Genomic DNA, 55,679 nt, shown 5'->3' with positions numbered 1-55,679 from the left:
CCCTGCTGCGACGGCACGGGGTCGAGGTCACGAGCGGGGGCAGCCACCCGAAACCCGAGATCCACCCGGACGCGGTCCGCGTGCTGCGCGAGGAGTTCGGGATCGACATCACCGGCCAACGTCCGCGCGAGCTCTCCCGCGCCGGCTTCGACTTCGTGATCACCTTGTGCGACAAGGTCCGCGAGGTCTGCCCCGAGTTCGACTGCCCGGTGATCCACTGGAGCATCCCCGAGCCCGTCACCCACCCGGAGTTCCGCAACACCGCCCACGAGATCGACACCCGTGTCCGCCACCTGCTGCCCGTGCTCGCGGCAGCACGCCAGAAGGGGTGAAACGATGACGGAAGAACTGGCCAGCGTGCGCTACCTCGTCGACGACGTCCAGGCGGCCGTCGACTTCTACACCGTCCACTTCGGATTCACCGTCCGCACCGACGCCGCACCCGCGTTCGCCGACGTGGTGCGCGGCCCGCTGCGCCTGCTGCTGTCCGGCCCCGCGAGCTCCGGCGCCCGCGCCACGCCCGCTGACTCGCACGCCGCGGGCCGCAACCGCATCCACCTCGTGGTGAGCGACCTCGACGCGGAGATCTCCCGGCTGCGCGACGCGGGGCTGTCGTTCGTGAGTGAGCTGGTCAGCGGTCCTGGTGGCCGGCAGATCCTGCTCACCGACCCGGCGGGCAACCTCGTGGAGCTGTTCCAGCCCGCTTAGGGCCACCTGAGGTGGTGGTCGTCGATGCGGAACTCGTGCGAGTGCCTCCACACACCGCCTGCCAGCACCGCGCCGTGCAGGTGCTCGTGGTGCGGCTCCAGGTCGTGGTGCTCGTGCTCGACGACCTCAGGGTCGTGCGTCGGCCACAGCCGCAGCGCGACGACCGCGCCCGCCGCGGTCAGCACGCCGAGGACGACGAACGCGGTGGTCATGCCCGCGACAGTCGCGACCCAGCCGGCGAGCGGGTAGCAGACCAGCCAGCAGGCGTGGGACAGCGCGAAGTCCGCGGCGAACAACGCGGGCCGGTCCACCGAGCAGGCCGACCGGCGCAGCAGGCGGGCGCCCGGCGTCAGTGCCAGCGAGCACGCCGCGCCGATCAACGCCCACAGCGCCAGCAGCAGCGGCCACTGCCAGGCGAACGCGGCACCGGCGGACAGCACCACGACCAGCGCGACGGCGGCGCGCGACACGATCACGCGGTCGGAGAAGCGGTCGAGCAGGCGAGGCAGCGCGAGTGCCGCCACCAGCGACCCGGCACCGTTGGCCGCCAGCGCCACCGGCACGTCGGACGCGCCCCGCCCGAGCACGTCCCGCACCAGCGCCACGGTGTTCACCAGCACCATCGACCCCGCTGCCGCCGCGACGAAGTGGACCGCGAGCAGCCCGCGCAGCCGTGGTGTGGCGAGGTAGATGCGGATGCCGCGCGTCGTCGCCTCGTACAGGTTCTTCCTGCGCTGCGGAGCTTTCGCCTGCGGCACCAGCGCCGAGACGACGAGCAGAGCCGACGCGGTGAATCCGACCGCCGTGCCGAGAAAGAGCTGGTGAAAACTCACCAGCAGGAGAGCCGCGGCGGCGAGTGCGGGACTGAGCAGGCTTTCCAGGTCGTAGGCCATGCGCGACAACGTGACCGCACGGGTGTACTCGCGTTCGTCCGGAAGCACTTCGGGAATGGTCGCTTGGAACAACGGCGTGAAAGCCGCCGAGGCCGCCTGGAGGACGAAGATCAGGACGTAGACCTGCCAGACCTCGCTCACCCACGGCAAGGTCGCCGCCACGGCCACCCGCACGAGGTCGAGCGAGACCAGCACGACCCGACGGGGCAACGCTCCGAGCAGGGCTGATGCGATCGGCGCCACCGCGACGTAGGCGACCATCTTGATCGCCAGCGCGGTGCCGAGGACCGCGCCCGCGTCCGCACCGGCGAGGTCGTAGGCCAGCAGGCCCAGCGCGACGGTCGCCAGTCCCGTTCCGGTCAGCGCGATGACCTGGGCGCCGAAAAGATTTCGGTACGCCGGATTGCGCAGGACGGAAATCACGGCCGAACTATATGCACACAAACAGGTTTGCGTCGACGGTGCAACAGCAGATGCATGGCAACAACCAAATGTGCTCAATTGTGTTCGCACATTTGTGAGGATGCCGGCATGACGATCGAATTCTGGGACGCGCAGGCTCGCGGCGTTCGACGACGAGCCCGACCGCGGGATCACGGGCCTGGCGTGCGCGACGAGTGGGCGCGGCTGCTCCTGCCGCTGGTGCCGAAGCACGCCCGGATCGCCGGCCTCGGCTGCGGCACAGGCAGCCCCTCCGAGGAGGGGTACGAGAGTGAGCGGCGTCGACCCAGGTGAGACCGCAGCAGCCGCACCCACTCGTGCACCACTGCGGCCGAGGCCGGCACGACGTCGACAGACGCCGCAGGGCAAGCCGGACGCGTCGCCTCCGTCTGGCCGCTGGGACTGGGATTCTGCGCCACCGGACCGAACCGGTCGTCACCCGAATCGACGACGAGCGCTACCTCCTCCTCAGCGGACGGTGAGGCTCAGCGGAACACGACGGTGCCGTTGCCGTTCGGAAGCACCCGGTGCTCGCAGTGCCAACGCACGGCACGAGACAGCGCCAAGGCCTCCGCGTCGCGGCCGACCGAGGTGAGGGCTCGGGGGTCGAAGGTGTGGTCGACCCGCAGGACCTCCTGCTCGATGATCGGGCCCTCGTCGAGGTCCGGCGTGACGTAGTGGGCCGTCGCGCCCACGTACTTCACCCCGCGGTCGTAGGCCTGGTGGTACGGCTTGGCGCCCTTGAAGCCCGGCAGGAACGAGTGGTGGATGTTGATCACCCGTCCGGCCAGCTTCGCGCACAGGTCGTTGGAGAGCACCTGCATGTAGCGCGCCAGCACCACCAGGTCGGCCTGGTACTCCTCGACTAGCTCCAGCAGGCGTCGTTCGGCGACCTGCTTGGTGTCCGCGGTGTTGGGGACGTGCACGAAGTCGAGCCCGGCCGCCTCCGCCATCGGGCGCAGGTCCTCGTGGTTGGACACGACCGCGGCGATCTCACCGCCCAGGCTGCCCGCCCGCCAGCGGAAGAGCAGGTCGTTCAGGCAGTGGCCGGCCTTCGACACCATCACGAGGATGCGCGTCGGGCGCTCGTCCCACAGGTCGAACTCCATCTCGAACTCGGTCGCCACGGCGGCGAACTCACGGGTGAGGTCGTCGACGTCGGCCGTGGCGCACGTGAACGCGGTGCGCAGGAACAGCCTGCTGCGGACGTCGTCGTCGAACTGCTGGTGCTCGACGATGTCGCAGCCGTGGTCGACGAGGAACGACGTCACCGCGTGGACGATGCCGGCCCGCTCCGGGCAGTCCAGGGTCAGGGTGAAGTGTCTGGTCACGACGCCACTCCGTACTCGACGCACGCGTCGCTCAGCCAGGCGGCCAGGTACTCGGCGAACGAGGACCGCACCAGCACCGTGAAGGTGTCGGCACCGGTCACCTGCAGGACGATCCCCGTCCTCGCGAGCAACGTCTGCACGCAAGTGCCGGTGGGAGCCGAAGACGGGTGCAGGTCCACGGAACATCCGTGAGCGAGCACGTCCCGGACGTGCGGCCCTTCCAGGACCACGGTCGTGCGCTGCGCCGAAGTGTCCACAACGGACCCTCGGTGGGATCCGAGCGCGCCACGCAACACCTCCTCGATCTCCGTCTGAAGCCCCGGCGGTGCCACGACGAGGAACTCGTCCGGCCCCAGCCACAACACCTCGACGTCCCCGAACGGTCCGGAGCCCGCCGAGAACGTGCACGGGACCGGCGGGAACGCCACTCCCAGCGCCGAGCCCATCGCCGCGACGGCGTCGGAGTCGGACACGCGAACGGTCAGCTGCGAGCGGAACGGCCGCTCCGCCACGATCAGCGCCGGTGCGAGCGCCGCCAGCCGGTCGGTCCACCCCGCCAGCGGGCTGGTCGGTTCAGCCGTCACGACGGGCTCCTTCCTTGTCGTAGAGCACGGAATCGGTGACGGTGACGGGCACCAGCGAGTCCTCGTACGGCACGTACAGGGTCTCGCCGATGCGCTCGTGCCCCGACCGCACGAGGGCGAGCGCGAACGTGCGGCCCAGCGCCGCGCTGGGGTAGCTGGACGTGACGTGGCCGAGCATCCGGACCGGCGGCTCGGGCAGCCGATCGGTCTCGACGATCTGCGAACCCTCCGGCAGCAGCACGGTCGGGTCGACGGGCAGGAGCCCCACCAGCTGCTTGCGGTCCGTGCGGTTGTTCTCCACGCGGGCGAACGAGCGCTTGCCGATGAAGTCCGGCTTCTTCTTCGACACCGCCCACGACATGCCCAGGTCCTGCGGGGTGACCGTGGCGTCGGTCTCCTGGCCGATGATCGGGTAACCCTTCTCGGCGCGCAGCACGTGCATGGTCTCGGTGCCGTACGGCGTGATCCCGTACTTCTCGCCCGCCGCCATCAACGCCTCCCACACTGCCAGGCCGTACCAGGCGGTCACGTTGATCTCGTACGCCAGCTCACCGGAGAAGCTGATCCGGCAGACCCGCGCGGGAACGCCGGCCACGTGGGTGTCGTGCCACGTCATGAACTCGAACGCCTCGTTGGACACGTCGAGATCCGGTGCGACGGCGGCGAGCACGTCACGGGATCGCGGGCCCACCAACGGGATCGTGGCCCAGTGCTCGGTGACCGAGGCGCAGTGCACGTCGAGGTGCGGCCACTCCGTCTGCAGCCACTCCTCCATCCAGTCGAGGATCTTCGCCGCGTTGCCCGTCGTCGTCGTGACCAGGTACCGCTCCTCGCCGACCCGGATCACCGTGCCGTCGTCGATCACCATGCCGTCGACGCCGCACATCACGCCGTAGCGGATCCTGCCGACCTTCAACGTGCTCATCATGTTCGTGTAGAGCATGTCGAGGAACTTGCCGGCGTCGCGGCCCTGCACGTCGATCTTGCCCAGCGTCGAGCCGTCCATCATGCCGACGCTTTCGCGCGTGGCACGGCATTCGCGCAGCACGGCCGTGTGCAGGTCCTCGCCGGGCTTCGGGTAGTACCACGGCCGCTTCCACTGCCCGACGTCCTCGAACAACGCGCCGTTGGCCACGTGCCACGGGTGGATCGCCGTGACGCGCACCGGGTCGTGCAGCTCGCCGCGGTCCCGTCCGGCCAGCGCCGCGAACGACACCGAGGTGTACGGCGGCCGGAACGTCGTGGGCCGCTGCTCCGCCAGTTCGACGCCGAGCGCCTCGGCGACGATGCCGGCGGCGATCATGCCGGACGTCTTGCCCTGGTCGTGTGCGGTGCCGATGGTCGTGTACCGCTTGATGTGCTCCAACGAACGCAGGCCCGCACCAGTCGCCCGCAGCACGTCGGCGACGGTCGAATCCCGTTGCAGGTCCACGAAACTCGCGTCGTCAGCACCGGGCACGCGCCACAACACCAGGCCGGACCGCGACGTGCACCGCGAGTCGGACACCGGCAGCGGAACCTGGCCGCCCGGCGTGAACCCGGCAGCCGCGGCGGCGGCCGAACCCGCCTCCCGGCCCTGCCGCGCGCACGCGTTCAGGTCCAGCTCACCTGTCGCGGAGCCTGCGGCCCGAACGGTGTCCAGCTCCTCGCCCGGCACGAAGGCGCCGAGCTCGGCGTCGTAGCGGAGCTTGCCGCGGGCCTGGCTGAACAGGCTGACGACGGGATTCCAGCCGCCCGACACGAGAAGGGTGTCGCACTCGATCCTCGTGTCACCGACGCTCACAGCGGTGACGCGCCCCGGCCCTTCCGTCCCGGTCACGACCTGGCCCGCGCGCACCTCGATCCCCCGCGCCGCGCACTCCGTCGCGAGCCGTGCCGGAGCGTCCGGCCGCGCGTCGGCGATCAGCGCGATGTCCACACCGGACTCCGCGAGATCGATCGCAGCGCAGTACGCGGAGTCGTTGGTGGTGAACACGACCGCCCGCGAGCCCGGCAGCACGCCGTAGCGGTGCAGGAACGTCCGCGCGGACGAGGCCAGCATGATCCCCGGACGGTCGTTGTCCGCGAACACCACCGGGCGTTCGTGCGCACCGGTCGCCAGCACGGTCTGCTTGGTCCGGATCCGCCACACCCGTTGCCGAGCAACCGATGCGGGCGCCGCGAACCCGAGGTGATCCGTACGCTTCTGCAGCGCGAGCACGAAACCGTCCTGGTACATGCCGAACGCCGTGGTGCGCTCCAGCACGAGCACGCCGGGCGTGGTCCGCAGCTCGGCGACGATGTCCGCGACCCACTCGGCGGACGGCCTGTCGTCGAGGTACTCGTCCACGCCGAGCAACGCGCCACCGGCCTGGTTCTGCTCGTCCACCAGAACCACCCGCGCACCGCTGCGAGCGGCGGTCAGCGCGGCCACCAGACCGGCCGGTCCGGCACCGACCACCAGCACGTCGCAGTGCTCGTGCTTGGCGTCGTACCGAGCCGGGTCCGGTTCCGGAGCCAAGCGCCCCTGCCCCGCCAGGCCGCGCGCCACCAGACCGTCGTAGAGCTCGACCGTCGTCGCGAGCAGCATCGGCTCGGGGAACGGCGCCTCGATCTGCACCAGCGACGTCGGGTCCTCCGACCCCGCCGCGACGATGCCGCGCGGCCTGCCGAGCTTCACGCTGCTGCCGATCTCGTGCACGCCGTTCGCGAGCAGTGCCGACGCGAGCGTGTCGCCGGGGTGGCCGGTGTACTCCACGCCGTTGAAGGTGAACCGCAGCAACGTGTTCCGGTCGATCTCGCCACCGGTGGGCTTGCGGAAGGTCACGAGGTCACCTCGGGCATCGGCTCTCCTGCGCGGTAGACGGCGAGCAGGTCGTGGGTGCGGGTGTCGCGCACGGCGTTGAACCACCGCCGGCAGCCGGCGCTGTGACTCCAGCGCTCGGCGAACGGGCCGCTCGGGTTCTCCCGGAAGAACACGTACTGCGCCCACTCCTCGTCCGTCAGCGCGGACGGGTCCTCGGGGTAGGCGACGTGGGCCTGGCCGCCGTAGTGGAACTCCGCTTCCTCGCGCGGCCCGCACCACGGACACGGGATGAGTTGCATCGTCAGCTCCTACTAGTGCGCCACGGCGGCGGCGCCGTGCTCGTCGACGAGGGCGCCCGTGGTGAAGCGCTCGAGGGTGAACGGCTCGTTGTACTGGTGCGGCTTGTCGTGGGCGATGGTGTGCGCGAAGCAGTCACCGACACCGGGCGTGGCCTTGAACCCGCCGGTGCCCCAGCCGCAGTTCAGATACAGCCCGCCGACCGGGGTGAGGCCGACGATCGGCGAGGCGTCCGGCGAGACGTCGACGATGCCCGCCCACGTCCGCAGCAGGTGGGCGCGCGCGAAGACCGGGAACAGCTCCAGCGCCGCCGACATCTGCTGCTCGATGATGTGGAACGAACCCCTTTGGCCGTAACCGTTGTAGCTGTCGATGCCGGCGCCCATCACCAGCTCTCCCTTGTGCGCCTGGGAGACGTAGACGTGCACGGCGTTCGACATCACCACCGTCGGGTGCACGGGCTCCAGCAGTTCGGAGACCAAGGCCTGCAACGGGTGCGAGGCCAGCGGCAACCTGATCCCGGCCATCTTCGCGAGCACCGAGCTGTGGCCGGCCGCGCACAACGCGACCTTGCCCGCGGCGATGCGACCGCGGGACGTCTGCACCGCGGTGATCCGGCCGCCGGAGGTCTCCAGCCCGGTGACCTCGCAGTTCTGGATCAGGTCGACGCCCATCCCGTGCGCGGCCCGCGCGTAGCCCCACGCCACGTAGTCGTGCTTCGCGATGCCAGCGCGCGGCTGGTAGGTCGCCCCCAGAACGGGGTAGCGCACGTCCGGCGAGATGTTGACGATCGGGCAGATCTCCTTGACCCCGGCGGGATCCACCCACTCCGCGTCGATGCCGTTGAGGCGGTTCGCGTTGACCCGCCGCACGCTGTCGCGGACGTCCTGGAGGCTGTGCGCGAGGTTCAGCACACCGCGCTGGTCGAACAGGATCGGGTAGCCGAGGTCCTCTTCAAGACCTTCCCACAGCTTGAGCGAGTGCTCGTAGATGCCGGAGCTCTCGTCCCACAGGTAGTTGGACCGGATGATCGTGGTGTTGCGGGCCATGTTGCCGCCCGCGAGCCAGCCCTTCTCCAGCACCGCGACGTTCGTGATGCCGTGGACCTTGGCGAGGTAGTAGGCCGTGGCGAGGCCGTGCCCTCCACCGCCGACGACCACGACGTCGTAGGAGGCCTTCGGTTCCGGGTTGTCCCAAAGGAAGTCCGGGTGCTCGGGCAGATGTGCTCCGGGCGGCTGAGCCGGGCTGGTCATGCGCGACGCCTCCAGCGAAATCATCTGGTCGACTACTGGTATATCAGTCTGTGCGGTACAGTAGACCACATGAACACTCGGGTCAACGACGAGCCGGCCGGTGGTTCCCTGACCGACCTGGCCTATCTCCTGCTGCGCGATCGCCTGGTGATGCTGGAGATCAAGCCGGGCGAGCCCATCAACGAGGACCGGCTGCGCACCGAGTTCAACCTCGGCCGCACCCCGATCCGCGAGGCGTTGAAACGGCTGGAGCAGGAGCGGCTCGTCGTCGCCTTCCCGCGCCGCGGCACGTTCGCCACCGACGTGAACATCTCCGACCTCTCGCACATCTCCGAGGTGAGGCGAACACTGGAACCCCTCGCCGCGGCAGCCGCAGCCGAGCGCGCCACGAGCGAGGACCGGGCCGGCCTCACCGAACTGCGCTCGCAGCTCGACACGGCGACGCCATCGGGCGACAACACGGAACTGCTCCGCACCGACGTCGGCGTGCACCGCGCCATCTACCGGTGCGTGCACAACCCGTTCCTCGAGGACACGCTGATCTCCTACGACAACCTGGCCACCCGCATCTGGTGCGTCTTCCTGCCGCGCCTGTCCGGAATGGCCGGTCACGTCGACGAGCACGGCCCCCTGCTGACCGCCATCGTCGAGGGGGACGCGGAGAAGGCCTCCGAGCTCGCCACGCAGCACGTCGTCGGGTTCGAACGCGCGATCCGCGCGCTGATCTGAGCTCATGGCCGTTCCAGCCTGATCACGACGGCCTCGGAGACCGATGACCCTGCGGATCCGGCCAAGCGCAGCCGGGGCAGTCGAACCCGCCGAGCTGGTCGACGAGGGGCAGGGTCCGCACGGAGCGGACCACACCCATCTGCTCCCAGCTGCGCTGCAACGAGACCAGGACTCCGGTCAGTCCCGCCGCAGCCCGCTCAGGTCTTCTCATCGACGGCTACCCGTTCGACCTTGCCGTTGCTCGCGGCCTTGGCGGGAATCGGCGCGACCTGGAGGCAGAAGTCGCCGTCGTACTCCGCGTTGCCCGTGTCCACGGCCTGCTCGACGATCACCGCGGCGTGCTTCTCCCGCACCACCATCGGGTCGCTGCGCAGGTCCTTGGTGAGCGCCACGCACAGCACGACCATGACGAGCGCGAACGGTGCCGCGGCGATGATCGTGAGGTTCTGCAGACCGGTCAGCGCGGTCGCACCGCCACCGCCGACCAGCAGCATCACCGCGGCCACGCCACCGGTCGCCACGCCCCAGAACACCACCAGCCTGCGGTGCGGTTCGATCGCGCCCCGCTGCGACAGCGTGCCCATCACCAGCGAGGCGGCGTCGGCGCCGGAGACGAAGAAGATCGCCACGAGCACCATCACGACCAGACCGGCGACGCCCGCCAGGGGGAACTGGTCGAGCACGCCGAACAGCTGCGACTCCGGGTTGGCGGCACCGGCCAGGTCGGTTCCGCCGCGCTGCAACGAGATCGCGGTGCCGCCCATGATCGTGAACCAGATCAGGCTCACCACCGACGGAACCAGGATCACGCCGCTGACGAACTGCTTGATCGTGCGGCCACGGCTGATGCGCGCGATGAACATGCCCACGAACGGCGTCCAGGAGATCCACCAGGCCCAGTAGAAGATCGTCCACGACGACAGCCAGCTCTCCATGGCCTCGCCACCGGACGCACCGGAGCGGGAGATCATCTCGCCCATCTCGCGGAAGTAGTCACCGACGGCCGCGGGGATCAGGTTCAGGATCAGGATCGTCGGCCCGACCACGAACACGAACACCGCCAGCACGGTCGCGAGCACCATGTTGATGTTCGACAGCCACTGGATGCCCTTGGCCACACCGGACACCGCCGACGCCACGAACGCGACGGTCAGCACGGCGATGATGCCGATCAGCACGCCGACACCGGGGTTCTCGGCGACGAACCCGCCGGCCTTCAGCCCGCTGCCGATCTGCAACGCGCCCAGGCCGAGCGACGCGGCCGACCCGAACAGCGTCGCGAAGATCGCCAGGATGTCGATCAACCGGCCGAGCGGGCCCTCCGACACGCGGTCGCCGAACAACGGCGCGAACGCGGCGCTGATCAGCTGCTTGCGGCCGCGCCGGAACGTGCCGTACGCGATCGCGAGACCCACGACGGCGTAGATCGACCACGGGTGGATCGCCCAGTGGAACAACGACGTCGCCATCGCGGTCTCGACGGCGGCGTCCGTGCCGCCCTGCACCGTGCCCGGTGGCGGCTTCACGAAGTGCGCCAACGGTTCCGCGACGCCGTAGAACATCAGCCCGATGCCCATGCCGGCGCTGAACATCATCGCGACCCAGGAGATCGTCCGGAACTCCGGCCGTTCCCCGTCGCGACCGAGCGGGATCCGCCCGTAGCGGCTGAAAGCCAGCCACAGCGCGAAGAGCACGAAGCCCGTCGCCGCGGTGAGGAACGCCCAGCCGGTGTTGCGGATCAGCCAGCCGAGCACCGCGGTCGACACGCTGCCGAGGCTCGTGGTGCCGAACACGCCCCAGGCGAGGAACGCCGCCGCCACGACCGCGGACAGCGCGAACACGACCCGGTCGGTGTGAGTTTTCGTGGTGGGAAGGAACTTCTGTTCGGGCATGGCATCTACCACCTCTCAGTGGATGTGGCTTCCTCGACCCAGCGGTGGAACTCCCCGATGTGGTGCTCGGAGGGAACCAACACACCCCCTTGCGCGTAGGCCCTCGACGACATCGCGGGCTGGCACCGTTCACATGCTTCGAAGTCCTGCTCGTTGACGCGGTGGAAGAGCTCCACGGACCGCGAGACGTCCTTGCCGGTCGCGACGACGTCCTTGGCGTAGAGCCAGTCGCACTCGACGATCGTGCGGTCGGCGGCCATCGGGAACATCCGGTGGATGATCACGTGGTCGGGCACGAGGTTGATGAACACCTGTGGCCGCACGGTGATCGCGTAGTACCGGCGCTCCTGGTCGGAACCGACCCCGTCGAGGGTGTCGAAGCCCTCGCTGCCGTCGATCGTGAAGCCCTTGATCTCCTCACCGAACACCGCGCCGTGACCCACGTAGTACTGCGCGGCGTACCCGTCCGCGAACTCCGGCAGGACCTCGGTGAGCTCGGGGTGGATGGTCGCGCAGTGGTAGCACTCCATGAAGTTCTCGATGATGAGCTTCCAGTTGGCCTTGACGTCGTAGGTGATCCGCCGGCCCAGGTCCAGCTCGCTGACCTGGTAGTTGCCGATCGCGTCGAGGTTGCCGAGCCGTTCGCGGACGTCCTGCTGCACGGTCTCCTCGAACGACGGCGGCTCCTGCGCCAGGCACAGCCACGCGTAACCGAGCCACTCACGGAGGTGGACGGCCTTCAGGCCGTACTCGACGCGGTCGATGTCCGGCATCGAGGTGAGGTTCGGCGCGGCGACCAGCTTGCCGTCGAGGCCGTAGGTCCAGGCGTGGTACGGGCACTGGAAGTTGCGCTTGACCGTGCCGGACTCCTCCGTGCACAGCTTCGCGCCGCGGTGCCGGCAGATGTTGAGGAACGCGCGCAGGGAACCGTCGCGGGACCGGCTCACCAGCACGCTCTCGCGTCCGATCTGGACGGTTCTGAAGTTGCCTGCGTCCGGCAGATCGGCGCTGCGGACCGCGCAGAACCACATCTGCTCGAAGATCTTCTCCTGCTCCAGTTCGAAGATCGCCGGGTCGGTGTAGGTGTGGCCGGGCAGGGTCGGGATGAGGCTCGACGGGAGCTCGGTCGCGGTCATGGTCACTCCGTGGTGGTGAAAGTCGTCAGAGAAGCAGGGTTCGCGCGTCCGAGCCGTCGCAGATGACCAGCAGCGGAGCGGTGTAGGTGCTCGACGGGGTCAGCACACGGGCACCCGTGCCGGACCGTTCGGTGAACCAGTCGATCACCCGTTCCTCGAAGTGGAGGTCGGCTCCCGCGGCCAGGGCCTCGTCCGCACCGGGCAGCTCGGCGCGCGACCGGCCGTCCAGGCCGAGCACCCGCATTCCCCGCGAGGCGAGCCGGTTCGCGGCCGCCCCGCCGAGTTCACCGAGCCCGATGACGATCACGTCGTGCGTCATGACCGAATCCGGTTCATCTCGGGGTCGAAGAGCGGCTCCGCAGCCACGACAGCCTGGACCCGGTCGCCGAAGTACTCGATCTCGACCGCCGTTCCCTCGACGGCCACCTCGGCGGGCAGCCAGGCGTAGGCGATGTTCTTGCCGATCGAGTAACCGCGCGCCGCGCTCGTGACGTAGCCGACCGCGTTGCCACCGAAGAACACCGGCTCGGAGCCCATGACGACCTGATGGTCGTCGTCGATGATCAGACAGGTGAGCTTGCGGGTGACCGTGTCCTCCGAACGGCCCTCCAACGCCTTGCGGCCGTGGAAGTAGCCCTTGTTCATGCGGACCGCGAAGCCCAGCCCCGCCTCGAACGGGTCGTGCTCGGTGGTCACGTCCGCGCCCCACGAGCGGTAGCCCTTCTCCAGCCGCATGCTGGTGAAGGCGCTGCGGCCGGCGGCGATGACGCCGTGCTCCTGACCCGCTTCCCACAACGTGTCCCACAACCGGCGGCCCATGTCCGCAGTCGTGTACAGCTCCCAGCCGAGCTCGCCGACGTACGACAGGCGCATCGCGGTCACCGGCACATCACCGATGAACGCCTGCTTCGCCTTGAAGTAGCCCATGGCCTCGTGGGAGAAGTCTTCCTTCGTCAACGGCTGCAGCAGGTTGCGCGCTTCGGGGCCCCACAGGCCGATGCAGCACGTGCCGGGCGTGATGTCGGCGATGTGCACGCCGCCGTTCGGTGGCAGGTGTCTGCGCAGCCAGTCGAGGTCGAGCGGGCCGTTCGCGCCCACCTGGAAGCGGTTCTCGCCGAGCCTGGCGATCGTGAGGTCGCTGCGCACTCCCCCGTCCTCGTTGAGCAGCAACGTGTAGACCACCGCGCCCGGCTTGCGGTCGAGCTGGTTGGTGGTCATGGTCTGCAGGAACGTCAACGCCTCCGGCCCGCTGACCTCCAGCCGCTTCAACGGGGTCATGTCGAACATGGCGACCCGCTTGCGCGCGACCAGTGCCTCGGCACCCGCGATCGGTGACCAGAAGCGGGACGCCCACTCGTTGCGCTCCGGGATCTCCGCGACCTCGGGCAGGTTCGCGTTGGCCTCGTACCAGTGCGGCCGCTCCCAGCCCGACGCCTCCAGGAACACCGCGCCGAGTTCCTGCTGGCGCTCGTAGAAAGGGCTGGTGCGCAACGGCCGCGGCCGTTCGGCGGGCTGCAACGGGTGGAGGATGTCGTAGACCTCGACGAACGCGCGGCAGCTGCGCTCGTGCACGTAACCGGGCGAACGCTGCACGTCCTCGAACCTGTTGAGGTCGCACCCGTGCAGGTCGATGTTCGGCTGGCCGTCCACCAGCCACTCGGCCATCGCCTTGGCCACACCGGCAGAATGCGTGATCCACACGGCCTCCGCCACCCAGAACCCGTCCAGGCCGGGATGTTCGCCGAGCAGCGGATTTCCGTCGGGGGTGAAGGAGAACAGGCCGTTGATGCCCTCCTCGACCTTGGCGTCACCGAGGACCGGCAGCAGGTCGACGGCGGCGTCCCAGGAGGTCTCGAAGTCCTCTCGCGTGAACGCGACCTCGGACGGCATGGTCGGCGCCACGTCGAAGTCGAGGATGTCGTCCGCGGAGATCGGCATGGGCCGGTGCCCGTACGCGCCGATGCCGATGCGGTCGACGTGCTCGCGGAAGTAGAGGTCGGCGTCCTGGTGCCGCAGCAACGGCTTGGACATCTCGGTGAGCTCGCTGTTGACGCCCTTGAGCACGGGCAACGGGGTGGTCTTCGCGTACTGGTGCGCCATCGGGACGAGCGGGATGTCGAGGTCGACCATCCGCCCGATCCGCGGCCCCCACATGCCGACGCACGACACCACGATGTCCGCGGCGAACGTGTCGTGCTCGGTGACGACGGCCTTCACCCGGCGGCCCTTGCGTTCGACACCGGTGACCTTGTGGTGCGCCAGGAACTTCGCCCCGCGCTCCATCGCGCGACGGGCCTGTGCCTCGGCCGCGCGCAACGGCTTGGCGAGGCCGTCGCTCGGGATGTGGAACCCGCCGAGGATCTTGTCGGGGTCGAGCAACGGGTGCAGCTCGGCGCACTCCCCCGGATCCCGCAGGTAGCTCTCCACGCCCCACGAGGTGGCCCAGCCGTGCCGGCGCTTGATGTCCGTCCAGCGTTGCGGGGTGGTGGCGACCTCCAGCCCACCGAGCTGCTGGAAGCACCACTTGTCGTCCATCGTGAGCGCCGTGTACTTCTCGACGGTGTACTTGGCGAACGAGGTCATCGTCTTGCAGCCGGTGGTCTGGAAGACCAGGCCCGGCGCGTGCGAGCTCGACCCGCCCGTCTCGAACAGCGGTCCCTGTTCGAGGACGGTGACGTCGGTCCACCCGCGGGCGGTCAGCTCGTCGGCCAGCGCGCACCCGACGATGCCTGCTCCGATGAGCACAACGCGTGGTTGCGTTGCCATGGAAGTTCTCCTGCCGTCTGTGGTGGGTGCTGGCGTCAGATCCGCGGTGCCTCGGCGCCGATCGTCGTGGTGGGACCGTGTCCGGTGTGGACGATCGTGTCCGGGGGCAGGGTCAGCAGGCGCTCGCGGATCGAGGTGACGATCGTCGGGAAGTCCGAGTACGAGCGTCCGGTCGCGCCCGGGCCACCCTCGAACAGGGTGTCCCCGCTGAAGACCGCGCCGAGCTCCGGCGCGTACAGGCAGATCGAGCCGTAGGTGTGGCCGGGCGTGCTGATCACTTCGAGGGTCGTGCCCGCGACGTTCAGCGTGTCGCCGTCGGCCAGCCAGCCGTCCGGCTCGCGGCCCGGGTACACGACCGTCCACAGTGCACGGTCCGCCGAGTGGATCTGGATCGGCGCCCCGGTCTTGTCCGCCACCTCGGCGACGGAGTTGATGTGGTCGTCGTGGCCGTGGGTGCAGACCAGCGCTGTCACCACGCGACCGCCGACGGCCTCCAGAACGGCGTCCGCGTTGTGCGCGGGGTCGATGACAAGTACCTCGTGGTCGTCGCCGACGAGCCAGACGTTGTTGTCGACGTCCCAGGTCCCGCCGTCGAGGCTGAACGTGCCGGACGTGACGACGTGCTCGATCCGCGCGCTCACAGGACGACCACCGAACGCAGCACGCGGCCGTGGTGCATGTCCTCGAACGCCTTCTCGACGTCCTCCAGGCCGATCGTCTCCGTGACGAACGCACCGAGGTCGAGCCTGCCCTGCAGGTAGAGGTCGATGAGCATCGGGAAGTCGCGGCTGGGCAGGCAGTCGCCGTACCAGGACGACTTCACCGCGCCACCGCGGGAGAACACGTCGATCAGCGGCAGTTCGAGCTGCATGTCCGGCGTCGGCACACCCACGAGCACGGCGAGACCGGCGTGGTCACGGGCGTAGAAGGCCTGCTTGAACGTCTCCGGCCGGCCGACCGCGTCGATCACGACGTCGGCACCGTTGCCCTCGGTGAGCTCGCGGATCGCCTCGACGACGTCCTGCTCGCGGGCGTTGACCGTGTGCGTGGCGCCGAACCGTTGCGCCCACTCGAGTTTCGTGGGGTCGAGGTCGACGGCGATGATCGTGCGTGCCCCCGCGAGCCGGGCACCCGCGATGGCCGCGTCACCGACACCGCCGCACCCGAGCACCGCCACGCTGTCGCCGCGGGTGACGCCGCCGGTGTTGATCGCGGCGCCGATGCCCGCCATGACACCGCAGCCGAGCAGGCCAGCGACCTCGGCCGGTGCCTTCGGGTTCACCTTCGTGCACTGTCCGCTGTGGACGAGCGTCTTCTCCGCGAACGCGCCGATGCCGAGCGCCGGCGACAGCGGGGTGCCGTCGGCCAGCGTCATGGGCTGGGACGCGTTGTGGGTGTTGAAGCAGTACTGCGGCCGTCCCCGCAGGCACGAGCGGCACGAACCGCACACCGCGCGCCAGTTCAGGATCACGAAGTCGCCGGGCTCCAGGTCGGTCACGCCCTCGCCGACCGCCTCGACGACACCCGCCGCCTCGTGCCCGAGCAGGAACGGGAACTCGTCGTTGATCCCGCCCTCCCGGTAGTGCAGGTCGGTGTGGCAGACCCCGCAGGCCTGCACCTTCACCAGCGCCTCACCGGGGCCGGGGTCCGGCACGAGGATGGTCTCGACCGAGACCTTGGCTCCGCGCCCCGCCGCCACGACACCGTTCACCGCATGTGCCACTTGAATCGCTCCTGTCAGAGGTGGGGGTAGAGGGGGTTGTTCTTGGCCAGCAACGCGACACGGGCGGACAGGTCCGCCTCGGCCGTCTCGTCGAACGACGGCTTCAAAGCCGCCGCGATGATCTCGGCGACCTCGGCGAAGTCCTCGGCGCCGAAGCCGCGGGCGGCCAGTGCGGGGGTGCCGATGCGCAGGCCGGACGTCACCATCGGCGGGCGAGGGTCGAACGGGACGGCGTTGCGGTTGACCGTGATCCCGATGCGGTGCAACCTGTCCTCGGCCTGCTTGCCGTCCAAAGTGGACTCGACGAGGTCGACCAGGACGAGGTGCACGTCGGTGCCGCCGGAGAGCACCTTCACCCCGGCCTCGGCGCAGTCGGGCCGGGTGAGGCGTTCGGCCAGGATCGCGGCGCCGTCGAGCACCCGCTGCTGACGTTCGCGGAACTCCTCGCTCGCCGCGACCTTGAACGCCACCGCCTTGGCCGCGATGACGTGCTGCAACGGCCCGCCCTGCTGGCCGGGGAACACCGTGGAGTCGACCTTCTTCGCGAGCTCCTGCCTGCAGAAGATCACTCCACCCCTGGGACCGCCGAGGGTCTTGTGGGTCGTGGTGGTGACGATGTCCGCGTGCGGGATCGGGCTGGGGTGCAGTCCCGCCGCGACCAGGCCCGCGAAGTGCGCCATGTCCACCATGAGCTTGGCGCCCACGGCGTCGGCGATCCGGCGGAACTCGGCGAAGTCGAGCTGCCGCGGGTAGGCGGACCAGCCCGCGATGATCAGTTTCGGCCGCGACTCCAGCGCCAACCGCTCGACCTCGGCCATGTCGACCCGGCCGGTCTCGCGGTCGACGTGGTAGGCCACGACGTTGTAGAGCCGGCCGGAGAAGTTGATCCGCATGCCGTGCGTCAGGTGACCGCCGTGCGCCAGGTCCAGGCCCATGATCGTATCGCCGGGCTGGAGCACCGCCGCCATCGCCGCGGCGTTGGCCTGCGCGCCCGAGTGCGGCTGCACGTTCGCGTGTTCGGCGCCGAACAGGGCCTTCACCCGCTCGATCGCCAGCGTCTCGATCACGTCGACGTGCTCGCACCCGCCGTAGTACCGGCGTCCCGGGTAGCCCTCGGCGTACTTGTTCGTGAGGACCGAACCCTGCGCCTGCAGCACGCCGACCGGCGCGAAGTTCTCCGACGCGATCATCTCGAGCGTCGACTGCTGGCGGTGGAGCTCGGCGCGGATCTCGGCGGCGACCTCGGGGTCGAGCTCGTCGAGGTGCACGTCCAGGACTGAGGTGGAAGCGGAGAGTGACAACGGCCGACCCTTCCGAGCGAGTTCCGTAATACGCAACGTTGTTCGCATTATGCAACTGCGGCGGGCATCACCGTGAGCCCCGCTCAGGCCGTTGTCAAGACCCTGTCGCACGGACGGAGGCATCCGGAACTACGACGTTCCGGGTGGTCACAGCCCTGAAACGCGAACGAGCCCCCGGCGTTCACCGGGGGCTCGTCGCGGGCGGAGATCGCCTAGACCGGGTGCCCCATGCGGACGGAGAGGTCGCGCGAGGCGACCCGCAGCTCCTCGACGATCTCGGGCATGCGCTTCTGCGAGAACCGGTACGCCGGCCCGGCGGCGCTGATCGCCGCCACGACGTGGCCGTGCGAGCCGAACACCGGGACCGCGACGGCGTGCAGCCCCGCCTCCAGCTCCTCCATGCAGGTCGCGAACCCGTCGAGTGCCGTGCGCCGCAGGACCGTCCTCAGCTGGACCGGGTCGGTGATCGTGCGCGGGGCGCAGGCCGCCAGGTCACCGGACAGCAGGCGTTCCTGCTCGTCACGCGGCGCCGCGGCCAGCAGGACCTTGCCGCTCGACGTGGCGTGCAGCGGGGTGCGCTGGCCGACCCAGTTCTGCGCCGCCACCGCGGAACCGCCGCGCGCCTGGCTCACGTTGAGCGCGACGTCGCCGTCGAGGACCGCGATGTTGACCGTCTCACCCAGCCGGTCCGCGAGCTCCGACACGACCGGACCGCCCACCCGCACGTAGTCGAGCTGACCGGTCACGGCACCGGCGAAGCGGAGCATGCCGAGGCCGATGCGGAAGGGGCCGCGTTCGCCGTCCTGTTCGACGAGTTCCCTGGCCTGAAGCGTGTGAACGAGTCTGGACGCGGACGACTTGTGCACCCCGAGCTCGGCGGCGATCTCGGTGATCCCCGCTTCCCCGTTGCGGGCCAGCAGCTCCAGAACGGCCACCGCCCGATCGACCGATTGCACCAGCGCCGGGTCGCGCGCCTCCTCGTTGTTGCTCATGACGCAACGGTAACCGATTGGCGCAACCACCTTGATCAGCCGAAACGGTGCTTGACGCGCCTGTCCGCCTGAGCCATTCTGCTGTTGCGTATCGCACACCCTGTTCCGTAATACGCAACGGAGGGTTCGAGATGATCACCGCTGGTGCCGTGGACGACCTGCCCGTGGGCGAGTCCGTGCGCATTTCCACCCCGGACGGAGCGATCGCCGTCTTCAACGCGGACGGCGAGTTCTACGCCATCGACGACACCTGCAGCCACCAGGACGCGTCGCTGTCCGAGGGCTGGCTGGAGGGGTGCTTCGTCGAGTGCCCGCTGCACGCGGCGAGCTTCGACCTGCGCACCGGCGTCCCGACGTGCCTGCCGGCCAAGAAGGCGGTGCGCACGTACCCGGTCGTGGTGGAGAACGGCGTGATCCACGTCGACACGCGAAGCCGCGAGGCCGTCGCGTGAGGACGATCGCCGTCGTCGGCGCGTCGCTGGCGGGCCTGCGTTCCGTGCAGGAGCTGCGCAACCAGGGCTTCGACGGACGCGTCGTGGTGATCGGCGAAGAGGTGCACGCGCCGTACGACCGGCCGCCGCTGTCGAAGGCGTTCCTCGCGGGCACCCTGCCCGCCGAGGAGCTGACACTGGCCGACGAGGACTTCGGCGCCGAGTGGAGACTCGGAGTCCGTGCCGACCGGGTCGACCCGAGCGCGGGCGAGATCCACCTCTCCACCGGTGAGGTCGTGCGCGCCGACGGCCTGGTGATCGCTACCGGCGGCCGGCCACGGACGTTGCCCGGCACCGCCGCGTTGTCCGGCGTCCACACCCTGCGCACGCTCGACGACGCCGTCGCGTTGCGAGCGGATCTGCGGCCAGGTTCCCGAGTTGTCGTCGTCGGTGCGGGCTGGATCGGCGCGGAGGTCGCGTCGACCTGCCGCTCGCTCGGCCTCAACGTGACCGTCGTGGAAGCCGCGCCGGTGCCCTTGGCACGCGCACTCGGGCCCGTACTCGGTTCGTTGTGCGCGGAACTGCATGCCGACCACGGGGTCGACCTGCGCCTCGGCGTCGGCGTCGAGTCCTATCTGGACAACGGCACGCGGGTGACCGGTGTCGTGCTGCGCGACGGCTCCCGCCTCCCTGCCGACGTGGTCGTCGCGGGCATCGGCATGGAACCCGCGACGGACTGGCTGCACGGCTCGGGCCTGGCGCTCGACAACGGAGTGCTGTGCGACCACGGCTGCGTCACCGGGATCCCGTCGGTGGTCGCTGTCGGGGACGTCGCCCGCTACCGCACCCCCGACGGCACCCACGTCCGGCACGAGCACTGGACGAACGCCTCGGAACAGCCCGTCGTGGCCGTCCGCAACCTCCTCGCCGGCACCACGCTCGAGGAGTTCAGGCCGTCCGGCTACGTCTGGTCCGACCAGTACGGCGTCCGGCTGCAGCTCGCGGGTGAGACGACGGGCGCGGACGAGGTCGCCGTGATCGACGGGTCGCCGGACGACCGCAAGTTCGTCGCGGAGTTCCGCCGGGCCGGGCAGTCCGTCGGTGTGCTCGCGATGAACAACCCGAAGCTGTTCAGCAGGATGCGTCGCCAGCTCGCGGCTGTCTGACTCACAAGGCCTCCAACAACGCGGCCGCCCGCTTCTCCAGGTGCGGCCGCACCTCGTCACCGGTGAAGATCCACGGCGATCGGCGCTCCACCCCGGCCACCACCATCTCCCCCACGGCGTCGATACCCGGTCCGCCGGCCAGAAACGCCGCCACAGCCGGCACGAGGTCGTCCCTCAACGCGACCCCTTCTTCCAACGACCGGGTGTGAGCGACGATGTCCGTGTCCACCGGCCCCGGACACAGCACGCTCACCCCGATCCCGTGCTTCGCCACGTTGAGCCGCAACGACTCCGACAGCCCGACCACCGCGAACTTCGCCGTCGCGTACAGCAGGTTCGGGTCGGACACGAGCCCGGCGGCCGACGCGGTGTTCACGACGTACCCCGACCCGCGCTCGATCAGGCGCGGCAGGAACGTCTGGATCCCGTTGATCACGCCGGTCAGGTTCACGGCGAGCGCCAGGTCCCACTTGGCGTAGGTGAGTTCCTCGACGGCGGAGTGCGGCACGATCCCCGCGTTGTTGAACAGCAGGTCGACCGGCCCCAGCGCCCGTTCGGCCTCGTCTGCGGCCACGGCGAACGCCTCGCGGTCCCGCACGTCCAGCCGGAACGTCCGCACCGCCCCCGGCAGCTCCTCGGCCGCGCGGGCCAGCGCGGGCTCGTCCACGTCGGCCAGCGCGAGCTTCACACCCCGCTTGCCCAGAGCGCGTGCGATGCCCAGGCCGATGCCTCTCGCGCCGCCGGTGATGAAGGCGACCGAGCCCTTCCACTCCCTCATGAGACCACCTCTGTGCTGAGCTGACATCTCTGTGTTGACTGACACAGTAGCCTGCTCAGCATGGAGATGACGCTCGGCGAGGTGCTGTCCACCGGTGGCCGCGCGACGCTCGGGGTGTTCGTGGGCCTGCAGGTCCTGGACAGCGTCGACAACGTGATGTTCGTGGTCTTCGCCCCGGAGATCCGCGAGTCGCTCGGCCTCAGCACGGCGGCCGTCGGTGTCGTCGGCGCCCTGGCCGGCGTGATGGTCGCGCTCGCCGCGCTGCCGCTCGGCCTGCTCGGAGACCGGCGCCGCCGCACGACGATCGCCGGCGTCGCCACGCTCGTGTGGGCGGCCGCGGCCGGGGTGCTCGGGCTGGTCCAGAACCTCTGGCAGGCGGCCGCGGTCAGGGTCGTCGCGGGCATCGGCAAGGCCAACGAAGGCCCGATCCAGGCGTCGCTGCTGGTCGACGCCTATCCCCCGGCCGGTCGCGGACGCGTGCTGGGTCTGCACCGCGGTGGTCAGCCGCTGGGCATCGTCACCGGACCGCTGCTGGCAGCGGCGTTCGCGGCGTTCATCCCCGAGGAGCACGAGCCGTGGCGCTGGGCGTTCGCCTTCCTGGCCGTGCCGGCGCTGCTGCTCGGGCTGGCGGCGTTCCGCCTTCCCGAACCGGTTCGCGCGCATTCCTCGCCACGAGGTGCGTTCGCCCGCCTGGCGAAGATTCCGTCTCTCGTGCGGGTGATGGTCGCGCTCGGCACGTTCGGCATGTGCGTGACGACGGTGCCGATCTACCTCAACGTCGTGCTGGAGGACGACCTCGGGCAGGGCGCGGCGGCCCGTGGGGTGATCACGTCCGTCTGCGCGGTCGGCGGGCTCGCCGGTGCGGCACTGGGCGGAGCGTTGAGCGATCGCCTGTTCCGGCGCAGCCCCAAGGCGTGCGTGCACCTGGCGGCGGTCGCGCTGACGTTGCTGGGCGTCGGGTTCGCGGTGCAGGCGCACGCGCCGGACGTCACCACGTACGTCGTGATCGGGATCGTGACCCAGGGCATGACCTTCGCGGGCGTCATCGCGCTGAGCCTGGTGGTGGCCTCGGTGACGCCCGAGGAGATCCGCGCGACCGCCTTCGCCCTCGTCGGCGTGTTCGTGGCGCTCGTCGGCGGACTCGGCGGCGCACTGCTGACCGGTGCGGCGGAACAGCTCTGGGGCGTGCGGACGGCGATCGCCGTGGTCGCGCCGTCCGCGTCGGCGATCGCCGGGCTCGTGCTGATCTTCGGTGCGCGCCACGTGCTCCGCGACATCGCACGGGTCGTACGATGACCGCCGTGAACTCACCGGGGCAGCGCCGGATCGACGAGATCGGTGACGAGAGCCGCCGCCGCATCCTGGACGCCGCCGAGGAGCTCTTCGCCCAACGCGGGTTCGACCGGACGTCCTTTGTGGACATCGCGAAGCGGTCGGGCATCAGCCGCGGCTCGATCCCGTGGCACTTCAAGAACAAGGACGGCCTCGTGATGGCCGTCGTCGAGCGCGCGGTCGAACGGATCTGGCCCGCCGAGCGCTACGAGTCCGTCCCGTCGCTGCGCGAGGTGTTCGCGGAGACCGCGGAGCTCCTGCGCACCGGCAACTCGGCGCTGGTGTTCATGATCCTGGTCGAGGCGCTCGGCGAACGGGGAGTCGTGCACACCCAGTACCGGGACTTCTTCGCCCGGCGGCGCGAGGGCATCGAGGTGCTGCTGCGCCTGAAACGCCCCGAAGGCGTCGACCCGGAGACCGCCGCCGAGCAGGAGCGCACCGCCGCCGTGGCGCTCAACGGCGCACTCCTCGGCATCCACCTCCAGGCCCTCGTGGATCCGGAGAACATCGACCTCGACGCCGCGCTCGTGTCGGTCGCGACGATGTTCGACCGCAACCTCACCGACGTCTGGCGGAGTTAACGGCGCAGTCGTTCGAGGATCAGGTCGATGTCGGCCGTGCTGGTGCGGTGGTTGGTGATGCACGCCCGGATGCCCCGCTTCCCCGCCACCACAACGGGTCCGAGCAACGCGACGTTCTCGGCGGCCAGCGTTTCGAGCACCTCAGCCGGTGAGGCTCCGTCGACCGCGAAGCACACCGCGGTCAACGTGACCGGCGCGAGCAGCGTGAGGCCCGGCGTGGCCTCGATCCCGCGACCGAGCCGTTGCGCCAGTTCGAGCGTGCGTTCGTTCGCGGCACGGAAAGCCTCCACACCGAACGCCTGCAGCGCGCTCCACACCTTGAACGCCTTGAAGTTGCGGGAAAGCTGCGGCCCGTAGTCCATGTAGTCGGTCATCAGTTCGTCGTCGGCGACCGTCAGGTACGAGGAGTCGAACGCGTGCGCGTCACGCAGCTTGGCACCGTCGCGCACGAGCACGCACCCAGCCTCCAGCGACACGAACAGCAGCTTGTGCGGGTCGAGAGTGATCGAGTCGGCGCGCGCACATCCGCCCATGAGCGAGCGCATGTCCTCCGACAGCAGGAAAAGCGCGCCGTAGGCACCGTCGACGTGCAACCACAGGTCTTCCGCCGCGCACAGGTCCGCGATCGCGTCGAGCGGGTCCACCGACCCGGTCGACACCGTGCCGCAGGTGGCGACGACGCACCACGGCCGCAGCCCGTCCCGCCGGTCCCGCTCGATCGCCGCGCGCAGCGCGTGCACGTCCATGCGGTGCCGCTCGTCGGTGCGCACGTGCCGCACGTTGTCCAGTCCGATGCCCAGGATCGCGGCGGCCTTGTCGACACTGCGGTGCGCCTCCACGGACGTGTAGACGACGAGCGGTGCCGCATCCCGTTGCAGCCCGGTGGCGTGGAAGTCGGGCACCCGGTCGTGCAGCGCGGTGGCGAGCGCCTGGAGCGTGGCGAGCGAGCCGCCGCCAGTCAGGATGCCCTTGGACGTCGCGGGGAACCCGACCACGGAAGCCAGCCACTCCAGCACCGCCCGCTCGACGACGCTCGCGGCCGGAGAGAGCTGTGAGAAGTTGCAGTTCTGGTTGAGCGCGGCGGCGACCGCCTCGGCGTAGGGCGCGATGCCGTTGGGCGGGCCGAGGACGTACGCGAGGAACCGCGGGTGCGCCACCGTCGTCGAGTTGGGCAGGATCGTGTCCTCCCAGCGGTCGAACAGCGCGTCCACGCCGATGCCCCGCTCCGGCATCGGCGTGGCCAGCAGCTCCGCCAGCCGCGTGCGGTCGAGCGCGGGCAGCACGTCGGCCTTGGGCAGGCCGCGCTCGTAGCCGTCCAGCAGCGCAACGAGCCGGCCCCCGGCCCTGTCGCGTTCGTCGTCGGTCAGCAGCAGTTCGTTCACGCCAAGCAGATTATGTTGCGCGAGCTGGCACGCGATTGCTACTTCCACCTTGTTCGGCGCTGGTCGTGGCATGATCTGCCAGTGGACCGCATCGACCGCGCAATCATCCGCCACCTCCAGCGGGACGGTCGGCTCAGCAACACCGAACTGGCCGACAAGGTGGGCCTGACGCCGTCGCCGTGCCTGCGCCGGGTGCGGGCGCTGGAAGACGCCGGGGTGATCACCGGCTACCACGCCGCCGTCGACCCGGTCGCCCTCGGCCGCGGCTTCCGCGTCCTCGTGCACATCGAGCTCGCCGCGCAGGACACCGCGACCATCGAGGCGTTCGAGGCGCAGATCGCGGAGATCGACGCCGTGGAGTCGTGCGTGCGGATGTTCGGGCAGCCCGACTACCACCTGTGGGTCGCCGTCGCGGACATCGCCGCGTACGAGCAGCTCTACATGTCGGCGCTCACCGGGCTGCCGGGCGTGGCGCGCACCAACTCCCAGTTCCCGATGAAGACCGTGAAGTGATTGGCGAACGAGGTCGCACCGGAGTCATGCTGGTTGGATGACGAAGGAAGAGGCACTCAGCAAGCAGGAGAACACCGAACGCGTGGTCACCGCCCGGTCCGGACTCGGCCTCCTGGCCGGACTCGTCGTGCTCTGGGTCGTGCTGCGGTGGATCAGGCACGGCTAGGGTTCGGCTCGGTTCCAGCGGGGTGGCCACCTTTTGCTGGTGTGGCCACCTTGTGTTGGTGGTCGCTTTGGGTCGTATGACGAGCTTTGGTTGCGTCATCGCCGCTTCGCGACGATTGCGATTGGGGCTTGACTTCGGGGCCCTTGCGAGGCGCTCATCGGCCTTGAAAAGCCGGGCAATAAGAGCCCGGCCGATCCAACCAGCGTAGCACCTCGCACCCAAAGTCAAGCCCCAATCGCAAACGTACGTGGTTGCGTTGGGTTGTTCGACTCACCTCATTACCGCTTGCCCGATGACGCATTGCCCTGTCCGGCTCGGCTTCGCCATCGCGGTTGGCGGGTCCTTGGCTTCGCCATTGCCTGCGTTGTGGTGGGAGATTCGGCTCGGTTACGCCATCGCCGCTTGGCTTCGGCTTCGGCTTCGCGAGATTGGCCGCACTAGACGTAGCCTTACCGAATTGACCTCACGGGATTATCCTCGCGAAATAGTCTCCACTCGGGAGAAGCATCACGCAGGAGGAAGGAACGGCCGCCCATGCCGCCGTAGGTTCGTCGGCGGTGGCGAGTGTGCCTCGCCATGGCCAGGCAGCGGCGGCAAGGGTGCCCCGGCGTGATCAGGCGCTGGTGGTGGGGGCCTCGGCATGATCCGGCAGCGGCGGCGAGGGTGCCGGTCTGCGGCACGGCGGCAGGCATCGATGCCGCCGTGCCGTGGGCAAGCGTCGTTGATCAACACCGCCTGGTCAGGCGGTGTTGATCAGGTTGCGCCTGGGACTTCGCTGCGGGTCGAGCCAGGCCGGTGCGTAGAACGTCGGCATCCCGTTGACCAGCCCGACTTCCCACTCGCTCTGGTGGATGAGCGTGTGGTGGTGGCGGCACAGCAGCACCGCGTTGTCGACCGATGTCTCGCCGCCGTTGGCCCAGTAGCGGATGTGATGGGCGTCGCACTGCCGTGGCGGCCTGCCGCAACCTGGGAACGCGCAGCCCCGATCCCGGGTGACCAGGGTTCGGCGGATTGCTGCCGGGAAGGTGCGGGTTTTGCGGCCGACGTTGAGTGGCTGGCTTGCTCCGCCCATGACCATCGGGATGATGCCCGCGTTGCAGGCCAGCTGACGCACCTGCTCGGCCGGGACCCGGTCGCCATTGTCAAGCGTGGCGTGGCCGACCTGGTTGGCGAGGTCCTCGTAGGGCATCGTCAAGGTGAGGGTGACCGGTTCGCCGCCGTGCTCGGGCAACTGCTCGGCGCGCAGCATCAAGTCGACCAGCTCGGCCAGGGCGTCACCCTCGCGTTCCTCGCGGGTGCGCAGGTCCGGTCCCTCGTCGGCCGTGATCGGGCGGGGCTTGGCCAGCGGATCGAGCAACGCCTCGTACTTCGCGCCAGTCACCTTCTCCAGCTTCGCCCAGATCTCCAGCCGACCGTTCTTCCAACGCATCCTGTGCTCGTTGCCGGGCGGCGGCGCAGTCTCGGGGTCTCGAGGCTCCGGATCGTCCTGGAAGAGGCTGTAGGCCAGTTTGTCGCCCAGGGTGCGGACCGTATGGGGCTCGAAGTCACGGGCGTAACCCACCACAGTGACCTCCTGGTCGGCGGGCACGGTCTTCATCACCGCCGCGACCGCTGCGACGTGGTCGATCGACAATGCACCCTCGGCCACCGCCTCCGCCGTCAGCGGAAGCACCGGAGCGAGTTCGCTGCCGGTCGGGGTGATCTCGTTGGTCAGCAGCGCGGCATTGTCGATCCATCGCTTGGCGATGTGGAGATCCCAGCGGACGACGTGTCGCAGCACCTGCGGCAGATTCCTGTAACCGAGTTCGCTCGCGGCTCCGCGCCGATCCAACTCGGCGACGATCTGCAACGCAGCATTCTCGCGCACCCGGATTTCCGTCACCTCATCGACGAGACTGCGCAGCAGCTCGTCGGTGGAGAGGAGTCGGGTCTCGATCACGTGTTCTAATCTACCGCAAGATCACAGTAAGATAACGGGAAAAGCGGAACACGATAGGGTGAACCAACCAGCCGGGCAACGTGATCCGCGAAGCCGAAGGCAAGCGGCGATGGCGAAGCCGAGCCGAATCGGGCAATGCGAACGAGGGCAAGCGGTAATGAGGTGAGCCGAACAACCCAACGCGACCACGCACGAGTGCGATTGGGGCTTGACTTTGGGAGCGAGGTGCTAGCCTTTTCGGATCGGGCGGGTGCGAAGCATCCGGCCTTTTCCGCCCGACACAGCGCCTCGCAAGGGCCCCGAAGTCAAGCCCCAATCGCAATCGTCGCGAAGCGGCGATGACGCAACCAAAGCTCGTCATCACGGCCTGCGCGACCACCAACGCAAGATGAGACGTCGCATGGCACGCGACCCACCCCGCTGGAACCCGCGCCGAACCACCCAGCACGCGCGGCGACGGGGTGACCGACGTGCAGTTCAAGGAGTTGGGAAGCAGGCTGCCCAGATCGCCGGCGTCCCGGGCCACGCCACTAGGTTCCGCGGACGGTCAACGACTTCTCGCGGTCGTGCTGCCACTCCACCAGCAGCGCGCTCGCGTCGTCCTGCAGGCGGCCGCTCTGGTGGTCGAGCACGGTGCGCATCAACCGCCGCAACGTCTCGGGCGCCGAGCAGCCGTCGGCCTCGCGGCGGATCACGAAGTCCGCGAACCGCTTCAGGCCGAACTGGCGGCCGCGGCGGTCCCGCGCCTCGACGATGCCGTCTGTGTAGAAGAGCAGTCGGTCGCCGGGTTCGAGTTGCTCGCGGCACAGCACCGGCGTCGCGGGCAGGCGGAAGCCCATCGGCGGTGACGGTGTGCACGAGAGCTGGCGGACCCACCTGCCCTGGCGGATCAGCAGCGGTGGCGGATGGCCCCGGTTGACCCAGCTGAGCACACCGGTGCGGTAGTTCAGGTCCGCCAGCACGCCGGTCGCGAACCTCAGGCCGCCGAACTGCTCGCCGATCACCTCGTCCACCGCGATGCTCGTGTCGACCAGGCCCACGCCGCGGCGGCGGTGGTTGCGGCACGCGCCGGTCGCGAGCGCGACGGTCAGGCCGGCCGACTGGTCGTGGCCCATGGCGTCGAACATCGACAGGTGCACGACGTCACCGGTGATCGCGTAGTCCACGGCGTCGCCGCCGATCTCGTACGCCGGTTCCAGGACGGCGGTGAGCACCAGGTTGTTCGTGGCGAACGTGAGCGGCGGCATCAGCGGCCACACGACTTCGGAGGCGACGGTCATCGGCCGGGTGCGCACGAGCCGCTGGTAGGTGTCGCTGTGCGGTCGTTTGCTCACCAGCATCAGGCCCACCAGCGAGGCCAACGCCTTCAGCCGGTCCACAGTGGACCGGGAGTCGTCGGGGGCGACGGCACCGAGCACGCCGAGGCGTTCCGTCCCGTCCAGCAACGGGATCCAGAAGTGGCGGCCGCCCTCGCACGCGGTCGTGATCAGGGCGACGTCCCGGAAGGCCCTCCCCGCGAGGCTCGCGTCCACGGGAAACCTGCGCACACCACCGGGATCGAGCGTGACGAGGGACTCCTCGCGCAGGTCGGTCAGCATGATCAGGATCTCGGAGAACCCCGCGGCGGCTGCGCGCTGGCCCACCAGCCCGGGCAGCTGCTCCAAGGTGATGAGGTGGCTGTCCTCGAGCAGGTCGGCGAGCATGACGAACGACGGGTCGTCCGTGGGCGCTCCTCCTCCCGGATCCTTTGTGGACTGACTAGGCAGGCACCTCCTGAAGCGCGTCCAGCACGCACGACTGCACACCCAGCACGTCGACGAGCTCCAGCACCTGCAACGGCCGCAGCACCGCGGCACTGGTCGCGACGACCACGAGTGCGCCGCCCCGCCGCAGGCACAGGTCCTGGTGGTTCAGCAGCAGACCGATGCCATCCGCGCCGAGGAACCTCAGGCCCGTCAGGTCCACCACGACCGGGGGGGAGGGACGACCGAGCGCACCGCGGCGCCCAGGCGGTCCGACAACTCGGCCGCCGTCGCGCAGTCGAGCTCGCCGGCGACCTGCACCACGACGGCGGCCCCCACGGTCTCGCTGGTGGCGTGGAAGGGGACTTCACCGTCGGTGAGCACGCGGCAACCTCCTGATGGACGGCACGACCGTCACACGGAGGGCTGGCTGCTCAACCCGGTCCGACCGTAGCGCAGTCCACGTGAGCGCGCCGACCGCCGGGCACGGGGAGAACTGCCCGGTCACCAGGTTCGCTCGGATGGCCCACCGCAAGCGCGCGTAGCATCGGTCGCCGTGACCGGTTTCTTCCACGAGACCGCCTTCTACGGCGCGGACGACGAGTTCCTCGCGCTCGTCGTGCCGTTCCTCGAAGGCGGCCTGCGCGCGGGCGAACCCACCGTGGTCGCGTGTGCCGAGGAGAACACCGCTCTGCTGCGAGGTGCGCTCGGCGACACCTCGATCATGTACCTGCCGGGCGCGGACCAGTACTCACGACCGTCCGAGGCCATCACCACCTACCGCGACCTCTTCCGCGACCACACCGCGGGTGGCGCCACTCAGATGCGCGTCGTCGGCGACGTGCCGCACCCCGGCGTCGGCGTGCGGTGGGACTGGTGGGCCCGCTACGAGGCCGCGGCCAACCAGGCGTACGCCGAGTTCCCGGTGTGGGGCCTGTGCCCGTACGACACGAGGACGACGCCGGCCGAAGTGCTCGCGGACGTGGTGCGCACGCACCCGAACATCGCCTCCCCGTCCGGCACACCCGTGGCGAACCCCGGCTTCGTGGAAGGGCTCCCCCACTCCGCGCAGGTCCCGGACGTGCTGGAACAGGCGTGTCCACTGGTCGAGCTCGTCGACCCGACCGCCGGTGCGGTCCGAGCCGCCGTCAGCGCGGCCATCGGCACGACGAGACTGAGCGAGGACGACACCCACGACCTGGTCTACGCGGCCAGCGAGATCGTCACGAACGGCCTGACGTACGGCGTCGCCCCGATCCGGTTCCGGCTGTGGGCGGACGAGCGGCGCGTGGTCGTGGCGGTGACCGACAGGGGTCCCGGCCCCTCGGACCCGCTGGCGGGCCTGGTGCCGACCACCGCGACCGAGTCGGCGGGGCTCGGGTTGTGGATCCTGCACCGCACGTGCGACTACGTGTCGATGGGCCGCGACGCGGAGGGGTTCACCGTGCGGGCCAGCGTCGGCGGCCAGACGTAGGGCAGGTCGGCCGGCACGTCAGGGAAGAACCGGCGGTAGTGCTCCGGGTCCTTGCGCACCAGCGCCGACTGGTGACTGCGGTGCAGCGCCTCGTCCCCCAGCCAGTCCGGCAGCTCCCCCGCGACGGCCAGCTCCTCCTGAGTCCGCACCACCACGACCTGCTTCGCACGCGCCAGGTCGGACCGCATGGTCGCCTCGCACGTGTCCTGGAACCCCAGCTCCCGCCACACCGCGCAGATCTCCGCGCCGTACCGCACGAGCGCTTCCTCGTGACCGGTCCACATCCGCACCGCCGGGTGGTGGCGCCAGCCGTGACCCGGCACCACCAGCGCCCGCTGGATCTGCAGCGTCTCGACCCGTTGCTTGCCGAGGCGCCGCCGGTCCAGCACTCGGGCGGTGGCGGCGAAGTCCGGGTACGGCAGGAACGTCTGCACGGATCAGAGCACGTACTTCGCGGCCTGCGCGGCCTGCGCCCTGTCGACGTGCACCTCGTACCGCCGCGCCTGCAGGGTCATCACGCTCGAGAAGTCCCGCCGCCCACGCGTGCTCCAGTGCGCGACGAACCCGAAGACCGCGCCCCAGAACGCACCGATCACGAGACTGATCAACAGCATCCACACCCAGGCGGCACCGGCGGTGAAGAGCCCGAACAGCAGTCCGATGAAGACACCGAACCAGGCTCCGCTCGCCGCACCGGCCGCGGCGGCCCTGCCCCTGGTCATGCGGCCGGTCACCTGCTCGACGGTGCGCACGCCCTCGCCGACGATCCGCACGCTCTCCACCGGGAAGCCGTCGTCGGACATCCGGTCGACGAGCCGCTGGGCGTCGGCGTAGTCGGGGAAGCTGGCCAGCACGCTCGACTCGGTGGCGGCCGGCGCGGTCACGTTCTGTTCGATTTCCACACCGGACGGCTACCCGCGCGCGCGACGCGCAAACAGCGTCCCGATCACCAGGAGCACCGCACCCGAGGCGAGAAACGCCAGGTCATAGGCCAGTTGACCAGGACCTGGACGGACGTGGTGGATGCCGAGGATCTGGTGATCGACCAGCCCCTCGACGAGGTTGAACACGCCCCACCCCGCGAGGATCCCGCCGAGCAGCACCCGCTCGGGCAACGGCGCCCGCCGGTTCAGCAGCGCCACCCCCACCAGCACGATGACCAGGCACAACAGGTGGAACAGCCCGTCGCCGATCATCATCAACTCCATGTCCTCACGCGGATACCAGCCGGAAAGCATGTGGTGCCAGCCGAGCAGCTGGTGCGCCACGATCCCGTCCAGGAACCCTCCGATCCCCACTCCGAGCACCACTGCCGCGAGCATCACCCGGTCACCGTCCTCACCAGCAGGAAAAGGTTCAACGCGGAGATCACCGATGCCGCCACCGCACCGGCCGTCGTGACCCCGCGCCGGTTCGCCGACGCGCCCATCACGTCCCGGCGCCTGGCCAGCAGCACCATCGGCACGAGCGCGAACGGGATCCCGAACGACAGCACGACCTGGCTCAGCACCAGCGCTTTCGTCGGGTCGACGCCGAGCCCGAGCACGACCAGCGCGGGCGCCATCGTGACCGCGCGCCGCAGCCACAACGGGATCCGGCGGCGCAGGAACCCCTCCATCACGACCTGGCCGGAGTAGGTGCCGACGCTGGACGCGGCGAGCCCCGACGCGAGCAGCGCCAGCGCGAACGCCAGCGCCGCACCCGGTCCCAGCAGCGAACCGAGCCCGGAGTGCATGTCCTCCAACGACTCCCGCGGCGCCCCCGCCTGGTGGAACGCACCGGCCGCGACCACGAGCATGCTCACGTTCACCATCCCGGCGACCCCGAGGGCGACCACGATGTCCGTGCGGCTCGCCCGCAGCACCCCGCGGACGTCACCCGGCCGGTGGTGGCGCTGGGTCAGCGCCGAGTGCAGGTAGATCACGTGCGGCATGACCGTGGCGCCGAGCATGCCGGTGGCGAGCAGCACGCTGTCGACCCCGGCGAACCCCGGCACCAGCCCCGCCGCCGCTCCGGTCAGCGGGCCGAGGTGCAGGGTCTGGTAGAGGAAACCGCCGAGCACGATCGCGAGCAGGCCGATGATCACCGACTCGAACCGGCGCCGCCGCAACGGCGCCAGCGCGAGGATGCCGAACGACACCACGGCGGTGATGCCGGCCGCCGGCAGCAGCGGCACGCCGAACAGCAGGTTCAGCGCCACCGCCGCGCCGACGAACTCCGCCAGGTCGGTGGCCATCGCCACCAGCTCCGCCTGCACCCACAGCAGGCCGGTGACCGGACGCGGGTAGTGCTCGCGGCAGAGCTCCGGCAGGTTGCGGCCGGTCACGATGCCCAGCTTCGCGGACTGGTACTGGACGAACATCGCCAGCAGGCTCGCGCTGACGATCACCCACAACAACAGGTATCCGTGCGTCGCGCCGCCCGCCATGTTCGTCGCGAAGTTGCCGGGGTCGACGTACGCGACCGCGACGACGAACGCGGGTCCCATGACGACGGCGGCCGACCGGACGCGAGCTGGCACCGTGATGCCGACCATCAGAGCCCCCTCCTCACGTGAGCTTGCGGATCGCCTTCTCGATGAGGCCGAGGTTCGCCGGGCTGGTGGCGTAGAGCAGCGGATCGGGCTTCGGCGCGGACGCCTTGTCCCCCAACGGTTCCGGGTTCATGTTGTAGGAGAACTCGTGCACGCCGTCCGGTGCGGTGCCCGACGCCCAGCCGCCCTCGGCGCCTGCCGGCCCGTCGGAGTTGTGCCAGATCGCGCTCGCGTGCTCGGCGTACTCCTCGTCGAACAGCGCGCTCGGTGAGATCGGGCCCTCGAGACCGTCCTCCTGCAACTCCTCGATCGCGGCGAGCCACATGTTCTGGTGCAGGGTGTCCCTGGCGAGGTTGAACTTCAGCATGTCGCGCACACCGCTGTCTTCGGTCATGTTGTAGAGCCGCGCGGTCTGCAGCCTGCCCTGCGCCTCCGCCGCCACGTTCGCGCGGAAGTCGGCCATGAGGTTGCCGCTGGCGACGATGTACCGGCCGTTCCAGGGCACGCCGTTCGAGTCCGACAGCGTGGGCCCGCCGCCGCTGACGATCGCCTGCTGCGGGTCCATGCCGCCGATCACCGCCGCCACCACGGGGTCGTCCGCCACCGCCTGCGCGGTCGTCTCGGCGGGCGCGTTCTCGAGCAACCGCGCCACCATCGTCGCGATCATCTCGACGTGGCCGATCTCCTCGGTCGCCACGTCCATGATCAGGTCCTTGTACTTGCCCTCCATCCGGCAGTTCCAGCCCTGCATGAGGTACTGCATGGTCACGGTCATCTCGCCGTACGCGCCGCCGATCAGCTCCTGGAGCTTGCGCGCGTAGTGCGCGTCCGGGCGATCGGGCCTCGCCTCGAACTGCAACCTGCTGGTGTGCAGGAACATCTCGCCTCCCTTGCTCGGGGTTCACGGCGAAGTTAGGGAGCCGCTGTGACGCGCTCGGCTCGGTGTCACCACCCGCACGACACGGCCGCGTCACCGCAGCTGGTCAGGACGGAGCAATTTCGTCGACGAGATGTGTGAGCGCGCAACCACCGGGCACTCGGCCGCCATGACGCGGGTGCACATCCAGCTGCTGGGCGGTTTCCGGTTGGACCTCGACCACTCTCCGGCCCACGTGGTGCCCGGCGCGCGCAGGCTTCTCGCCCTGCTGGCGTTGCGCGACTCCCCGGTGCCGCGCCAGGTGGCGGCCACGCTGCTGTGGCCGGACGCGACGGCGCGACGGGCGTCCGCGTGCCTGCGGTCGTCGTTGTGGCGGCTGGCGAAACCGTCCACACCGCTGGTCGTGGCGACCGAGGACGCCCTGGTGCTGGGCGAGGACGTCGAGGTCGACTTCCGGCGTGCGTGCGCGTTCGCCGCGGCACCGGGGGCACGACCGGAGGCCGTCGGGATGCTCAAGGCCGACCTGCTGCCGGGGTGGTGGCAGCCGTGGGTGCAGGCCGAGCGCGACTGGTGGTGGCAGGCCAGGTTGCGGGCACTGGAGACCCTCAGCGACCGGTTCCGGTCGTGCGGAGATCACCACCACGCGCACCAGGCCGCGCTCGCCGCCGTGCAGACGGACCCGTTGCGGGAGAGCGCCCACCGCACGCTCGTCGAGCTGCACCTGGCCGACGGCAATCCCGCACAGGCCGTGCGGCAGTACCAGAGCTACCGCAGGCAGCTGCGCGCGGAGCTCGGCCTCGAACCGTCGGCGCACATTCACGAGCTCGTGCGACCTTTGCTGCGTTGATGTTCGAAGTGCGGCCGTTCGGGCTACTCACCCGGCATGGACCACAGCAAGGCACCGGTGCTGGAAGCGTTGCAGCAGTTCCGCGAGCGCGGCTACGTGCCGTTCACCCCGCCGGGACACCGCCAGGGCAAGGGCGTCGACCCCAGGGTGCTGGACGTGCTCGGCAAGCAGGTGTTCGAGGCCGACGTGCTCGCGCTCAACGGCCTGGACGACCGGTTGATGCACGGTGGCGTGATCGAGCACGCCCAGGAGCTCATGGCGCACGCCGTCCACGCCGAGAAGGCGTTCTTCTCCACGTGCGGCAGCTCGTTGTCGGTCAAGAGCGCCATGCTGTCCGTGGCGGGACCGCACGAGAAGCTGATCGTGCCGCGGCACGCGCACAAGTCCGTGGTGTCCGGGCTGATCCTGAGCGGCGTCTGTCCTGTGTGGATCAGTCCGAACTGGGACGCGGAACGGCACCTCGCGCACCCGCCGGGCGCGGACCGGGTGCGTGAGCTGTTCGAGGCCGAGCCGGAGGCCAAGGGCATGCTGCTGGTCACGCCGACCGACTACGGCACGTGCGGTGACATCGCCGAGATCGCCGAGGTGTGCCACTCGTTCGGCAAACCGTTGATCGTGGACGAGGCGTGGGGCGCGCACCTGCCGTTCCACGACGACCTGCCGCCGTGGGGCATGGACGCGGGTGCCGACGTGGTCGTGACGAGCGTGCACAAGTCCGGTGCCGCGGTCGAGCAGAGCTCGGTGTTCCACCTGCAGGGCGACCTGGTCGACGCGAACGTGCTCAAGGCCAGGGAAGATCTGCTCGGCACGACCAGCCCGACCTCGCTCGTCTACGCCACCCTCGACGGCTGGCGCCGGCAGATGGTGCAGCACGGCGAACTGCTGCTGACCGCCGCGCTCGCACTCGCCGGGTCCACCCGTGCCGCCATCGACGAACTGCCGGGACTGCACGTCATGGAGTTCGGCGACCTCGTGCACTCGTACGACCCGTTGAAGATGGTCATCGACGTGTCGGGACTCGACATCAGCGGCTACCAGGCCACGGACTGGTTGCGCGAACACCAGCGCGTCACGCTCGGGCTGTCGGATCACCGGCGGGTCGTCGCCCACTTCACCCACGCCGACGACCACCGCACGGCGCAGATCCTCGTCGACGCGTTGCGCGCGCTCACCGAGGCCGATCTGCCCACCCCGAAGCCCGTCGACCTGCCCACGCCGGACGAGCTCCAGCTGGAGACGGCGATGCTGCCGCGCGACGCGTTCTTCGCGGAGGTCGAGCAGGTGCCGGCCGAGCGGGCGGCCGGGCGGATCGCGGCGGAGATGATCACGCCGTACCCGCCGGGCGCGCCCGCGATCCTGCCCGGCGAGGTGATCACCGACGAGGTGCTGGACTACGTGCGCAGCGGGCTCGCCGCCGGCATGCAGCTGCCGGACCCGGCCGACCCGGAGCTGAAGAGCGTGCGGGTCGTCAACTCCCGCGTCCGGTCTTCTCCTGGAGCCGATCGATGAGCTGCGAGGCCTGCACCTTGGTGAGCTCGTCCGGCACCTCCTCGCCCGCTTCCTGGGCGAGGGTGTGCAGGTACGACTCCTGCGGACCGGTCATCGGCTCGTCACCGGTCGTCCAGTCCTGCGGGTCCTTCTCCGGCGTGCGGTTCACGACCGCCCCCTTTCACTCGAACACGCGTTCGAGATACCCCGGACAGTGGCGGCTCAATCAGCCTTTCAGCACGACGTCACCCGGCGTGGACGGGCCCGGCACGGCCAGCGGCCGCCGCACGCGGGACATCAGGCGGTGCGCCACCGTCAGCAACGTCCGCGCCTCCATCCGCTCGTGGTAGGCCAGGTGCTCGTCCGCGGCCTCGACACAGGCCACGACCTGCGGCGACACCCCGGCGTCCGCGTTCGCGCAGGCGGCCAGCGCCTCGGTCAACCCCTTGCGGGCCTCGTCGGAATCGACGTTGGCCAGTGCGGTGCACACAGCGTTGTCCAGCTTCTCCAACGCGGTCACGCGCAGCTGCTGCAACGACATGTCGTCGAGTTCGGTCGTCACGGTCATCGCCTGCCTTCACAGCCGGAATCCTTGCGCCGACTGCTTGACGCACCGCGCCCGAGTACCCGGTTCGCGAGCCCTCAAACCAGGACTTCACCCCGCGCGGCTACCGTGGCGGGATGCGTGCGACCTGGCGCGAGAAGAACGCGCGGCAGTGGATCTCCGACCTGTCCGACCGGATCGGCGTGACGGGGTGGGCGGCGCTGGCCGTCACGCCCGCGCTCGCCGCCGAGGTGGACCAGCACGGCGCGGCGGTGCGCGACATCCTGCTGCTCGGCGTCGAGGGCGCCGGCACGGTGGGCGCCGTCGTGCTGCTGGCCGCGTACGGGCGTGGGCTGCTCGACCACGCGCTCGAGTCGGAGTGGACCCACACGTCATGGCTCGGCGTCAGGCTGATGGCGATCTGTCAGCTGGCGCACCTGCACGACGTGAAGCCGTTGACCGACGACGTGCACGCGCTTCCCGAGCTCACGTAGAAACGAGGCGCACCCAGGTGGATGCGCCTCGTCGTGAACGAACCGTCAGCGGTCTTCCGGCCTCCGCGCGCCGAGCACCGGGTCCTCGACCGGCACCTGCCGCTGCGTCGTCGCGACCGGGTCGGCCTGCGGGATGGACGCGGTCTCCGCACCGGTCCGCACGGCGTCCTCACGACCGCGCTGGTACGCCTCGGCCTGCGCCTGGGCCTGCGGCAGCTCCGCCTCCGCGCGCCCCAGCCAGCCCTCCCACCGCTGCTGCATCGGCCGGATCAGGCCACCGCCCACGCCAACGACCAGGATGCCGCCCGCGGTGGCGAGCACCGCGATCAGCACCGGCGTGGTCACCGTGGTGGCGACACCGATCTGGTTCAGCGCCGCGATGATGCCGAGCGCCCAGATGAAGATCGACGCGATGTTGGCGAGCACCCGCCCGTAGGACAGCCCGCCGAGCGCGCCGCCGATGAAGTCCTTGGCAGCGTTGGCGATCGCGCCAGCGACCACGACGATGATGATCGCGACCGCGGCCTTGGGCAGCCACGCCACGATGCCGGTCAGCAGCTCCGAGACGGGGTTGGGACCCCAGACGCCGAACGCGATCTGCAGCGTGATCAGCAGCAGCGCGTAGTAGACCAGCTTCGCGAGCAGGTCAGAGGCGTCGTACTTGCTGCGCGACAACATCTGCCGCATGCCGCCGCGCTCCACGAGCCGGTCGAACCCGACCCGTTCGAGCACCTTGTCCACCAGCTTGGAAACGGCCTTGGCGACGAACCAGCCGATCAGGAGGATCAGCAGGAAGGCCGCCAGCTTGGGCACGAACGTCGCCACCGCCCGCCAGGCGTCGGTGAGCCCCTGTTCGAAGTCCATGTCGAACTCCCTTCGCGCGGGCGCCCGACCGGGCCACCCGCACCAGGCAATACCCGGTGCGGGGACCGTTCACACGGGATCAGGACACCGGCCGCAGCTCGCGATCGCTCGCCACGAGGTGTTCCCAGGTCCTGCCGCGCTGACTCGGCGGCGCGGACCCGTCCGCGGTGCACACCGGGTACACCAGGCCGAAGGGAACCGGCTGATCGAACTCGTCACCGGTACGAACGTCGACCAGACGACGCAGGTGGGCCATCACAACCACTCCTCACGACCGAAGCGGTGCCGCACACGTCCGGACGGTCACCCGGACGCGGGACCTGGGGTTTGGGATCACCGAATACCCCGTGATCAGCGCGAACATGCGCTTGTCCGTTGCGACATAAGGGTGAACCGATCGTCCACAGTGGACTAACGCACCGAGGTCGAGCGGCTGCCGTGCGGTGAGGGTGATCATGCGCGGCCGTGGATAGCGCGCGGTGGCCGGAATCCCGGACCACAAAAGGATCCGCCCGAGCCACGCGCACGGCGCGGCTCGGGCGAACACGTCACTTGTAACGCGGATGCGTGGTGTGCCACTCGAAGCCGCCGCCCATCCAGGCCTTGGTGCCCTTCAGGAACCGGTGCAGCTCCACCGACGGCACGGAAAGCAACTCCCTGTGCCCCGCCTCGAAGTCGCGCACCATCTGGTTGTGCAGCTCCACTGTCCGTTCGGTGGCCTCGGCGATCGAGCACCCCCGGTCGGCCGCGATCTGCAACACCATGTTGCACACCGGCTTCTCGTCGGCGGCGTCCTTCTCCACCGACACCAGGTCGTTCACGATCACCGACGCCGTGCCCGCCGACGTCAGCAGCTGACGCACCCGCGGGTCGTAGTACAACGGCGCCGGCAGCTCGTAGCCGCCGACCGCGTCGATCAGCGTCATCGACGTGTAGAAGGTGTCGTGCTGCCGCGTCGCCAGGTACTGCCACGCCGGTGGGTAGTTGCCGGTGTGCCGCCAGGCCGCGTAGGCGCTCCACGACACGAACATCGCGAACGTCGAGTAGCAGACCCGTTGCACCACGGTCGGTGTGCTGCGTGCCGTCAGGTGCGCGATGCCCGACCGCAGGCCGACGAGCACCGGGTCGGCCGCGATCGTCTCCTCCAGCTCGTCGGTGAACTCGGCCGCGGGCGCGACCGGGTCCATCGCGGCCATCGCCAGCGCGAGCCGCGGTGGCAGCTCGGCAGGGACCGCGCCCATCTCGGTGCTGTCGGCGTACAGGTCGTCGGCGGCCCACCACGCCGCGTTCAGCCTCGCCGCGATCAGCAGCTGGTCCACGTCGTCGGTGTCGGTGTGGGTGAGCACCGCGAGCCGGCCGAACATCCCGCCCAGGAACCGTTCCGGCTCCTCGAAACCGCACTCCCCCGCCCACGCGATGAGCCGCTCGTCGACGGCGGCGGCCAGCAGGGCGTCCTCGCGTTCGACCACCGGCACGTACAACGGCGGTGCCGTGCCGTCACCCCACGGGCGTTCCGCGTAGCCGGCTTCCGGCGGCAGCTCGACGGCCTCGGGCCGCCCGAGCCGGGCAGCCGAAGTGCCCAGCCCGGACGGCCCGTTGAGGAGGTCCCTCATCAGACGCGGTCCGCCGCGATCAGCAGGTAGTGGAAGCTGCCCTCCTTGTACGCGGCGAGGAACGGGTCCTCGATGCCGGTCGCGACCGACGACTTCGCGCGCAGCTCCCAGTACGGGATCGTGTCCGGCGTGAGGTCGACGACGCTGATGGGCACGAAACCGTTGTCCGCCAACGCCTTGAAGTACTCGCTGCGCGGATGGATGTTGCAGATGTAGTGCTGGTCGATCTGGCTGACCGCACGGGAGCGGCCACCCGTCAGGTCGTTGTAGCAACCGGTGATGCAGACGTACCGGCCGCCGGGCGCGATGAGCCTCGCGAACTCGCCGTACAGCTGCTGGAGGTCCACGTACATCGTGGTCTCGTTGGTCCAGATGCCGTTGAACGCCCCGGTCTCGAAGCCGGTGTCGAGCATGTTCTTGAAGTGGAACCGGACCTGGTCCGAGACACCGCGCTCGGACGCCTGCGCGTTGGCGAACGCGACCTGCTGCTCGGAGATGCTGACGCCGTCGACCTGGCACCCGAAGCGGCCGTTGGCCATGAAGCTCGTGCCACCGCGGCCGGAGCCGCCGTCCATCAGCCTGCCGCCGAACGGGACGTCACCGAACGCGTCGAGCAGCACCTCGGCCTGCGCGGTCTCCAGCCGGTGCATCTCCGCGATGATCGCGTCGTCGCCCATTTCCAGCACGGCCGGGTCGTACGCACCGAGCCCGTAGTGGTGGTGGTAGAGCCCGTCCACCTCACCGAGCTTGATGTTGACCGGGTCCTTCTCCTTGTTCCAGTAGTCCGCGACGGAACGCTGGTAGTCGGTGCGCAGAACCGGCTTCACAGTGGGGCTCGCCATGATCCTGTGGTGCTCCTGTTCGTTGGAACGCTCACTGCCGAACAGCAATCGACCTTTGCAGCCTTTGGCCCAACCGGCGATCCGCCGTTCAGGGTTGGTTCGGTCACGAACGGGTGCGGCGGATCTTGCATCTGCGTGGCCCTCTTCACCCGCGCAACCCGTGCGATACCCCACTTTCGCGGGTTCTCCGCGTCCAACCGGATGACACGAAGGGCAGGATTCCACGCCACCGGGGAAGAAATCCGGCACGAGCGCCGAGGTCGCGCGCGGGCCCACTCAGCTCGCAACCGGCCCAATCGGCTCACACGATTCAGAGCCGTGAGCTGCCCCGAGAACTGTCCGAACAGGCAAAGAGTCGTCATTGAAAAGCATTTCAGGATTCCCTATTTCAAGAATGTGAATGTTTGACACATATGCAACCCTCGACTACAAAGAAACAGCCCCCGCCCTGCCGAAGAGGGTTGTCGAATGACACGACCATCCACACCCCTGCTCACCCTGCTCTTAATCGGTTCGCTGGCCGTACCGGTGACGACGGCGACCGCTGCACCTGCACTGACGGGCCTGGACGTCTCGTCAGGCAATCGACGTTCCCCTGTTTCCGGCCTCTACGACTGGTCGAAAGCGGGGTATCGCGGCAATGGCGTGCTGCCCGGAAACAATGAGCTGAACCCGGACGCGGACTGCCAGATCACGTCAACGGAACTCGCGTCGCAGTTCAACGTCCGCCCGAATGACACCGCCGACGACTCGGCCGGACTCCAGGCCGCGATCGACTCCATCAGGACGAACTGTTCGCCCACCGCGAGCTATTCGAAGCTCAGCCTCATCACGCTGCCCGCCGGTGAGCTGAAGGTGTCGAAAGAGCTCCACGTGGACGCCGACCACCTGATCATCAGGGGTGCCGGCGCGACCGCCACGAAGATCGTCTACACGCCCGACGCGAACACCCGCTACGACGCGCTCACGCCGGACGGATCGGACTGGGACGAGGACGGGATGACCTTCGGGCAGGGCAAGGGCGGCTGGCTGTGGCCGGGCCGCGGCCTGTTCCGGGTCCAGTCCCGCGGTGTGCACACGGCCTACGCGAGCGACTACGCGGCGGCGCCGGAGAACCGCAAGGACATCTTCGAGGGCACGGTGAACGTGCACTGGAAGGCGGGCGCGAAGGTCAAGACGGCCGCCAAGGCCGGCGACAGGGTCGTCCAGGTCCAGTCCACGACGAACATCAAGGCCGGCATGCTCGTCAACGTCCGTGCCGCGAACTCGGTCAAGTTCTACGAGCAGCAGTTCGCCACCGGCACGCCGCACCCGTTGCTGAACATGCACATGCGCCAGCAGATCTTCACCGTCGCCTCTGTCTCGGGCAGCGCGGTGACGCTCGACAAACCACTGGAGTTCGACGTCCCCGTCAACTCCACCTCGGACGGCTCACCGGCGATTGACGGGGCGACCTACGACTCCAAGGTGTCGCCGCTGGTGGACCCGGTCCTCGGCGTCGGGTTCGAGAACTTCGGCTTCACGCAGGCGATGCCGGACCTGAACCCCGCCGAGGCCGTCAACAACTACGGCAACATGGCGCCGGCCGACGAGATGCACGGCATCGTGTTCAAGTGGGCGGCGAACTCGTGGGTGCGCGGCATCCGCGCGGAGATGACGGGATCGCATCCGATCGTCACCGAGGAGGCCAAGAACCTCCAGATCGTGGACAACTACCTCGACGGTTCGTGGAACAAGGGCAAGGGCGGCAACGGTTACTTCCGCGGCTCGCGCGTGTGGGACTCGCTCTACGCGGGCAACACCTCCCGCAACCTGCGGCACTTCACGTTCCAGTGGTCCGCGTCGGGCAACGTCGTGATCGGCAACGACTTCGACTCCGACCTGAACCTGCACGGCGGGTGGGAGCGCAACAACCTGTTCGAGAACAACACTGTCCGCGTCTCCTACGCGCACCGCTCCGGCAACTGCCGTGCGAACTGCGGTGAGGAGGGCGGCGGCGGTCCCGACGACTCGAACTGGTTCCCGATCTGGTGGGGCGCGGGCAAGAAGGCCGTGAAGTGGTCGGGTGCCACCGGGCCGCGCAATGTCTTCTTCAACAACGAGATGGCCAAGCAGCTGGCCACCGACGGCGCCTACCAGCCGTACTACAACGACCGGCAGCGGATCTACCAGTTCGGTTGGAACGGCAGCGCGTACAGGCATCTTGACATCGGCGGCACTCCGATCGCGGACTGGGCGAAGAACGAGCAGCGCGACTACTCCGGCGGTCACGGCGTCGACGCCACGAAGACCGACGCGGCGAAGTCGTTGTTCCTCAAGAACCTGCCAGGCTCCGAGCCTCCGCCGGCCGAGGGAACCGTGACGACCGCGGAGGAGCTGAAAGCCGCGCTGGCCAACGCGAAACCCGGTGAGACGATCACGCTCGCGCCCGGCACCTACCGCGGTTCGTTCGTCACCACGAAGGCCGGCACCGCGAGCGCACCGATCACGCTCACCGGCCCGTCGACCGCGGTGCTGATCAACGACGGCCCGTCCGGCGAGGCACCGTCCTGCCCGGCACCGACCGCCGGGTGGGACTCGGGCTACGGCCTGTGGCTGTTCAACGCGCCGTACTGGAACCTCAAGGGGTTCAGCGTCACGGAGTCCAAGAAGGGCATCGTGCTGGACAACTCCCACCACGTCACGATCGACGGCGTGAAGGTCTCCAAGACCGAAGAGGAGGGTGTCCACTTCCGTCGCTCGTCCGCGGACGGCGTGATCAAGAACTCCACGATCACGGACGCGGGCCTGGTGCAGAAGGGGTACGGCGAGGGCGTCTACATCGGATCGGCGAACTCGAACTGGGCCTGCCACGGCAACTCCGGCGGCGTCGACAGGTCCGACCGCGTGCAGGTGCTGGGCAACAGGATCGGTCCCGGCATCGCCGCGGAACCGATCGACGTCAAGGAGGGCACGCACAACGGCCTGATCTCCGGCAACACCTTCGACGGCCGCGGCATCTCCGGTCAGAACTCCGCCGACTCGTGGATCGACGTCAAGGGCATCGGCTATCGCATCGAGAACAACACCGGCACCTTCGCCACGCCGGGTGTGTTCGCGAACGGTTACGAGACGCACAACCCGAGCACGACGCCGTCGTTCGCCAACGGTTGCGGAAACGTGTGGCGGGGCAACACCTCCGACCTCGGCGGCGTCGGCGAGTACGCCGTCAAGATCACGTCCACGTCGAAGTGCTCGGCCGACCCGAACGTCGTCCACGCCTCGAACACGGTCACCCGTGCCAGGAAAGGTCTGACGAACGTCCCGGTCACCCCGTGACAGCGGGGGTTGCAGGGTCCCGATCGGTGTACGGCGGCGTCGCCGATCGGGATCCCTGGCGCAGTGCGCGCACCTCGTCCCGCAGCGCCCGGACCTCCTGCAGCAGCAGGTCGTCGTGCGTCGCGGCACGGGGTGCGGGCACCTGCTGCACGTCCGACTCCATCGCGCTGCAGACCACCGCGATGAACAGGTTGAGCATGGTGAACGTGCCGACCAGCAGGTAGCAGAGGAAGAAGATCCACGCGAACGGCTGGTGCACCATCAGGTCGCGCATGACGTCCGACCAGCCGTCGCCCGTGGTGATCTGGAACAGGGTCAGCAGCGTCGAGCCCAGGTCGGCGAACCGCGGGTCCCCGGAGTCGCCGAAGAGGTTGCTCGCGATCACGCCGCCGACGTAGAGCAGGAGCACCAGCAGGCCGGTCAGCGAGATCAGGCCGGGCACCGACTTCACCAGCGCGGTGACCACCCGGCGCATGCTCGGCACCATCGCCACGAGCCGCAGCGCCCGCAGGATCCTCATGGACCGCAACACCGACAGCGGACCGGCGGCCGGCAGCAACGCCACCGCGACGATCACGAAGTCGAAGATGTTCCACGGGTCGCGGAAGAACCTCCAGCCGAACGCGTACAGCCGCGCGGCCAGCTCGCCGACGAAGATCGCGAGCGCCAGGTGGTCGATCGTGCTGAGCAGATCGCCGTTCTGCGCCACGATCGACGGCGACGTCTCGGCTCCGAGCGTGATCGCGTTGACGACGATCACACAGATGATCATCCACTGGAACCGCGTGCTCTCGACTACCTCACCGATGCGGGCGCGCAACGTCATGCCGGACAACTCCTTGCCGTGGGGACAAGGGCCTTATCGGCCGGACGTGAGCCCGAGCTGATCACCCGGTCGTGTTGATCAGTTCCAGTCGGCTCGCGGTGCGGGCCAGGTCGAGCGCCTCGCCCCCGACGATCTCGGCCAGCGGGTGGTCGCTCACCAGGGTCAGCCGGACGTCGGCGTCGACGAGGACGTCCACGACGTTCGCGAACCGTTGCTGCGCCTCGCGATCGCACGTCTCGAGCCGCGGCACGGCGGTGATCACCCAGTCGTCGAAGCGGTCCGCGAGCACGAGGTAGTCCTGGGTCGACGTCGGTTTCTCGCACAGGTCGCCGAAGTCGAACCAGATCCGTTTCCCGGCCGTGCCGAGCGCGGTGACGTCACGGCCGTTGACGTTCAGGACGACGGATGTCGCCGGAAGGTCCGCGTGCGTGCGGATCTCGCCGGTCTCGAACCGCGACCGCGGCCGTCCGCGCAGGTGCCGGTAGTCCGTGGCGCCTTGCAGCTCCACGACGTCCATGAGCTCCTTCACCAGCGCGATGCCGGGCAGGAAGTGGTCGTGGTAGAGCGGGTTCGGCAGCAGTCCGTCGGGCGGGTAGTTGGACGTGGCGATGATCATCACCTTGCGGTCTTGGAGCGCCTCCAAGAGCCGGGTCATGAGCATCGCGTCACCGACGTCGTGCAGGTGGAACTCGTCGAACGCGAGCACCTGGCTGCGTCCGATCAGCTCGTCCACGGCCTTCCTGACCGCGCCGCGCTCGTGCAGCCGTTCGGAGATCCGTGCGTGCAGCTCGCGGAAGAAGGAGTGGAAGTGCACGCGCCGTTTCTTGCGCACGGGCAACACGTCGAAGAACGCGTCCGCGAGGAAGCTCTTGCCCCGGCCGACCGGCCCGTGCAGGTAGACGCCCCTGCGCCGCTCCCCCAGCGCGGCCAGCCGGTCAACGGCCGCGAGCTGTGCGTCGTCCAGGTCATATCCGCTGCTCAACACTCGTGCGAGCAGGCTGGCGTGAAGATCCACAGTTACCCCCGGCGCCCAGCTTACAAAGATCGCCTGCCCGTGAACGGCCTACGATCAGGAGTGTGAGCAACGTCGAAGCCGAGCCCGCCGAACTGACGTGCACCTCCGCCCCCGGCGGCGTCGAGGTCCTGGGCCCGCGGGACGTGCCGCTGGGCGGTCCGCGTGCGATGTCGGTGCGCAGGACGTTGCCGCAAAAACAACGGTCGCTCATCGGCGCGTGGTGCTTCTGCGACCACTACGGCCCGGACGAGGTCCGCATGGACGTGGCGCCGCATCCCCACACGGGCCTGCAAACGGTCAGTTGGCTCTTCACCGGCGAGATCGAGCACCGCGACAGCCTCGGCGTGCACGCGTTCGTACGTCCCGGCGAGCTGAACCTGATGACCGGCGGCCGCGGCATCGCGCACTCCGAGGTCTCGACCGCGTCGTCCACCGTGCTCCACGGCGTGCAGCTCTGGCTCGCCCTGCCGGACGCCCACCGCGACGCCCCGCGCAACTTCCAGCACTACGCCCCGCCGACGGTGACTCTCGACGGCGCGGAGATCCGGGTCTTCCTCGGTTCGCTGGCCGGTTCGGCCTCCCCTGTCACGACCTTCAGTCCGTTGCTGGGCGCCGAGATCATCCTCTCCGCGGGCGCGACGATCGAGCTCGACGTGGCGACGGCGTTCGAACACGGCGTCCTGCTCGACACCGGTGACGTGACCGTCGAAGGCACCACACTGTCCCCCGGCGACCTCGGCTACACCGGCACCGGCCGCGCGACGCTGACGCTCTCAACCGTCGGCGGCGCAAGGGTTGTGCTGCTGGGCGGCGAGCCGTTCGGCGAGGAGATCGTGATGTGGTGGAACTTCGTGGGCCGCACGCACGACGAGATCGTCGCGTACCGGGACGAGTGGCAGGCGGAGACCGACAGGTTCGGCCGCGTGCAGGGCTACGGCGGCGCACGTCTGCCCGCGCCGCCGCTCCCCGGTGGCCGTCTCCGCCCGCGCGGCAACCCGGTCTGACTCGTCAGAGCATCGGCACCTGCGTCCGGTAGCGACCGAGGTACCGCTCGTTCGCGGCGTCCCCACCGGGCAGGTTGGCGCTCTGCCAGAGCGGGACGGTGACGTCGTTCGCCGCGGCCAGCGTCGTCAGGCGGACGAGCAGCAGGTTCCACAGGAACGCCGAGCAGAGCGTGGACAGCGCCCCGGTGGTGCCGCTCGGCGTGGAGACCACGGCGTCCCCGGCCGGGATCCCGGTGTCCAGCACCAGATCGGCCAGGTCGCCGAGCTTGGCGAACGACCGCGCAGGAGCTTTGTCCATGTGGGGCCGGGACGAGACGGCGACGACGAAGGCACCCCGTCGCTTGAGCTCGTCGGCGATCTCCACGGGGAAGGCGTTGACGCCGGAGTTGGAGAAGATGATTCCCACGTCACCGGGTTGCACCTGAGCCTGCGCCACCAGCGTCGCGGCCAGTCCGGGCACCCGTTCCAGCTGCGTGCTGGCCTCGGCCCCGTGCAGCGGCAGCAAACCGGGGTGGAACAACGGCCGCACGCACGCCAGCCCGCCGGCGCGGTAGAAGGTCTCGAGCACCGCGGCCAGGCTGTGCCCCGCGGCCGCCGCGTGCACCAGCCGGTCGGCACGCACGACGTCGAGGATCCGCCCGGCCACCACGTCGAGAGCGGCGGCGTTGCGGTCCTCGACCAGCCGCAGGTGCTCGCGCATCGCGGCACCGAAGTCGTGGAGAAAGTCCATGAGCAGCTCCTCACAGCAGACGGTCGACCTCCATGGTCTAGACCAAACTGTCGTGCTTGACCAGCCTCAATTCTGTGAACGATCCCGTTTTCCTGATCACCGGCGCCTCCCGCGGCATCGGAGCCGCCACCGCACCCTCACCGACCTCGCCGCGCAACCGGGCGGACCGGACCGCGCGTTGCCGACCTCCCGCGACGTCACCGACCGGGACCAACTCAACGGGCTCGTCACCCAGGTCCTGAACACGCAGGCCGCGGCGTCCGTCGGGCAACCTCTGCTCCGCGACGAAGTGGGCGGTCACGGGCCTGACCCAGTCGATCCCGCCGACATCGCCTGCGTGATCCTCGACGCGGTCAGCCAGCCGCCGACGGTGGACGTCAACGAGATCCTCATCCGTCCGGTGGTCCAGGGCGCCTATCGCTGACCGCCCAACGCATCACTTTCAGTGCCGAATTGACTACAGAAAGCCCATTTGCCCTCTACTCCGAATGGAGTGACGAGCAGTCCCGCCGATTGCCCTTCCAGGCCGTCCCCAGGCCGCTCAAGACCAACTTCGCCGAGGACGAACCCGCAGGTCAGACGCAATAGTGACGCACGTCTCACCCCGCCTGCCTCCTGGTTGTCAAAAGTCATACTTCGGGACCATTGAAAATCACGTTCCGATCGCTTTTCCTGAGCGAGGCATCCACGGAGGTTGCCGTGCGTCTTAGGGGGCATGACGAACGTGACACGAGTGGGCGCCGAGTCCGTCTTCGCCTTCATCGCTCCGTCCGGGCGCCCCATGCCCGTCGAGGTCGAGCTGGGCTACCGCGCCGACGACCCGCACGCCGTGACCATGACGTTCCGCATGGGACGCCAGGAGACGGTGTGGCTCGTGAGCCGCGACCTGCTCGCCGACGGCCTGATCACCACCAGCGGCGCCGGCGACGTGCGACTGCGCCCCCACAACTCCACGACCGCCGTCCTCGAGCTGCGGTCGGACGTCTCGCAGGCGGTCTTCCACGTGCGCTCCTCGGAGCTGCAGGAGTTCCTCAACTCCACCTACGACGTGGTCGCCCCGGGACACGAGAACGACCACTTCGACTTCGAAGCCGAGATGCGCAAGCTCCTCGACTAGGCACCACATCTTCACCCGAACGAGCCCGTACCATGGAGTAATTCCAAGCCATAGCTTGAATTGCGTGACGACGACGAACTCCACCGCCTACAGCCGCGACCTCGGTGACGAGCTGCGCCGCCTGAGGCAACGCTTCACCGGCCTGCGCGGCCGAGCCATGGCCATCCAGCTCGGCTGGGACCCCAGCAAGGTCAGCAACATCGAGCACGGCAAGATCAGGGCCAGCGCCGTCGACCTGGCCCAGTACCTCACGGTGTGCGGCAAGGACGTCGACTTCTTCGAGGACTTCCTCAACCGCTACCGCAACGCCTTCGACGCGTACCTGGTCCAGGACCCGGACAACCAGCGCACGCTCGCCATGACCGAGGCGGCGGCCACCAAGATCACGGCCTACGACGTGATCTCGATCCACCCCCTCCTGCACACCCCGGCCTACGCCCGCGCCCTCCAAGCGGCCACGTCCCACACCCTCCAGGACCCGGTGGAAACCCTCGACCGCCAAACGGTCATGCGCCGCCCCACCCACCCCGAGTGCACGTTCTACGTCCACGAACTGGCCCTGCGAATCCGCCTGGGCGACACCCGAGTGATGCAGGACCAGTACGAACGCCTCCTGGCCGAGTCGAACATCGTCCGCATCATCCCGGCAGAAGCCACCTCGTCGGCCCTGCACCCGAAGTGCACGCTCTACGAGTTCGAGAACGCCGCCCCACTCGTCTACGCGGAATCCGACGTGGCCAAGGTGTTCGCCCAGGACGACACGGCCGTGACGAGGTGCCGAACCCTCTTCGACCACCTCGAAACCGTGGCCCTGAACGAACACCAGACCCGCCGCACCCTCACCCAGCACGTGCAGGCCCTGGGCGCCCCGGTCCGCGCCCTGACCAGGACTCAGTAGCCGTAGATCAGATCAAAGGCCAACTGCGGGTCGAACTTCCCGGCATCCACTCCAGGCGCCTTCCCACACCGCCCGTCGGAGTCCCCAGGAACCTTGACCCACAACAACATCTCCGCACCCCCACCGGTACGAGCAGGCGTGCCCAACTTCCGCCCACCGGGATTGCACCACTCCCCGTTGTGCCCGTTGCCATTACGACTCGTATCAATCACGTACGGCTTGGTGAAGCCGGAGAAGCTACCGTTCACCGCGTTGCCGTACGCCGTAGAGACGGCCGTGGTGTGGTAGTTCGACACGTTGATCGAAAAGCCGCGAACGTTGCGCACGCCCGCCGCGTCGAGCCTGCCGGCCATGGTGTCAGCCGGTACCCACTGAGCATTTCCAGCGTCGAGGTAGGCCCACGTGTTGGGCGCCTTGGCCTTGAACTGCTCGGTGGCGTACTTGATCATCGCCGTGCGCTCGGCGATCTTGGCACTGTCCATGCAGTTGAAGTCCGCGAGCGAGTCCGGCTCAATGACGACAACCGCCGGACGGCTACCGATGCCAGCCGCGAACGCAGAGATCCAGGCGCGGTAGGCCGCCGGGGTACCTGCGCCACCACCGGAGTGGCCGCCACACGCGTCCCGGCCGGGGATGTTGTAGGCCACCAGGACGGGCAGCTTCGTGCCGGTCTTGTTCACGTAGCCCGACACCGAGGTCTTGATGTCACCACTCCAGTTGCCGAACCAGCGTGCGATCGGCTTGGTGGAGATGTTCGCCTTGATGGCAGCCTGACGCCCATCCCCAGCATGCTCACGCACCCACACAGCAGGGTTGGAGTCAGGATCAACATAGAACCCGTCAGTCATACCAACGGGACTGGCAGCCTGAGCAGCCGGTGCAGCAACCACAACGGCGAGCAGGGCCAACGCAAGTACTCGAATCATGCAGACACACAAGCAGACCCCGCCTAAGAGCCGGTAAGTCACGCCGAGCCCGTCCTCAGCGTGGAGTTCCGGTGGGTTGGTCCCGTCACGAGTCGTGCCACAGCGCTTGTCGCGCCCCTAACGAACCCCAGACTGAAGCGGCAACAACGGAGCCACCACCCGCGAAAACGCCCCACTGCGAACAGTCCCGTCCCCCGGTCCAAGAAACGGCGCCGCAGGGTCAAGCGTATTGGGCAGCCGAGCATAGGCCGCCCAACGCTCGTCCCACGCCTGGATCACGTCGAGGTGTCCGCCAGGCAGAAACCGACTCAGATGCACCCCGGCAACCTGCCCGGTACCACCCAACAGCGGCAACAGCCGAAACCCACCCTCACGCCGCAACCGCTCGATCAGCTCCGCGCTGTCCATCTCATTTCGCCGCCATCTCCGTCGCGTAGTCCCGGTAAACCCGCACCGCAGCCTCGCGCTCGGCGTCCGACCACCCCAACGGCCCGGCGATCAGGTCCGCAACAACACCGGCCACAGACGCACCCTGGTCAAGATGCTCAATCGCGATCCGAGTACGCCGAGCCAACACGTCCTCAAGATCCAAGGCACCCTCGTGCGTGACGGCGTACACGATCTCCGCCGCCAGATACCCGGCCACATCGGCCGAAAGCGAAGAATCCTGAGCCACCAACGCCAGCACGTCCGACACCGCCGACCCGTACCGCTGCAGCAGCCGCTCCACAGTGGACGTGGACAGACCGGACTCGGAGGCAACTCGAGCCCGGTCCGCCCACAGCTCGTGGTACCCGACCGCGCCGCACAACGGCAGCTTGGCGGTCAGCGAAGGAGCAACAACCTTTCCGAGGCCCTTGACCGCGGAGTTGACGACGTCGGCGGCCATCACGCGGTAGGTCGTGTACTTGCCGCCTGCGATCACGAAGAACCCGGGTTCCCGCTCCGCGACAGCGTGTTCACGGGACAGCTTGGCGGTGTCGCCGGAAGCGCCGTCGAGCAACGGCCGCAGTCCTGCGTACGTGCCGAGGACGTCGTCAACGCTCAACGGGGAACGCAGCACGGCGTTGACGTGGTCGAGGATGTAGGAGACGTCCTCGGAAGTAGCAACGACGGAGTCAGGATCCCCGGAGTACGGCGTGTCCGTGGTCCCGATGATCCAGTACCGCCCCCACGGGATGACGAACAACACCGACTTCTCGGTCCGCGTGATCAGCCCGCCGTCGAGCTGGATCTTCGACCGGTCCACCAGAACGTGCACACCCTTGGACATCCGCACGTGGAACGGCGACGCCCCAGGAGACATCGAGTTCAGCGAGTCGGTCCACACACCGGTCGCACTGATCACCCGCCGCGCACGGACGTCGACCACCGACCCGTCCACCGACACCTGAGCACCGGTAACGCGACCACCGGACCGCAGCAGCGACGTCACCCGCGCCCGCGACAACACCGTGGCCCCGTGCTGAGCAGCCGTGCGGACCAGCGTCAGCACCAGCCGCGCATCGTCCATCTGCGCGTCGTAGTAACGAATGGCGCCAGCGAAGGCCGAGGAATCAACAGAGGGCCCGACCGCGGCCATCTTCGAACGGGACAGGTGCCGGTGCATCGGCACGGCCCCCGCGCCGCCGATCAGGTCGTACAGCATCACGCCCGCGCCGACGTAAGCGCGTTCCCACTGCTTCTCCAGAGGGAAGAGGAACGGCACCGGCCGCACCAGGTGCGGTGCGAGCCGGCGCAGCAACAGGCCGCGTTCCTTCAGAGCTTCCCGGACCAGCTTGAACTCCAGCTGCTCCAGGTACCGCAGCCCGCCGTGGACGAGCTTGCTGGACCGGCTCGACGTGCCCGCTGCCCAGTCGTGTGCTTCGACCAGCGCGACGGAGAGGCCGCGGGACGCCGCGTCCAGGGCAGCGCCCGCGCCGACCACACCACCTCCGACCACGAGCACGTCGAACTCCGTCGAGCCCAACGACCGCACCGCGTCAGCACGCCGAACCGGATCCAGCCTCGCGAACAACTTCAGCTCCTCAGAAAGAGAACCAACTCAGCGAACGTCAGCGTCGACCCAGTCGAACGACTTGGTGACGGCCTTCTTCCAGTTGCGGTACTCGCGCTCGCGCTCGTCGGCCGCCAGCTCGGGCGTCCAGCGCTTGTCCTCGGCCCAGTTGGCACGCAGCTCGTCGAGACCGGACCAGTAACCGACGGCCAGACCTGCGGCGTACGCGGCACCGAGAGCGGTGGTCTCGGCGACGACGGGACGCACCACGGGAACGTCGAGGACGTCGGCCTGGAACTGCATCAGCAGCTCGTTCTGGACCATGCCGCCGTCGACCTTGAGCTCGGTCAGCGGCACGCCGGAGTCTGCGTTCATCGCGTCCAGGACCTCGCGGGTCTGGAACGCCGTCGCCTCCAGCACGGCACGCGCCAGGTGGCCCTTGTTCACAAAGCGAGTCAAACCCACGACCGCACCACGGGCGTCAGCACGCCAGTACGGCGCGAACAGGCCCGAGAACGCCGGCACGAAGTACGCGCCGCCGTTGTCCTCGACCGAGCGTGCGAGCGTCTCGATCTCCGGGGCCGAGCCGATGATGCCGAGGTTGTCGCGCAGCCACTGCACCAGCGAGCCGGTGACCGCGATCGAGCCTTCCAGCGCGTAGACCGGGGCCTCGTCGCCGATCTTGTAGCAGACCGTGGTCAGCAGGCCGTTCTTCGACGCGACCTTCTCCGTGCCCGTGTTGAGGAGCATGAAGTTACCGGTGCCGTAGGTGTTCTTGGCCGTGCCGGGCTCGTAGCAGGCCTGGCCGAACGTGGCGGCCTGCTGGTCGCCGAGGATGCCCGCGATCGGCACGCCCTTCAGCACCCCGCCGGGACCGCCGTTGCCGTAGACCTCCGAGGAGGAACGGATCTCCGGCAGCATGGACAGCGGAATGCCCATCTCGCCCGCGATCTCGGCGTCCCACTGCAGCGTGTCGAGGTCCATCAGCATGGTCCGCGACGCGTTGGTCACGTCCGTGGCGTGCACACCGCCGTTGGGGCCGCCGGTGAGGTTCCACAGCGTCCACGTGTCGGTGTTGCCGAACAGCAGGTCGCCGGCCTCGGCGCGCTCACGGGCTCCTTCGACGTTGTCGAGGATCCAGCGGATCTTGGGGCCGGAGAAGTACGTCGCGAGCGGCAGGCCGACCTTCGCCTTGTAGCGCTCGGCACCACCACCCAGCGCACCGAGCTCCTCGACGATCGCCTGCGTGCGGGTGTCCTGCCAGACGATCGCGTTGTAGACGGGCTCGCCGGTGTTCTTGTCCCACACCACCGCGGTCTCGCGCTGGTTGGTGATGCCGACGGCGGCGAGGTCACCGGTGTTGAGGTCGGCGGAGGCGAGCGCCTGGCCGATCACGAACCGGGTGTTCTCGGAGATCTCGACCGGGTTGTGCTCGACCCAGCCGGCCCGCGGGAAGATCTGCTCGTGCTCCTTCTGGCCCACGGCGACGATGGAGCCGCTGTGGTCGAAGATGATCGCCCTGGTGCTGGTCGTGCCCTGGTCGACGGCGAGAACGTACTGCGTCATCGAAACTGTCCTTTCGGGATGGTCAGATCAGAACACGAGCGAGGCGACGACACCGGCGATGGCACCGCCGAGGAGCGGTCCGACGACCGGCACCCACGAGTAGCTCCAGTCGGAGTCCTTCTTGCCGATGGCCTCACCGTCGGTGCCCTTGTAGGACAGCGGCAGCAGGGCGTGCGCGATGCGCGGGCCGAGGTCGCGGGCCGGGTTGATGGCGTAGCCGGTGGGGCCACCGAGGGAGGCGCCGATGCCGACGACCAGCAGCGCCGCGGCCAGCGGGCCGATCTGGGTCGGGGTCTTGCCGAACGCGAGGATCACGAAGACCAGCACGAACGTGCCGATGATCTCGCAGACCAGGTTCCACGCGTAGCTGCGGATCGCCGGGCCGGTGGAGAACACGGCGAGCTTGAGGCCCTCGTCGGGCGTCTCGTCGAAGTGCGGCTTGTAGGCGAGCCACGCGAGGACCGCACCGAGGAACGCACCGAGCATCTCGCCCGCGAAGTAGACGATCGTCGAGCCCGCGCTGACCGGGACACCAGGGGCGTACTCAGCCGCACCACTGGTCAGAATGCCGACGGTCACGGCCGGGTTGAGGTGCGCGCCCGACTTGTAGGCGACGTACACACCGGCGAACACGGCGAGGCCCCAGCCGAAGTTGATCAACAGCCAACCGCCGTCGATGCCCTTCGACTTGGCGAGCAGCACGTTGGCCACCACACCCGCACCCAGCAACAGCAGGACGCCCGTACCGAGCACCTCGCTGAGGAACACTGACCCGAGACCCACGCTGGCCTCCCATTCGTTCTAAGCGGCTGATCACCCCGTGGTGACTGCCGCGGAACGTAATGACCTGCGTCACTCCTGCTCAACGGGCGCGTTTCGACAATGTCGACACCCGGTGAACCCCATCGCGTGACCAATCGGTCACTCTGTGCTCGAACGCCGCGTCTCCAGCGGTTTTCCGGTGGTTTTCCAGGTCAGCGGGCGTGCGAGCGAGTTCGACATTGCCGACACGGGTCGTCTGAATTACGTTTGCCGCCGTGCCGGGACCCATCCAGTCGATCGAACGCGCCGCAGCCGTGCTGCGGCTCCTCGCGCGTGGCTCCGGCCATCACGGTCTCACGGAGATCGCCGACTCGCTCGGTCTCGCGCGAGGAACCGCGCACGGGATTCTCCGCACCCTGCAACGGGTCGAGTTCGTCGAACAGGACCAGGCGACGGGCCGTTACCGCCTCGGCGCGGCGCTGCTGCACCTGGGCACGTCCTACCTGGACGCGAACGAGCTGCGTTCTCGATCGATCAACTGGGCCGACACCCTCGCCGCGAGGTCGGGCCAGGAGGTAAGGATCGGCATGCACCACGACGGCGCCGTGCTCGTCGTGCACCACGTGTTCCGGCCGGATGACTCGGTGCAGACCCTGGGCATCGGTGCGATGCTGCCGTTGCACGCGACGGCGCTCGGCAAGGTGCTGCTCGCGTACGACCCGGATCTGTCGGCGGCCGCACGCCGGAGGGAGCTGACGTCGTTGACCCGCAGGACGATCGTCCGTGCGCAGGCGTTGGAACGGGTGCTGACGGAGGTGCGCGCGCAGGGCTGGGCGGGTGAGGCCGAGGAGTACATGCCGGGTGAGGCCAGCATCGCCGCGCCGATCCGGATCCCCGGCGGGCTCGTCGTGGGCGCGATCGGCATCTCGGGCTCCGCGGACCGGCTGTGCGACTCCACGGGCCGGCCGCGGGCGACGCTGGTGCGCCAGGTGATCCAGGCCGCCGAGGCGGTCACCGCTTCTCTCGTCGACGAGAACTGAGGGGCTCGGCGTGCAACGGTTTGTGATGGCGATCGACCAGGGGA

60 protein-coding genes (2 of these 60 cut by a window edge) are annotated in these 55,679 nt (G+C 69.0%); 21 read left to right on the top strand and 39 right to left on the bottom strand.

The window, feature by feature from the left end:
- Positions 1-332 carry the end of an arsenate reductase/protein-tyrosine-phosphatase family protein gene (locus ACFOWZ_RS38110; protein WP_382378817.1) on the top strand. Its footprint begins 370 nt before the window's first position, so 332 of the gene's 702 nt are visible here — the last part of the coding sequence; the start codon falls outside the window, past its left edge; it ends in the stop codon at positions 330-332.
- A 4-nt stretch (positions 333-336) separates the two neighbouring features.
- A complete protein-coding gene (locus ACFOWZ_RS38105) occupies positions 337-708 on the top strand; it encodes a VOC family protein (RefSeq protein ID WP_382378816.1) in 372 nt (123 codons plus the stop codon).
- On the opposite strand, the gene ACFOWZ_RS38100 is transcribed toward ACFOWZ_RS38105, so the two are convergent.
- The gene (locus ACFOWZ_RS38100; protein ID WP_382378815.1) at positions 705-2,024 is read right to left on the bottom strand and encodes an MFS transporter; all 1,320 of its coding nucleotides are present in this window, start codon (positions 2,022-2,024) and stop codon (positions 705-707) included. The two genes, ACFOWZ_RS38105 and ACFOWZ_RS38100, sit on opposite strands and share 4 nt — an antisense overlap.
- A 108-nt stretch (positions 2,025-2,132) precedes the next feature.
- Between ACFOWZ_RS38100 and ACFOWZ_RS38095 the strand changes: the two genes are divergently transcribed.
- A complete protein-coding gene (locus ACFOWZ_RS38095; protein ID WP_382378814.1) occupies positions 2,133-2,336 on the top strand; it encodes a hypothetical protein in 204 nt (67 codons plus the stop codon).
- A 191-nt stretch (positions 2,337-2,527) separates the two neighbouring features.
- Here ACFOWZ_RS38095 and purU read toward each other — a convergent pair whose 3' ends face one another.
- Genes purU through ACFOWZ_RS38070 form a run of 5 tightly spaced genes read right to left on the bottom strand, consistent with a single transcriptional unit; the run spans position 2,528 to position 8,292 of the window.
- Positions 2,528-3,373 (bottom strand): formyltetrahydrofolate deformylase, encoded by an 846-nt coding sequence (gene purU, locus ACFOWZ_RS38090; protein WP_382378813.1) that lies wholly within the window; start codon positions 3,371-3,373, stop codon positions 2,528-2,530.
- Positions 3,370-3,957 (bottom strand): sarcosine oxidase subunit gamma, encoded by a 588-nt coding sequence (locus tag ACFOWZ_RS38085; RefSeq protein WP_382378812.1) that lies wholly within the window; start codon positions 3,955-3,957, stop codon positions 3,370-3,372. The genes purU and ACFOWZ_RS38085 overlap by 4 nt, the downstream gene beginning before the upstream one ends.
- A complete protein-coding gene (locus ACFOWZ_RS38080; RefSeq protein WP_382378811.1) occupies positions 3,947-6,763 on the bottom strand; it encodes a 2Fe-2S iron-sulfur cluster-binding protein in 2,817 nt (938 codons plus the stop codon). The genes ACFOWZ_RS38085 and ACFOWZ_RS38080 overlap by 11 nt, the downstream gene beginning before the upstream one ends.
- Positions 6,760-7,041: a sarcosine oxidase subunit delta gene (locus tag ACFOWZ_RS38075; RefSeq protein ID WP_030467258.1), complete on the bottom strand. Its 282-nt coding sequence runs from the start codon at positions 7,039-7,041 to the stop codon at positions 6,760-6,762. Before ACFOWZ_RS38075 ends, ACFOWZ_RS38080 begins: the two co-directional genes overlap by 4 nt.
- Positions 7,042-7,053: 12 nt before the next feature.
- Entirely contained in the window at positions 7,054-8,292 is a 1,239-nt protein-coding gene (locus ACFOWZ_RS38070) for a sarcosine oxidase subunit beta family protein (RefSeq protein ID WP_382378810.1), read from the bottom strand.
- Positions 8,293-8,361: 69 nt separating this feature from the next.
- Between ACFOWZ_RS38070 and ACFOWZ_RS38065 the strand changes: the two genes are divergently transcribed.
- Complete coding sequence (locus ACFOWZ_RS38065) at positions 8,362-9,021, top strand: GntR family transcriptional regulator (protein ID WP_382378809.1); 660 nt, start codon at positions 8,362-8,364, stop codon at positions 9,019-9,021.
- A 22-nt stretch (positions 9,022-9,043) separates the two neighbouring features.
- On the opposite strand, the gene ACFOWZ_RS38060 is transcribed toward ACFOWZ_RS38065, so the two are convergent.
- The 9 genes from ACFOWZ_RS38060 to ACFOWZ_RS38020 form a co-directional block, all read right to left on the bottom strand.
- Positions 9,044-9,232: a hypothetical protein gene (locus ACFOWZ_RS38060; protein WP_382378808.1), complete on the bottom strand. Its 189-nt coding sequence runs from the start codon at positions 9,230-9,232 to the stop codon at positions 9,044-9,046.
- Positions 9,219-10,913: a BCCT family transporter gene (locus tag ACFOWZ_RS38055; protein WP_382378807.1), complete on the bottom strand. Its 1,695-nt coding sequence runs from the start codon at positions 10,911-10,913 to the stop codon at positions 9,219-9,221. The genes ACFOWZ_RS38060 and ACFOWZ_RS38055 overlap by 14 nt, the downstream gene beginning before the upstream one ends.
- Positions 10,914-10,918: 5 nt before the next feature.
- Positions 10,919-12,049: an aromatic ring-hydroxylating oxygenase subunit alpha gene (locus tag ACFOWZ_RS38050; RefSeq protein WP_382378806.1), complete on the bottom strand. Its 1,131-nt coding sequence runs from the start codon at positions 12,047-12,049 to the stop codon at positions 10,919-10,921.
- 25 nt (positions 12,050-12,074) lie between these two features.
- Positions 12,075-12,368: a hypothetical protein gene (locus tag ACFOWZ_RS38045; RefSeq protein ID WP_382378805.1), complete on the bottom strand. Its 294-nt coding sequence runs from the start codon at positions 12,366-12,368 to the stop codon at positions 12,075-12,077.
- A complete protein-coding gene (locus tag ACFOWZ_RS38040) occupies positions 12,365-14,815 on the bottom strand; it encodes a GcvT family protein (protein WP_382378803.1) in 2,451 nt (816 codons plus the stop codon). Before ACFOWZ_RS38040 ends, ACFOWZ_RS38045 begins: the two co-directional genes overlap by 4 nt.
- Before the next feature lie 35 nt (positions 14,816-14,850).
- The gene (locus ACFOWZ_RS38035; protein WP_382378802.1) at positions 14,851-15,456 is read right to left on the bottom strand and encodes an MBL fold metallo-hydrolase; all 606 of its coding nucleotides are present in this window, start codon (positions 15,454-15,456) and stop codon (positions 14,851-14,853) included.
- Positions 15,453-16,538, bottom strand: coding sequence for an S-(hydroxymethyl)mycothiol dehydrogenase (locus tag ACFOWZ_RS38030; RefSeq protein WP_382378801.1), 1,086 nt, complete (start codon positions 16,536-16,538; stop codon positions 15,453-15,455). Before ACFOWZ_RS38030 ends, ACFOWZ_RS38035 begins: the two co-directional genes overlap by 4 nt.
- 14 nt (positions 16,539-16,552) lie before the next feature.
- On the bottom strand, positions 16,553-17,839 hold the full coding sequence (glyA, locus tag ACFOWZ_RS38025) for a serine hydroxymethyltransferase (RefSeq protein WP_382378800.1): 1,287 nt from the start codon (positions 17,837-17,839) through the stop codon (positions 16,553-16,555).
- Between the two features lie 212 nt (positions 17,840-18,051).
- A complete protein-coding gene (locus ACFOWZ_RS38020) occupies positions 18,052-18,831 on the bottom strand; it encodes an IclR family transcriptional regulator (RefSeq protein WP_382378799.1) in 780 nt (259 codons plus the stop codon).
- Between the two features lie 131 nt (positions 18,832-18,962).
- Between ACFOWZ_RS38020 and ACFOWZ_RS38015 the strand changes: the two genes are divergently transcribed.
- On the top strand, positions 18,963-19,283 hold the full coding sequence (locus ACFOWZ_RS38015) for a bifunctional 3-phenylpropionate/cinnamic acid dioxygenase ferredoxin subunit (protein ID WP_382378798.1): 321 nt from the start codon (positions 18,963-18,965) through the stop codon (positions 19,281-19,283).
- Positions 19,280-20,428: an NAD(P)/FAD-dependent oxidoreductase gene (locus ACFOWZ_RS38010; RefSeq protein WP_382378797.1), complete on the top strand. Its 1,149-nt coding sequence runs from the start codon at positions 19,280-19,282 to the stop codon at positions 20,426-20,428. Before ACFOWZ_RS38015 ends, ACFOWZ_RS38010 begins: the two co-directional genes overlap by 4 nt.
- Before the next feature lies 1 nt (position 20,429).
- On the opposite strand, the gene ACFOWZ_RS38005 is transcribed toward ACFOWZ_RS38010, so the two are convergent.
- On the bottom strand, positions 20,430-21,206 hold the full coding sequence (locus ACFOWZ_RS38005) for an SDR family oxidoreductase (protein ID WP_382378796.1): 777 nt from the start codon (positions 21,204-21,206) through the stop codon (positions 20,430-20,432).
- A gap of 60 nt (positions 21,207-21,266) precedes the next feature.
- Here ACFOWZ_RS38005 and ACFOWZ_RS38000 point away from each other — a divergent pair, with 60 nt between their 5' ends.
- Together ACFOWZ_RS38000 and ACFOWZ_RS37995 are read left to right on the top strand one after the other, a co-directional pair.
- Positions 21,267-22,502, top strand: a complete 1,236-nt coding sequence (locus ACFOWZ_RS38000; protein ID WP_382378795.1) for an MFS transporter — start codon at positions 21,267-21,269, stop codon at positions 22,500-22,502.
- Between the two features lie 5 nt (positions 22,503-22,507).
- On the top strand, positions 22,508-23,119 hold the full coding sequence (locus ACFOWZ_RS37995) for a TetR/AcrR family transcriptional regulator (RefSeq protein ID WP_382378794.1): 612 nt from the start codon (positions 22,508-22,510) through the stop codon (positions 23,117-23,119).
- Here ACFOWZ_RS37995 and ACFOWZ_RS37990 read toward each other — a convergent pair.
- The gene (locus ACFOWZ_RS37990) at positions 23,116-24,501 is read right to left on the bottom strand and encodes a pyridoxal phosphate-dependent decarboxylase family protein (protein WP_382378793.1); all 1,386 of its coding nucleotides are present in this window, start codon (positions 24,499-24,501) and stop codon (positions 23,116-23,118) included. The two genes, ACFOWZ_RS37995 and ACFOWZ_RS37990, sit on opposite strands and share 4 nt — an antisense overlap.
- Before the next feature lie 81 nt (positions 24,502-24,582).
- On the opposite strand from ACFOWZ_RS37990, the gene ACFOWZ_RS37985 reads away from it, so the two are divergent.
- On the top strand, positions 24,583-25,014 hold the full coding sequence (locus ACFOWZ_RS37985; RefSeq protein WP_382378792.1) for an Lrp/AsnC family transcriptional regulator: 432 nt from the start codon (positions 24,583-24,585) through the stop codon (positions 25,012-25,014).
- Positions 25,015-25,051: 37 nt separating this feature from the next.
- Complete coding sequence (locus ACFOWZ_RS37980; RefSeq protein WP_269083657.1) at positions 25,052-25,180, top strand: hypothetical protein; 129 nt, start codon at positions 25,052-25,054, stop codon at positions 25,178-25,180.
- Between the two features lie 739 nt (positions 25,181-25,919).
- Here ACFOWZ_RS37980 and ACFOWZ_RS37975 read toward each other — a convergent pair.
- The 4 genes from ACFOWZ_RS37975 to ACFOWZ_RS37960 all read right to left on the bottom strand — a co-directional run bounded on the left by ACFOWZ_RS37975 (position 25,920) and on the right by ACFOWZ_RS37960 (position 29,245).
- On the bottom strand, positions 25,920-27,119 hold the full coding sequence (locus ACFOWZ_RS37975; protein ID WP_382378791.1) for an HNH endonuclease: 1,200 nt from the start codon (positions 27,117-27,119) through the stop codon (positions 25,920-25,922).
- A gap of 530 nt (positions 27,120-27,649) precedes the next feature.
- Positions 27,650-28,822, bottom strand: coding sequence for a PP2C family protein-serine/threonine phosphatase (locus ACFOWZ_RS37970; RefSeq protein ID WP_382378790.1), 1,173 nt, complete (start codon positions 28,820-28,822; stop codon positions 27,650-27,652).
- Between the two features lie 55 nt (positions 28,823-28,877).
- Positions 28,878-29,087, bottom strand: coding sequence for an STAS domain-containing protein (locus ACFOWZ_RS37965; protein WP_382378789.1), 210 nt, complete (start codon positions 29,085-29,087; stop codon positions 28,878-28,880).
- Entirely contained in the window at positions 29,075-29,245 is a 171-nt protein-coding gene (locus ACFOWZ_RS37960) for a hypothetical protein (RefSeq protein WP_382378788.1), read from the bottom strand. Before ACFOWZ_RS37960 ends, ACFOWZ_RS37965 begins: the two co-directional genes overlap by 13 nt.
- Before the next feature lie 172 nt (positions 29,246-29,417).
- On the opposite strand from ACFOWZ_RS37960, the gene ACFOWZ_RS37955 reads away from it, so the two are divergent.
- Positions 29,418-30,335, top strand: coding sequence for an anti-sigma factor RsbA family regulatory protein (locus tag ACFOWZ_RS37955; RefSeq protein WP_382378787.1), 918 nt, complete (start codon positions 29,418-29,420; stop codon positions 30,333-30,335).
- Here the strand turns inward: ACFOWZ_RS37955 and ACFOWZ_RS37950 are convergent.
- Genes ACFOWZ_RS37950 through ACFOWZ_RS37930 form a run of 5 tightly spaced genes read right to left on the bottom strand, consistent with a single transcriptional unit; the run spans position 30,269 to position 33,748 of the window.
- Entirely contained in the window at positions 30,269-30,769 is a 501-nt protein-coding gene (locus ACFOWZ_RS37950; protein WP_382378785.1) for an MSMEG_6728 family protein, read from the bottom strand. The two genes, ACFOWZ_RS37955 and ACFOWZ_RS37950, sit on opposite strands and share 67 nt — an antisense overlap.
- A 3-nt stretch (positions 30,770-30,772) precedes the next feature.
- Complete coding sequence (locus tag ACFOWZ_RS37945) at positions 30,773-31,237, bottom strand: general stress protein (protein ID WP_382378784.1); 465 nt, start codon at positions 31,235-31,237, stop codon at positions 30,773-30,775.
- A 9-nt stretch (positions 31,238-31,246) separates the two neighbouring features.
- A complete protein-coding gene (locus tag ACFOWZ_RS37940) occupies positions 31,247-31,657 on the bottom strand; it encodes a DUF2243 domain-containing protein (RefSeq protein WP_382378783.1) in 411 nt (136 codons plus the stop codon).
- Positions 31,657-32,871: an Nramp family divalent metal transporter gene (locus tag ACFOWZ_RS37935; RefSeq protein WP_382378782.1), complete on the bottom strand. Its 1,215-nt coding sequence runs from the start codon at positions 32,869-32,871 to the stop codon at positions 31,657-31,659. Before ACFOWZ_RS37935 ends, ACFOWZ_RS37940 begins: the two co-directional genes overlap by 1 nt.
- A 13-nt stretch (positions 32,872-32,884) precedes the next feature.
- The gene (locus ACFOWZ_RS37930) at positions 32,885-33,748 is read right to left on the bottom strand and encodes a manganese catalase family protein (protein ID WP_382378781.1); all 864 of its coding nucleotides are present in this window, start codon (positions 33,746-33,748) and stop codon (positions 32,885-32,887) included.
- Positions 33,749-33,878: 130 nt separating this feature from the next.
- Between ACFOWZ_RS37930 and ACFOWZ_RS37925 the strand changes: the two genes are divergently transcribed.
- Together ACFOWZ_RS37925 and ACFOWZ_RS37920 are read left to right on the top strand one after the other, a co-directional pair.
- Positions 33,879-34,592, top strand: coding sequence for an AfsR/SARP family transcriptional regulator (locus ACFOWZ_RS37925; RefSeq protein ID WP_382378780.1), 714 nt, complete (start codon positions 33,879-33,881; stop codon positions 34,590-34,592).
- Positions 34,593-34,628: 36 nt separating this feature from the next.
- The gene (locus tag ACFOWZ_RS37920) at positions 34,629-36,101 is read left to right on the top strand and encodes an aminotransferase class I/II-fold pyridoxal phosphate-dependent enzyme (RefSeq protein ID WP_382378779.1); all 1,473 of its coding nucleotides are present in this window, start codon (positions 34,629-34,631) and stop codon (positions 36,099-36,101) included.
- Here the strand turns inward: ACFOWZ_RS37920 and ACFOWZ_RS37915 are convergent.
- Positions 36,061-36,195 carry a DUF3072 domain-containing protein gene (locus ACFOWZ_RS37915; protein ID WP_382379028.1) on the bottom strand — a complete coding sequence of 45 codons (135 nt, stop codon included), beginning with the start codon at positions 36,193-36,195 and terminating at the stop codon, positions 36,061-36,063. The genes ACFOWZ_RS37920 and ACFOWZ_RS37915 overlap by 41 nt on opposite strands.
- A gap of 111 nt (positions 36,196-36,306) precedes the next feature.
- Positions 36,307-36,648 (bottom strand): hypothetical protein, encoded by a 342-nt coding sequence (locus ACFOWZ_RS37910; RefSeq protein ID WP_382378778.1) that lies wholly within the window; start codon positions 36,646-36,648, stop codon positions 36,307-36,309.
- A 113-nt stretch (positions 36,649-36,761) separates the two neighbouring features.
- Between ACFOWZ_RS37910 and ACFOWZ_RS37905 the strand changes: the two genes are divergently transcribed.
- Positions 36,762-37,118: a DUF6401 family natural product biosynthesis protein gene (locus ACFOWZ_RS37905; RefSeq protein WP_382378777.1), complete on the top strand. Its 357-nt coding sequence runs from the start codon at positions 36,762-36,764 to the stop codon at positions 37,116-37,118.
- Between the two features lie 45 nt (positions 37,119-37,163).
- Here ACFOWZ_RS37905 and ACFOWZ_RS37900 read toward each other — a convergent pair whose 3' ends face one another.
- From ACFOWZ_RS37900 to ACFOWZ_RS37885, 4 genes are all read right to left on the bottom strand, one after another.
- A complete protein-coding gene (locus ACFOWZ_RS37900) occupies positions 37,164-37,982 on the bottom strand; it encodes a mechanosensitive ion channel family protein (RefSeq protein WP_382378775.1) in 819 nt (272 codons plus the stop codon).
- A 79-nt stretch (positions 37,983-38,061) separates the two neighbouring features.
- Positions 38,062-38,238 (bottom strand): hypothetical protein, encoded by a 177-nt coding sequence (locus tag ACFOWZ_RS37895; RefSeq protein ID WP_167979012.1) that lies wholly within the window; start codon positions 38,236-38,238, stop codon positions 38,062-38,064.
- Positions 38,239-38,530: 292 nt separating this feature from the next.
- Entirely contained in the window at positions 38,531-39,595 is a 1,065-nt protein-coding gene (locus ACFOWZ_RS37890) for a family 2 encapsulin nanocompartment cargo protein terpene cyclase (RefSeq protein WP_382378773.1), read from the bottom strand.
- Positions 39,595-40,437 (bottom strand): geranyl diphosphate 2-C-methyltransferase, encoded by an 843-nt coding sequence (locus ACFOWZ_RS37885; RefSeq protein WP_382378772.1) that lies wholly within the window; start codon positions 40,435-40,437, stop codon positions 39,595-39,597. Before ACFOWZ_RS37885 ends, ACFOWZ_RS37890 begins: the two co-directional genes overlap by 1 nt.
- A 645-nt stretch (positions 40,438-41,082) precedes the next feature.
- Between ACFOWZ_RS37885 and ACFOWZ_RS37880 the strand changes: the two genes are divergently transcribed.
- Positions 41,083-43,755: a hypothetical protein gene (locus ACFOWZ_RS37880; RefSeq protein ID WP_382378771.1), complete on the top strand. Its 2,673-nt coding sequence runs from the start codon at positions 41,083-41,085 to the stop codon at positions 43,753-43,755.
- Here the strand turns inward: ACFOWZ_RS37880 and ACFOWZ_RS37875 are convergent.
- Positions 43,745-44,581 (bottom strand): ion transporter, encoded by an 837-nt coding sequence (locus ACFOWZ_RS37875; protein WP_382378770.1) that lies wholly within the window; start codon positions 44,579-44,581, stop codon positions 43,745-43,747. The genes ACFOWZ_RS37880 and ACFOWZ_RS37875 overlap by 11 nt on opposite strands.
- A gap of 61 nt (positions 44,582-44,642) precedes the next feature.
- A complete protein-coding gene (zapE, locus tag ACFOWZ_RS37870) occupies positions 44,643-45,596 on the bottom strand; it encodes a cell division protein ZapE (RefSeq protein WP_382378769.1) in 954 nt (317 codons plus the stop codon).
- A gap of 62 nt (positions 45,597-45,658) precedes the next feature.
- Here zapE and ACFOWZ_RS37865 point away from each other — a divergent pair, with 62 nt between their 5' ends.
- On the top strand, positions 45,659-46,600 hold the full coding sequence (locus ACFOWZ_RS37865) for a pirin family protein (protein ID WP_382378768.1): 942 nt from the start codon (positions 45,659-45,661) through the stop codon (positions 46,598-46,600).
- 4 nt (positions 46,601-46,604) lie between these two features.
- On the opposite strand, the gene ACFOWZ_RS37860 is transcribed toward ACFOWZ_RS37865, so the two are convergent.
- Positions 46,605-47,330 carry a sugar isomerase domain-containing protein gene (locus ACFOWZ_RS37860; RefSeq protein WP_382378767.1) on the bottom strand — a complete coding sequence of 242 codons (726 nt, stop codon included), beginning with the start codon at positions 47,328-47,330 and terminating at the stop codon, positions 46,605-46,607.
- On the opposite strand from ACFOWZ_RS37860, the gene ACFOWZ_RS37855 reads away from it, so the two are divergent.
- From ACFOWZ_RS37855 to ACFOWZ_RS37845, 3 genes are all read left to right on the top strand, one after another.
- Positions 47,329-47,754, top strand: coding sequence for a hypothetical protein (locus ACFOWZ_RS37855; RefSeq protein WP_382378766.1), 426 nt, complete (start codon positions 47,329-47,331; stop codon positions 47,752-47,754). The genes ACFOWZ_RS37860 and ACFOWZ_RS37855 overlap by 2 nt on opposite strands.
- Before the next feature lie 291 nt (positions 47,755-48,045).
- Entirely contained in the window at positions 48,046-48,447 is a 402-nt protein-coding gene (locus ACFOWZ_RS37850) for an SsgA family sporulation/cell division regulator (RefSeq protein ID WP_030467299.1), read from the top strand.
- A 64-nt stretch (positions 48,448-48,511) separates the two neighbouring features.
- A complete protein-coding gene (locus tag ACFOWZ_RS37845; protein WP_382378765.1) occupies positions 48,512-49,345 on the top strand; it encodes a helix-turn-helix domain-containing protein in 834 nt (277 codons plus the stop codon).
- Here ACFOWZ_RS37845 and ACFOWZ_RS37840 read toward each other — a convergent pair.
- The 4 genes from ACFOWZ_RS37840 to ACFOWZ_RS37825 form a co-directional block, all read right to left on the bottom strand.
- Positions 49,339-50,253: a glycoside hydrolase family 6 protein gene (locus tag ACFOWZ_RS37840; RefSeq protein WP_382378764.1), complete on the bottom strand. Its 915-nt coding sequence runs from the start codon at positions 50,251-50,253 to the stop codon at positions 49,339-49,341. The genes ACFOWZ_RS37845 and ACFOWZ_RS37840 overlap by 7 nt on opposite strands.
- Positions 50,254-50,680: 427 nt before the next feature.
- On the bottom strand, positions 50,681-52,288 hold the full coding sequence (locus ACFOWZ_RS37835) for a glycerol-3-phosphate dehydrogenase/oxidase (protein WP_382378763.1): 1,608 nt from the start codon (positions 52,286-52,288) through the stop codon (positions 50,681-50,683).
- Positions 52,289-52,315: 27 nt separating this feature from the next.
- The gene (gene glpK / locus ACFOWZ_RS37830) at positions 52,316-53,833 is read right to left on the bottom strand and encodes a glycerol kinase GlpK (protein WP_382378761.1); all 1,518 of its coding nucleotides are present in this window, start codon (positions 53,831-53,833) and stop codon (positions 52,316-52,318) included.
- 27 nt (positions 53,834-53,860) lie between these two features.
- On the bottom strand, positions 53,861-54,616 hold the full coding sequence (locus ACFOWZ_RS37825; protein ID WP_382378760.1) for an MIP/aquaporin family protein: 756 nt from the start codon (positions 54,614-54,616) through the stop codon (positions 53,861-53,863).
- A gap of 254 nt (positions 54,617-54,870) precedes the next feature.
- On the opposite strand from ACFOWZ_RS37825, the gene ACFOWZ_RS37820 reads away from it, so the two are divergent.
- Together ACFOWZ_RS37820 and glpK (ACFOWZ_RS37815) are read left to right on the top strand one after the other, a co-directional pair.
- On the top strand, positions 54,871-55,635 hold the full coding sequence (locus ACFOWZ_RS37820; RefSeq protein WP_382378759.1) for an IclR family transcriptional regulator: 765 nt from the start codon (positions 54,871-54,873) through the stop codon (positions 55,633-55,635).
- Positions 55,636-55,660: 25 nt separating this feature from the next.
- Positions 55,661-55,679, top strand: the start of a protein-coding gene (gene glpK, locus ACFOWZ_RS37815; RefSeq protein ID WP_382379027.1) for a glycerol kinase GlpK. 1,472 nt of this gene lie beyond the right edge of the window; 19 of the gene's 1,491 nt are visible here — the first part of the coding sequence; the start codon lies at positions 55,661-55,663; its stop codon lies beyond the right edge, outside the window.

Origin of the sequence: Lentzea rhizosphaerae (assembly GCF_042649515.1) — a bacterium.
GTDB classification, from domain to species: Bacteria; Actinomycetota; Actinomycetes; order Mycobacteriales; family Pseudonocardiaceae; genus Lentzea; species Lentzea aerocolonigenes.
This window is presented reverse-complemented; position numbering and strand designations above follow the sequence as displayed.

Coding starts and splice junctions, on each gene's coding strand:
- ACFOWZ_RS38105 (WP_382378816.1), top strand. CDS start 337: ATGACGGAAGAACTGGCCAGCGTGCGCTACCTCGTCGACGACGTCCAG.
- ACFOWZ_RS38095 (WP_382378814.1), top strand. CDS start 2,133: ATGACGATCGAATTCTGGGACGCGCAGGCTCGCGGCGTTCGACGACGA.
- ACFOWZ_RS38075 (WP_030467258.1), bottom strand. CDS start 7,041: ATGCAACTCATCCCGTGTCCGTGGTGCGGGCCGCGCGAGGAAGCGGAG.
- ACFOWZ_RS38070 (WP_382378810.1), bottom strand. CDS start 8,292: ATGACCAGCCCGGCTCAGCCGCCCGGAGCACATCTGCCCGAGCACCCG.
- ACFOWZ_RS38065 (WP_382378809.1), top strand. CDS start 8,362: ATGAACACTCGGGTCAACGACGAGCCGGCCGGTGGTTCCCTGACCGAC.
- ACFOWZ_RS38060 (WP_382378808.1), bottom strand. CDS start 9,232: ATGAGAAGACCTGAGCGGGCTGCGGCGGGACTGACCGGAGTCCTGGTC.
- ACFOWZ_RS38055 (WP_382378807.1), bottom strand. CDS start 10,913: ATGCCCGAACAGAAGTTCCTTCCCACCACGAAAACTCACACCGACCGG.
- ACFOWZ_RS38050 (WP_382378806.1), bottom strand. CDS start 12,049: ATGACCGCGACCGAGCTCCCGTCGAGCCTCATCCCGACCCTGCCCGGC.
- ACFOWZ_RS38045 (WP_382378805.1), bottom strand. CDS start 12,368: ATGACGCACGACGTGATCGTCATCGGGCTCGGTGAACTCGGCGGGGCG.
- ACFOWZ_RS38040 (WP_382378803.1), bottom strand. CDS start 14,815: ATGGCAACGCAACCACGCGTTGTGCTCATCGGAGCAGGCATCGTCGGG.
- ACFOWZ_RS38020 (WP_382378799.1), bottom strand. CDS start 18,831: ATGAGCAACAACGAGGAGGCGCGCGACCCGGCGCTGGTGCAATCGGTC.
- ACFOWZ_RS38015 (WP_382378798.1), top strand. CDS start 18,963: ATGATCACCGCTGGTGCCGTGGACGACCTGCCCGTGGGCGAGTCCGTG.
- ACFOWZ_RS38005 (WP_382378796.1), bottom strand. CDS start 21,206: ATGAGGGAGTGGAAGGGCTCGGTCGCCTTCATCACCGGCGGCGCGAGA.
- ACFOWZ_RS38000 (WP_382378795.1), top strand. CDS start 21,267: ATGGAGATGACGCTCGGCGAGGTGCTGTCCACCGGTGGCCGCGCGACG.
- ACFOWZ_RS37980 (WP_269083657.1), top strand. CDS start 25,052: ATGACGAAGGAAGAGGCACTCAGCAAGCAGGAGAACACCGAACGCGTG.
- ACFOWZ_RS37970 (WP_382378790.1), bottom strand. CDS start 28,822: ATGCTCGCCGACCTGCTCGAGGACAGCCACCTCATCACCTTGGAGCAG.
- ACFOWZ_RS37940 (WP_382378783.1), bottom strand. CDS start 31,657: ATGCTCGCGGCAGTGGTGCTCGGAGTGGGGATCGGAGGGTTCCTGGAC.
- ACFOWZ_RS37935 (WP_382378782.1), bottom strand. CDS start 32,871: ATGGTCGGCATCACGGTGCCAGCTCGCGTCCGGTCGGCCGCCGTCGTC.
- ACFOWZ_RS37930 (WP_382378781.1), bottom strand. CDS start 33,748: ATGTTCCTGCACACCAGCAGGTTGCAGTTCGAGGCGAGGCCCGATCGC.
- ACFOWZ_RS37925 (WP_382378780.1), top strand. CDS start 33,879: ATGTGTGAGCGCGCAACCACCGGGCACTCGGCCGCCATGACGCGGGTG.
- ACFOWZ_RS37920 (WP_382378779.1), top strand. CDS start 34,629: ATGGACCACAGCAAGGCACCGGTGCTGGAAGCGTTGCAGCAGTTCCGC.
- ACFOWZ_RS37915 (WP_382379028.1), bottom strand. CDS start 36,195: ATGACCGGTCCGCAGGAGTCGTACCTGCACACCCTCGCCCAGGAAGCG.
- ACFOWZ_RS37910 (WP_382378778.1), bottom strand. CDS start 36,648: ATGACCGTGACGACCGAACTCGACGACATGTCGTTGCAGCAGCTGCGC.
- ACFOWZ_RS37905 (WP_382378777.1), top strand. CDS start 36,762: ATGCGTGCGACCTGGCGCGAGAAGAACGCGCGGCAGTGGATCTCCGAC.
- ACFOWZ_RS37900 (WP_382378775.1), bottom strand. CDS start 37,982: ATGGACTTCGAACAGGGGCTCACCGACGCCTGGCGGGCGGTGGCGACG.
- ACFOWZ_RS37895 (WP_167979012.1), bottom strand. CDS start 38,238: ATGGCCCACCTGCGTCGTCTGGTCGACGTTCGTACCGGTGACGAGTTC.
- ACFOWZ_RS37890 (WP_382378773.1), bottom strand. CDS start 39,595: ATGAGGGACCTCCTCAACGGGCCGTCCGGGCTGGGCACTTCGGCTGCC.
- ACFOWZ_RS37885 (WP_382378772.1), bottom strand. CDS start 40,437: ATGGCGAGCCCCACTGTGAAGCCGGTTCTGCGCACCGACTACCAGCGT.
- ACFOWZ_RS37875 (WP_382378770.1), bottom strand. CDS start 44,581: ATGACGTTGCGCGCCCGCATCGGTGAGGTAGTCGAGAGCACGCGGTTC.
- ACFOWZ_RS37855 (WP_382378766.1), top strand. CDS start 47,329: ATGAGCAGCTCCTCACAGCAGACGGTCGACCTCCATGGTCTAGACCAA.
- ACFOWZ_RS37860 (WP_382378767.1), bottom strand. CDS start 47,330: ATGGACTTTCTCCACGACTTCGGTGCCGCGATGCGCGAGCACCTGCGG.
- ACFOWZ_RS37850 (WP_030467299.1), top strand. CDS start 48,046: ATGACGAACGTGACACGAGTGGGCGCCGAGTCCGTCTTCGCCTTCATC.
- glpK (WP_382378761.1), bottom strand. CDS start 53,833: ATGACGCAGTACGTTCTCGCCGTCGACCAGGGCACGACCAGCACCAGG.